Consider the following 57671-nt stretch of genomic DNA (forward strand, 5'->3'; position numbering starts at 1 on the left):
AAGCCATTGTACTGAAGAGTGGGCAGACTATGTCGCTGTTGAGATCAGTGTGAATGACTTTTTAGAATTTTGGGTTGGCGATTTAAATGAAGACGGTGTATTAATCGGTCTTGATTGGGTTGCAAACGAAGAATGTTTAGAAGTAGATCCAATTGAATTAGCTAAAGAGCTAGTTGATATTGAAGCCGAATAATTACATTCTTGGCTAAATTAAGCTGCTGCAGTTCGTTACGAACTAAAGCAGCTTTTTTATAAGAAAAATTCACTTGCCAGTTATAACTTAAAGGCCTGTTTTGAATCATTTACCTCCCCTAATTGATATCCCTTTCGATCTTCGCCATCAATGCTGGTTTTGCGCCGAGCCTAGTAACGATGTGTTCAGTTATTATGCTAAAGCATCAACCCCGCACCCTTCATTAACACTGCCAGCATGCAGTGAGTGTGCAAGGTTAGCTAAAAAGAATTTACTGACTTCTATTTGGGATTGCAGAGACGCAGTAAAAGATGACTTAATGCAGATTTATCATAAAGATCTCGCCATTGGCATTAATTGGACCGAAGAAGAGTTGGCTGAGTCAGGTTTTGATTGTCGAATATTATCTGGCTTTAAAGAAAGTGCATGGATGATGTACAACATTGCCAAAGGCCGCATTAATGCAAAAGGTTGGCCCTTGGTGCTCAATGGCATTGATATTGAACAAGGTTATAGCGCGGTATTTGAGTTTGATGGTTTACAGTTTAATAGCCTAAATAAGGCAATTAATCACTATTGTGACACCTTAGCGCTCAACAAATCGCTGTTATGTGAAATACTCAATATTGTCGGCAAAGACAAGTTTTCTTATGCGGTAAGGTTATGTCGAATGAACATTGGCATTACCAAAGAGCATCAAAAGCTGCTTATCGAACAGGTTCAAGAAGAGTTTACTTAAATTTGAGCGACTAAAACAGTAAGCCACAACAGAGCGAGCGCTAACAACCGCATCGCTCTGAAGATACACTTAGTCAAGGATCATCTTTAAGCGCTGCTGCACCGCATCAACCAATAAGTCTGGCTGGAATTTAGAAATAAACTTGTCACAGCCCACTTTTTCAACCATAGCATTATTAAAGCTGCCACTTAACGAGGTATTAAGGGTGATATACAGTGACGCCATGCGCTCATCGGCGCGCACTTCAGCTGTGAGTTTATAGCCGTCCATTTCAGGCATTTCTGCATCGGTAATCATCATCAATAACTCATCGGCAACGCTTTTACCTTCTGCTGCCCAACCTTTAAGCATATTCAATGCTTGCAAACCATCAGAGGCCTCTATGATTTTAATCCCCAGTTGACTGAGGGTGTCGCGTACTTGTTTTCTAGCCGTGGCGGAGTCATCAACAATTAATACTTTTCGGCCCGGCATGTGCGCCACTAATTGTTGATCAAGTACGCCTTCTGATAAGGTAATGTCGTAATCAATGATCTCAGCTAGCACCTTTTCGACATCAATAATAGAGACCAATCTTTGTACATCATTCTCTTGCAGTTTAGTGATAGCCGTTAAATAGTTATTAGCCCCAGCAGACTTTGGCGGCGGCATAATATCGCCCCAGGTCATATTGACAATATGCTCTACCTTGCCAACTAAAAAGCCCTGCACACTGCGGTTATACTCAGTAATAATCAAATTACAGTCATCTGAGACTGGCATAGGGCTAAAGCCAATAGCACCGCGCAAATTAATCACTGGAATAGACATACCACGAATGTTGGCAACACCACTAATGTTTGGGTTACTGCCAGGTAATGCGCTTAAAGGCGGAAGCTTAACGACCTCTTTGACTTTGAACACGTTAATAGCAAATAATTGGGTGGCACTAATTTTGAACAACAGTAACTCTAAACGGTTCTCACCGACTAATTTAGTACGTTGATCGACTGAATCCAGCATTTTTTTCATTATTATTTCTCGTTAACTCGACCTTGGTTCTACTAGCCATTAAAAAATTTTTAGCGGATACAACAGCGACATTGACTAAATAAGATTGGCTGTAAAACATCATTTAGAACAGATATTAACCTAATAAATTTTAATATAGATCTTATCGGCAGCATCGTACGTAACATGAGTAATTAGTGCAAATTCAACTCAAGATAAAACTATAGGGATCACAACAAATGACATCGACCAAGGTTTATAACAACATAAAAAGCATCGCCTTGTGTGCCTTGCTAGTTAGCGGAACAAGCGCTTGCACTATGCTCGATAAAAAAGTGACTGTGGTTGAAAACTTTAAACTCAACAATTACCTCGGTAGCTGGTATGAAATCGCCAGACTTGACCATTCATTTGAAAGAGGCCTTTCAAAAGTCACAGCCAACTATTCTGTTGATGACGATAAAGTTGTGGTCATCAATCGAGGTTATTCAGACGAAAAAGCACGTTGGAGTGAAGCAGAGGGTAAAGCCTACTTCATTGAAACGGACAATATTGGCCGTTTAAAAGTCTCTTTTTTTGGGCCGTTTTATGGTGCCTATCAAATCCATGATTTGATGGAAGATAACAACGGAAACTATATAAGTTCGTTAGTGATAGGTCCAAACAATGATTATGCGTGGATTTTATCGCGCACACCTAACATCTCTGCCGAGCATAAACTCAGATTCACAGAAAAAATGACCGCATTAGGCATTGATACTCAGCAATTAATTTGGGTAAAACAATAGTGATCATTACCCTCAATATCACCGTATAAACTATTGAAAACATGAATACTACATTCATCATTAAGTTAGTAATAAAGGTGCTGTTATGAAATTGCCTCTGTTCCCATTATCCATTTGCTTGTTACCTCAAGGCTTCACGCAATTGCGCATTTTTGAACCAAGATATAAACGTTTAGTGACTGAATCACTTAAATCAGGTGAAGGTTTTGGCTTATGCATGCTAACCAGTGACAACCAACTCATGCCTTTAGGAACTTGGGTTCATATTATCGATTTTGAAACGCTAGACGATGGACTATTAGGTATTAGTATCGAAGGTAAACAGCGGTTTAAAATCAATCAGTTCGATACTGAAGCTGATGGTTTAAAAAGAGGTGATGTCAGTTTAATCCCCGATTGGCCGCAAACAGATATAAAGCCCAAACAACATTTTTTAAAGAAAACCTTACAAGAGATTTTACAGCAGTACCCACAACAATTATCTCACTATAAAGATGACGACTTTAATAATTTGTCATGGGTCTGTCAGCGCTGGTTAGAGATAATGCCCATTAGCCCAGAGGAAAAGTACCAGTGCATTAATAGTCATAATCACGAAATGACCCAAGCCTTGATCACCAGCATTATTAAGTAATCTTAACGCATTCAAAATCAGGTGGTTAGCGACTTTAACTCAAAGCAAACCACTCAAATTTTTAACTCTTAGTAATAAATGATAAAAAAGTTGCACATTTTTAAGCCTTTTTTGAACCATCTTTCATCCTTTTGCGTATCAACAAGTAACTTTCGGATTTAGTCAGCTTTTAACCTGCTATATAAAACAGGTTAATGCAATATATGTGACTAAAGCTCTCTTAACACTGACGATGCGAGTGAAAATAAATGCAAAATTTTCAATCACAAACGGTTCAAAGTCGTTATGATAAAGGTATGTTATCTAAAAATACAAAAACAATAGATACTGCCATGAAATCAACCGATAACAATGATGACGAAGCCCAGATGCTTGCAGGCTTAATGCTACGTGTTGCAAATCATAGAGATAAAGCTGCTTTTGCTAAGCTGTTTGCTCATTTTTCGCCCAAAATACGTTCTTTTGGGATCCAACGTTTGAGCCAACAAGGCTTAGCCATGGACTTAGTTCAAGAAACCATGACCCGAGTATGGACTAAAGCCCATCTTTATAATGTTGATAAAGCTGCAGTAAGCACTTGGGTGTTCACAGTCATGCGTAATCAGTGCTTTGACATGTTGCGTAAAGTGCAACATAACCGTGAAGATGCGTTTGGTGACGATATTTGGTCTCTATTCGATTCTGATGGCAGCGATGAAACTGAAAATGACTTCAAATTGTCTGCCACCTTGCTTAAACACGTTGAGTCACTACCGCCGCTGCAAAAACAGGTGGTGCAAGGCATTTACATGCAAGAGCTCACTCAGCAAGAACTGGCAGATAAATTGAAAGTGCCCATTGGCACGGTTAAATCAAGACTCAGATTAGGATTAGAGAAGTTAAAAGGCTTCATGGAGAAACATTATGATTAATTATCACCCCGATGAGCAATTACTTTCTCTCCATGCCAAAGGAGAACTGCCTTTGTCTCTATCATTGGCCGTGTCAGCCCATTGTGAACTGTGTCGTCATTGCGCCGATAAAATTGAGCAACTAACTTTGGTTGCTGCTGAAAACAGCTTAAATGCGCAACCCACAGCATCACTAGATTCAAGCATAAATGAAGCTATGGATGCAGAGCTTGAAGCCATGCTTCACACTATGATGCAAATGGATGATGCCGTTGATGTATCGCCAAAGCAATCCAAGGTCGCAGTCAAGGTCAAAGGTCAGCAATACAATTTACCGGCTGCATTTCGCCAGCAAGTAGAAAACCATTGGCAAGGTATAGGTAAAGTCAGTCGGTTAAGACTCGACACCGGCGAGAAACAAGCAAGAGCGAGTTTACTGCATATTGATAAAAACGGCGAAATCCCACAGCACACCCATAAAGGCCAAGAGTTGACCTTGTTGTTAGCAGGCGAATTCAGCGATGAATACAACACCTACAGCGCAGGTGACTTTTTGTTACTTAATAGTGACCATGAGCACAGCCCTAAAACAGTTGAGGGGTGTTTATGTTATACCGTTGTTGATGCGCCTTTATATTTTACTAAAGGGATCAGTAAGCTACTCAACCCAATAGGCGAACTGATTTATTAATCAACGGCTTAACACTGACTCTGATTTTAAAGATAAAAGAGTGCTTTAATGACACAAAGCACTCTTTTTTTTGCGGTTTTTATAACAGTTATGCTTATCGTCTGTAACCCTCCCTTATATCGATCATATTTTAAGAGAGTTTTCTTTATTTAACCGCTCATATAGCTTGGGCGGTAGATCGTTCAGTGATTCATGGGGCCGATCATAATTATATTCTTCAAGCCAACTATCCGTGATTTCCCTTACTTCAGTCAAGCTGTTGAACAAATAACAGTCCAATACTTCATTTCGATAAGTTCGGTTAAATCGTTCAATAAACGCATTTTGAGTTGGCTTACCTGGCTTAATAAAGTCTAACTTAATACTGTGTTGTTCAGCCCATATCTCAAGTGCATGTGAGATAAACTCAGGTCCATTATCTTGCCTTAAACGCTTAGGGTAACCGCGATAGGCTGCGATTCTATCCAGTACACGTATTACCCGTTGAGCAGGTAAGCTTGAGTCCACTTCTATCGCTAAAGCTTCACGATGGTAATCATCAATCACATTAAAAGTTCTGAACGACTTTCCTGAAAACAAGTTGTCGCTCATAAAATCCATTGACCAGCAATCATTTGCCTTTACTGGAACGGCTAGTGGCTCTGGCTCACGTGAGGGTAAACGTTTTTTGCCTTTACGTCGTAAGTTAAGTTTTAAACCACAATAAACGCGATACACACGTTTATGATTCCATTGATGCCCTAGGAGTCGTAGTCGTTTAAATATCTTCCTAAAACCATAAGCCCTATGCTTCTCTGCAATGCCTGATACGGCCTCAATGATGTCATTATCATCGATACGCTTGAGTTGGTAATAAAATGTGCAACGACTAATACTTAGCGCATCACAAGCCAACACAACACCTAGGCCAAATTCATTAATGGCATAGTGGGCTAACACCTTCCGCTCTGCTGGCTTTATAGCTTTTTTTCAACAATGTCTTTGAGTGCCATGTTTTGTAAGCTGACATCAGCAAACATCTTTTTAAGTTTGGCGTTCTCGGCTTCTAATTCACGCATACGGGTTAAATCAGAGGCTTGCATACCACCATATTTAGATTTCCATTTGTAATAGGTACTTTGACCCACATTATGTTTGCGGCATAACTCTGGCACCGTCAATGCGCCAGACTCGCCTTCTTTGAGGATGTTGATGATTTGGCTTTCAGTAAAACGTGTCTTTTTCATGTGATTCTCCATTTGGTTTAGTGTAAATGGAAAACTCTATTTAAAACATTCTGATTTTAAGGGAGGGTTACACGTCGACTTAGCTAGATTATTTACCCTAACTGAGGATAAGTCGCCACAAAGTACAGTGTGTTGCTGCTTTTGTTGGATAAATATTCAGATAAAGGGCGATTAAGTTCACCTTTTATCCATTAATTGTCCTGAATTGTAAAAAATGTATTGCTATATAAAAAATATATGACTAATATCCTCTGTGTATTTAAGTTTTCTTGTAATTATTTGTTTACCCTTCTGTTAGTCACTCACTACATGCAGTAAACCCACACTACAAGTCATTTGCTAAGTTGTTCTCTGTCATTTGTTTGTCATATGCCTATGTTCAACTAACTACAGCAAGTAAATTGGCGATTAAAAATAGAATTGATCAAACCAGCCTACTTGTAAGTGTAATAAGCACAGTGAACTTAAGCACATAAATCTAAACTTACGCAACACAACTGCTTAAGGATAAATATTGTTATTACTTACTCACCAAAAAGGTGAAAATTAAAAAGGAGTGTGGCACATGTCATACAACATAAATGGTCATGAAATTACAGTTAATTTCCCTGTTAATTCAATATCATCAAATAAAAACTCAATAGCTTTTACCGATAGCCAAGGTAAAACTAAAACAACTTTTTCTAAGCGCACTGAAGCGTTAACATTTATGAAATGGTTGCTTACGGCTAACAAGTAAGACTTTTAACGCTTGCGTTATTCATTTGCTCAGTTACTCAATAGACATCGCTTCTCGGTATTTCCTCTCACACCTTACCGGACGTTTATTAGAACTGAGCAACATGAAGTTACCCTCACCCAAGAGCACTTTTCAAATCCTTCTCTAAGCAACTCTCCAACGTCATAATTCAAATCAATTTTCAATATTGTCTCTAATGAATGCTTATCTAGCCTAGATATAAACCCGCTATCATCCTTGCTGTTGATATTTCCTTTTGTAGCGCGCTAACATGCTTGGATTACCCAGCAAGCCCCCTTGATGTAAATACATCACAGGAACAGCAGCACCTTTGTTTAAGTCATCGCCGCTTAGGTTTGCAGTATTTAGATAATGCTCCAGCATGATGAAACCAACTGGGTCATACAACAATTCAAATTCAATACCTTGCTTATTGACGTGTTGCCACATGTCATAACACTGACGGTTCAACTTACCAAAATGATACTTTTTACCATTAGAGATGATCCTTGGATGATAGTCAGTATTATCGGTTAATTGATAAAACTGCTTAGTGAGATATTCATCACCGCCAACACAGCTGCAGGTTAATACCGTTACACTGGGCAGCGAGAGGTCTGAGCTGCTGGCTGTTTTACTGAATTCGACAAAAAAACGTTGTAAGTAAAGTGCCGTGGTACCTGTACCTGAAGGAAGAAATAGCTCTAACTTTTTCATATTATTTTGTTTAAGCCATTCAATAATCTCTCGCCCTAGTTGATCAAGCCCTAGCTGAGCATATTCACAACGCCCGCCTTCGGGAACAAACACCGTACTCTTAACGACAAGCTGTTTGTTCGATTCATACGGCGCTTGAATATCTTGTTGTACATAAGTCTCTAGGTTCAGCTCAATACCCGCTGGCTTTTCAATGATGTTGGCGCCGTTGTCTAAGGCCGCTTTATAGTTTCCTTGGGGGTTTTGCTTAAGATAGCCAGCTATATGGTCAACATAATAATCAAGTTGCCAGCCGCGCATTTTGGCTAAGGCAGCTAAAGAGTGCAGCGAATTTGCTTGCGCTGAGCCATAGCCAACCAGTTTTTTTACTAGAGGGAAATCTTGCTCGAGAAAATATTGAAATTTTCGCGCTTTGTTACCACTGAAATCCGGGTGGAGTAAATCATCGCGTTTTACAAATATCGCCTGCTCTGCAAATCGAATGGTTTGTACTGGTGTGGTGGCAAACATGTTTATCTCAACATCAATGAGTAGAGTTATTATTTTAACTAAAAAATGTTGTTTTTAACTAACCTATTTATGCTGAGAGTTTAAGAGACAATATACCTTATAAAATTATCGTTTAAATTCAGCAAGATAAAAAATATAAATAATGTGGCACAGATTTCGCTTCAATAGTGCATAGTTCGACTAACAAACTGTACAAAGCACGATTAAAAATAGTACGTTATTACAACAAGTAAGGGATTTTAGATGTCAGTATTAAGATTAGTTTTTAATATCGCTTGGTTCATCATGGGCGGCTTTATAATGGGCTTAGCTTGGTGGCTAGCTGGGCTCTTATGTTTTATTAGTATTATCGGTATCCCCTTTGCCCGAGCCTGTTTCGTCATTGGTGAAATGGCATTTTGGCCATTCGGCCAAGAAAATGTAAATCGTAAACACCTATCAGGCACAGAAGACTTTGGTACCGGTCCATTAGGGATGATAGGTAATGTAATCTGGTTTTTATTTTTCGGTATTTGGTTGGCCATCGGTCACCTCACCCATGCTCTAGCTTGTTTTATCACTATCATTGGTATTCCGTTTGCTATACAACATGTGAAGCTGGCTTTATTGAGCCTCACGCCGATTGGACAAACCATAGTGGCAAAAGAAAGCTATTAATCTAAACCAATTTTAATTGCTGTTACTATTGAATGTTAAAAAAGGAGCGCTAATTTATTAGCACTCCTTTTTTATGTTTAAGGCATTTATAAAGCATTTATAAAGCATTTATAAGGCAACGATATAGTTGAACTCTTCTTCTGTCACAGGCTGAACACTCAACCTAGCGCCTTTACTTACCAATACCATGTCAGCAAGTTTTGGATCAGCTTTTAACTGCGCCAAGGTAATAATGCGGGTTAACTTTTGAATAAAACGAATATCTACTGCAACCCATCTCGGTTTTTGTTTATCTGATTTAGGATCAAAATAAGGGCTTTGATTATCAAAGGCGCTTAAATCAGTCACCGCATCTGAGGTCACCTCGGCAATACCCACAACAGCGGGAACTTTACAGCTGGAATGGTAAAACAGCACTAAATCCCCTGTTTTTACCTCATCCCGTAAAAAGTTTCGCGCCTGATAATTACGTATCCCTTGCCAGGGTTCTGACTGTGGTAAACATGCTGCTAAATCGTCAATGCTGAACTCATCAGGTTCCGATTTCATTAACCAATACTTCATTTAAATCCTTAACAGTAAAACGATAATACTTATGCAATCCATAACTAACCAATGGCCGAATGACTAATTTTTTGATCATTAGTTGATTGATTAAAAGTTGCAAATTCTGCTGAAATTAACTCAGTAAATAATCGACCCGCCCGCCCAAGTGGCCTTTCTAGGGTAGATACTAACTGCGGGGTAAATCTAAATCTATGGCCACCAACAAAATCTACTATGGCTAAATTCTTGCCCGTAAGCTCATCATTAATAAGAAACTCCGGCATCCAGCCAAAACCTAGCCCTTTTAGTAAGGCATTTTTCTTCATAATAAAGCCTGATAAGTAAAACACTTTGTCGCCGCCAAACTGTAACTCGTCTCGGTGTAGTTTTTGCGGCGATGAGTCTTCAATGGTTAATTCTACATGTTGCTGCAGATCAGTCAGGGTAACACCGGATAACTCAGCAAGAGGATGCTGCGATGAGCAAACCAATAAACTGGTCACTGGTGGCAGTTGTTGGGCAGAAAAATAAGGCCCTGCAAGGTAATCCTTAACCAGCATTAAATCGGCTTTATCTCGCTCAAAACGATGTTGAACGCCGCCTAAAAATTCCATGTTAAGTTGTATCTTGGTAGGAATATTATGCTCAGACATCCGCTTTAACGCTGTCATGATAGGCTCCATTGGCAGCGCGCCGTCAATCACCAATTCAAGCTTTGGCTCCCAACCTTCGCTAAAACGACTGGCTAAATGTTCAATATTGGCTAAATGTTGCAGTAACCGTTGGCCTTCAGCCAAAATCACTTTGCCTTCTGGGGTTAATTCAGCCCGATATTGAGACCGATTAAATAAAGTCACCCCTAGGTGTTGCTCGAGTTTTTTTACTTGATAACTTACTGCTGATTGCGCTTTGTGTAGCCGCTCAGAGGCTTTAGCAAAACTTCCTTCTTCAACAAGTACTTGTAGCACATTAAATGCTTCTACATCGATTTTCATTTAAGCCTCCATGTCCCTATTCTGCCTTTAAGTGTTCTGCAGTCGTGACACTTATGTAAACTTTTATTAACCATCTAAAAATTAGATTAAGTTAAGTGGTTTATTATTCTTTTTTTTGTCCATCCTAGCAACTAAATTGTTAACTAGATCACAAATAGTTTATTAACGCTGCGCTAGAAAAACATTAACAAAGCAGATTAATGAAGCTCAATAACGACAACCAAACGAATAAGAGTTGAGGAGTTACGATGCCGGTTTATGTTCAACAAGGACAAATACCTTCTAAACGCCATATCGCTTTTAAAAAAGACTCTGGCGAGCTTTACCGTGAAGAACTGTTTTCTACTCACGGCTTTGCCAATATTTACTCCAATAAATATCACCATAATATGCCGACTAAGGCATTAGCGGTGGCTCCCTATGCTCTTGAGCACGGCGACGAGTGGCAAGACTCGTTAATCCAAAACTACAAACTCGATTCGCGCCAAGCTGATTGCAGCGGCAACTTTTTCAGTGCCCGTAACAAGATTTTTTATAACAGTGATGTGGCCATGTACACAGCCAAAGTCACTGAAGATACGGCTGAGTTTTACCGTAATGCCTATGCTGATGAAGTGGTCTTTGTCCACCAAGGTGAAGGAACGCTGTTAAGTGAATATGGTCAACTTCAAGTTAAGCAATGGGATTACTTAATCATTCCGAGAGGCACGACTTACCAGCTCAAGTTTAATGATTACAGTAATGTACGCTTATTCGTTATTGAATCAAACTCAATGGTTGAAGTACCCAAACATTTTAGAAATGACTATGGGCAAATGCTGGAGTCAGCGCCATATTGTGAACGTGATATTCGCACCCCTGAACTTACTGATGCTACCGTTGAAAAAGGTGAGTTTCCTTTAGTCAGCAAGTTTGGCGATAAGTATCAACTCACCACCTTAGAGTGGCATCCATTTGATTTAGTGGGCTGGGATGGCTGCGTCTATCCTTGGGCATTTAATATCACCGAATATGCACCTAAAGTAGGAAAAATTCATTTACCACCTTCTGACCATATCGTGTTTACGGCTAACAATTTTGTGATATGTAACTTTGTACCGCGTCCCTATGACTTCCACCCAGAATCAATTCCAGCGCCTTATTACCACAACAACATCGATAGCGACGAAGTGCTGTATTACGTTGACGGTGACTTTATGAGCCGCACAGGTATTGAAGCTGGTTACATGACCTTGCATCAAAAAGGCGTGCCACATGGGCCACAACCTGGGCGCACCGAAGCCTCTATCGGCAAAACCGAAACTTACGAATATGCCGTAATGGTTGATACCTTTGCGCCACTTAATTTAACCACCCATGTCAAAAACTGCATGAGTGATGATTACAACCGCTCTTGGATTGAAGATTAATCACCAACAGCATCCCTATTACACATCACCACAGAGTGATGAAAAATAAAGATAATTATTAAGGAAAACACCATGGCTAGCGAAACAAACCCACTTGGACTACTAGGTATTGAGTTTACTGAATTTGCCAGTCCTGATACTGATTTTATGCATCAAGTGTTTGTCGACTTTGGTTTTTCAATGCTTAAACAAGCTAAACATAGCGATATCGTTTACTACCAACAAAACGATATCAACTTCTTATTGAACAAATCTAAGCAAGGCTTCTCAGCTGAATTTGCTAAGTCTCATGGCCCCGCTATTTGTTCTATGGGCTGGCGTGTTGAAGATGCACAATTTGCTTACACTGAAGCTGTAGCGCGCGGCGCAAAACCGGCTGATGATACGGCTAAAGATATGCCTTACCCTGCTATTTACGGTATTGGTGATAGCTTAATTTACTTCATCGACGTATTTGGCACTGACAATAATATTTATGCTAATGATTTTGAAGATTTAGCTGAACCTATTATTGTAGAAGAAAAAGGCTTTATGGAAGTCGATCACCTGACCAACAATGTTTATAAAGGCACCATGGAAAAATGGGCCAACTTTTATAAAGATATTTTTGGTTTCACTGAAGTGCGTTATTTTGATATTAGTGGTTCACAAACTGCGCTTGTATCTTACGCCCTGCGTTCACCTGATGGCAGCTTCTGTATTCCGATTAATGAAGGTAAAGGCAATGACAAGAACCAAATTGATGAATATTTAGGTGAATATAATGGCCCAGGGGTTCAGCATTTAGCCTTTAGAAGCCGTGATATTGTTGGCTCTTTAGATGCAATGGAAGGTACCGCAATTAAAACGCTGGATATTATTCCTGAGTATTACGACACTATTTTTGACAAGCTACCACAAGTCACTGAAGATAGAGATCGCATCAAGCATCACCAAATTTTAGTTGATGGTGATGACGATGGTTACCTATTACAAATTTTCACTAAAAACCTGTTTGGGCCAATCTTCATTGAAATTATTCAGCGTAAGAACAACCTAGGCTTTGGTGAAGGTAACTTTAAAGCGCTATTTGAATCAATTGAGCGTGATCAAATGAAACGCGGTGTGCTTTAAAGCCTGTTCAGCAGTTTTAATTTGTAAACAAAGCCAGCTTAACTGCTGGCTTTTTCATATCTGAATTTTACTGGAATGCTAAAACGGTGCTTCACACACCATATCAATCATTTCATGAGTTACTGGGTGCTGAAAACGCAGCCTTTGGGCATGTAATAATAGTCGTGGGCCAAAGACTTCTCCTGCAAGCGCCTCTGAAGTGGCATTTTTATATAAATCACAGCCCAAAATAGGATGCTTAACATAGTGACTGTGCAGCCGTAACTGATGTGTTCTACCGGTAATAGGCACAAATTTCACTTTAGTTATTGGTATCGCTTCTTGTAAATGAACTGACTCTATCTCTAACCGCTCTATCACTTCAAATTGACTCTGTGATGGTTTGCCCTTTTCATGGCAAATCTTCATAAACGGAAAATTATCAACATCTTTAGCAATTGGCGCATCAATATAGCCAATTTCTTTATCATGTTGCTGCAGCCCAAAAACATGGCCGAACAAAATCGCACTGTAGGTTTTACTCACAGTTTTATTTTGAAATTGTTTGGTCAGTAAGCCATTAATGGTTTTATTTAACGCCACCAGCATGATCCCTGAGGTACCAAAATCGAGTCGATGGACTAATGTCGCAGTGGGAAAGTCCTGCACTAAACGGTAATGAACAGAGTCTTTATTAAGCGGGTTCTTACCCGATAAACTCAGTAAACCGCTAGGCTTATTTATCAGTAATAAATGCTCATCTTGATACAAAATAGTGATGTGTTCTGAACACGGCGGTGCAATAAATTCAGACATGCTGGCCTTTTTTTGGGGGGGCAAGGGTTAAGTTTGAAGTTTATGATAGATACAAGCGTTACACTAAATGCTGATGTAAAAATAACAACTTAACGCTAATCGTTTAAATAATATCGACAAAAAAAAACCGCTCAACTGAACGGTATTGAATCTGTAAACAGGCTTACATGTCCACATCGACAATATAGTGGCCTTGCAGCCAATTACGTCCAATAAGCAATTTATAGGTCATTTTACTGCGATCACGTAAATTAACATCAACTTTGAACTCTTGGCCAGGTTCTCCTAGCGTCAAGGTCACCATATAACGGATTTCACTGCCTTGTGCATTACGGATTAAGGAAGTGCTATGAATTCGAGCTGTGACCTGTGCTTTTTCACCCTTCTCGTTCATGGTGGTAAAAGTGACATCTTTACCGACATTGTTCTCCATGTTGATTTTGTCTTCACCAATAATATGCAGGTTAGTAGCGTGTAATGAATTCTCAACGGCGCCGGTATCAATGCGGGTATCAAATATTAACCCTGACTCTACAATGCTAATGTCTGCAGTAGGGCCAATTAGTTTTTGCTCTGAAACATCAACCACATATTTACCTTTTAACCAATTGCGACCTATGAGTAATTTATAATCCATGGTGGCACGATTACGAAGATTAACCTTTACCGTACGGGTGCTGTCTCCGAATGTTATAGGTAACTTAACCGCGTAGCGGGTTTCAGTGCCTTGGGAGTTACTGACGGTCGAAGTACCAACAATTTTGGCACTAACTTGCTGCTGCTGACCCTTTTCGTTTTCTGTGGTAAACGAAACGGTTTTACCCACATTATCCTTCATTTTCTTTGCACTGCCGCCTAACACCTTTATATTAAGTGCATGCAATGAAGAGTTTACCGCTCCGGTATCCATACGAGCCTCAAATACAATGCCGCCTTGGCTCACTGACATCATTTCAGTTTGCCCCAACACTTGTTTTTCAGCCGCCACTGATGAAAAAGACATACAAATGAATAGCATTGCACCAACAAGAGATTTAAACATGCAGGTTCCTAATAATGAATATAAATAATTAAAATAATGACGTTAAAAATAGGTTTATCTGAGAAGTTGCTCGATTTCTTTATCGAATAAGTTCTTAATAAGCCCTGAGAACTCAGTGATAAAAATACTCTGCTCCGCCGTAGCATTATGCTTAGCGACACTGGCGAGAATTTCTTCAAGATCATAAACAATGGCATCAATTTCTCGAATGATGTCATTTCTTTGTTCAAATGAAAGCTTGGGGTTTTGACCACATACCATGATGATTTGGGCTGATAACTGATCTTCAAATAATTCTAAAACCGTTTGATTGTTAATGCTGCTGGCTTCAGACTTTTCAAATAGGCCTAAATGTTCTGTTAAATATTGAATTAGATGAATATAACCGTCTTTATCTGTGACCATTACTTACCTTAATGAGGTGGCTTTTGTATGTGATTCACACAAAAGCCACAATTCGTTTTATTGCGATAACGTTAATACAAACGACACGGGTACCGCTAAGCTTATACTGCCAAGGCCAGCGATTTCGCGCAACTTATTCACCCCGTCAGTTAAACCAAAATCTGCCGCTTGCACAATGACAGGAGACATACTGGTCACTACCATTTTTGTGTCTGATAATTTAGCGATCAACACATCAAATGATTGTTTCTTGGTTTTACCATGTAACTCAATTGTGCCATCAATTTGGGTCACTAACGTTGAGCCAACACTCAAATCAGCCACGAGTTGTGGATTAACCATCGAACTTAACTGTAGTTGCGGATATTTAGCCACTTCAAATAACATGGCCTGCATGCGTTCATCACGTATTTCAATACCGGTATCAACACTGACCAAATCAATCGTTAAGTTAAAGGCCCCTGCTGAGGTCAAATTACCACTGACTTGTTTAAAATCATGTACTTCAGCAACATCGGCTTGTTTAATTGAAATGAAGCTCACTTTTGAATGCGCTTGTTTCACTTGCCAATCTGCGGCCAACACTGAGGTGCTGAGTAATACTAATGGTAATACTGCGATCCATTTTTTCATCATTAATCCTTTTTGTGAATAAAAACAGTTAAATTATAGATTAAATTTTCTTAACTGGCTGGAACGCTATTATTATCACCATGATTCCGGTAAGGGTGAAACCTTGCTCTATACAACGACTCAAGAAATTTTTACAAGCGACTCAACCATTTATCTAATGCTTGCCCAAAAGCGTGTTTATCGGCTTGTGAAAAACTATTGGGCCCTGCAGTATGCACGCCGCTGCTTCTTAGCTCTTCCATAAAATCTCTCATGGTCAAACGTTGTTTTATGTTATCAACGGTATAGATATCACCGCGGGGATTAAACACCACGGCGCCTTTTTCAATGGCATCTGCCGCTAACGGAATATCACCGGTAATAACTAAATCACCACTATTTAATTGCTTAACAATGTAATTATCAGCTTCATCAAAACCTGAGCTGACTCTGACCACAGAAATATTAGCCGATGCTGGCACGCGGATCAGTTGATTGGCCACTAATATCAATGGCACTTTTTTGCGGTCGGCGGCGCGAAATAGCATTTCTTTAACCGGATTAGGACAGGCGTCGGCATCAACCCAAATTGTTTTACTCATTCATTTTCTCGTCAATTTTTATCAGTACACATCAAACTTGCACGCAATTTAAGCCGTTTATCAAGGCGCAAGTCTATCGATAAGCCAATCGCTATCTTGTTTTTGATAAATAAAACGGTCATGCAAGCGGCGCTCGCCACCTTGCCAAAACTCAATACTGTCAGCTTTTACGCGGTAACCGCCCCAAAACTTTGGCAACGGCACTTCACCTTTGGCAAATTTATTCTTCATCTCATTAAATTTACCTTCAAGGGCTTGTCTTGCGCTAATTTTACTGGACTGTTTTGACACCCATGCAGCTATTTGACTGTCTTTAGGGCGGCTCATAAAGTACTTAGTCACTTCAAGCATGGATAACGGCTCTGCCACGCCAGTGACGGCGACTTGGCGCTCTAATGGATGCCATGGGAACAACAAACTGATTTTGGCATTGTGAGCCAATTGAGTGGCTTTACGGCTTTCTAGATTGGTGAAGAAAACAAAGCCATCATCATCAAACTTTTTTAATAGCACAATTCGTTGGAAAGGTTGCCCATCCTCATCAACAGTGGCTACGCACATAGCGGTTGGATCGGTTAATTGCGCGTCTTTGGCTTGCTCAATCCAAGTTTCAAATAACGTCATTGGATTAGCAGGGAGATCATTGCGCCTTAAACCACCTTGAGTATATTCACGGCGGATATCTGTTAAATCATTCATATCTTTGCTAAACCTCGTTAGATGCAACTGTCTTTGTATATGTTGCCATTATACTCACGAACACTGATATATGATCATGACAATATTGACAAATATTATCAGCATTGAAAAACAATTCATTTCCGATAAAAAAAACCAACGATGAACGTTGGTTTTATAAAGGAGCATTTTAAGTGTTTAGTCGTTAATTTAAGACTAATTTGCGACTATTTTTTTACTAAACCTTTGCCTGCAGCCCAAACGTGGAGCATTTCCAGCCCTAAGGTTGCCCCAGCTAAAGCGGTAATATCAGCAGAATCATAGGCTGGTGCTACTTCAACTACGTCCATACCAACTATGTTCATGCCACGTAAGCCGCGGATGATCTTCATCGCTTTATCACTGGTTAAGCCACCACAAACTGGCGTACCAGTACCTGGCGCGTAAGCAGGATCTAAACAATCAATATCAAAGGTCACATAAAGCGGCATATCGCCCACTCTCGCTTTAATTTGTTCGACAATTTGTTCAGCAGTTAAATCATTGGCCTGTGCAGCATCAATCACTTTAAATAGATGATCGGCGGCATTAAATTCAGTACGAATACCAATCTGAATTGAATTTTCAGGCGCAATTAAACCTTCATTAGGCGCATGATAAAACATAGTGCCATGGTCGTATTTACTGCCTTGGCTATATGTATCGGTATGTGCATCAAAATGCAGCAAAGCCATTTTGCCGTACTTTTTATGATGAGCACGCAGCAGTGGTAAAGTCACAAAGTGATCGCCACCAAAACTGAGTAGTGCTTTATCTGCATCAAGAATACGGGTGGCAAACGCTTCTAAACGGCTGGTGAAATCTTCTTGATCGCCACAATCAAACACTAAGTCGCCAGCATCAACAATATTGATGGTTTCGCTTAAGCTGAAATCCCATGGCCAACGAGTTTCTTCCCACGCAAGGTTGACTGATGCACGGCGAATGGCTTCAGGGCCCATGCGGCCACCAGAGCGACCCGTGGTGGCCATATCGAAAGGCAAACCAATAACCACCACATCGGCATCGGTTTCAGTGGGTTTAAAATCTAATGGCTGACGTAAGTAGCCAAATGCATTTGAATACAAAGAGTAATCTGCTTTTTCAGCAAAAGTGCTCATAAAAATCTCCGTAATGGCTTAAGCCAATAACTACAAATATTCTGGGATCAACACTTCATGACAAAGCTGCTGATAATGACTGAAATCAATGGTATAGCCTTGCTCAGTAGCTAATGAGCAACTTCCTAAACATAGATGTTCAGGGAACCCCTGAGTATTTCTCGGGGAGTTAAAGCCAATCACATCCCAGCTACCAGGGTTGAGAATGCCCAATAACTTGCCATAAACATCAACAGGATAATCTGCAAGATTGAGATTCGTTTCAAAGCTCACGTAGGAGCTTTTTTCTTGCGGGGTGATATGAATGGTGAAATAGGACTCATCTTTGATGCCATTGATGGAATAACCAAAAGGCTCAAATAAAAAGTCATCAATAATAAAATCAGGAAATAGCACCGACAATTCAAGCAAGTCACGAATACCCTGTGCAGACTGATCTACGCCACGTAAATAATTCGCTGCAGCGCCATTAATGTGATACATCAATAGTTCATTAGTGACGTCAGTTGTTGGCGCAATAAATGGCTTTTTAGTACTGAACAAATAATGATGATGCGAGTCTAAGTGACCAATGCGATAGGCATTTCCGGTTACTGTTTGACGAATTTTAGTCAAATCTTCTTTAAATGAACTTGATTGTAAATGCGACAAATACTCGTTTTTACGCTGGTAACTGGCAAAAGCAATTGCTTGCTCCCCAACGTGGTCGATAAATGACATAACCGCATCAGCAAGGGTTGTCGTGCCGCACGTTAGCATCACAAAGCGATCATCCCAAACAAATAAGCTCGACTCGCTAAGCAAGTAGGCGTCGCAATAATCATTACTCACTGAAGATAAAATTTCAGCATTGGCACAAGCAACGATACCAGCCCAAAAAGGCTGGCCCAAATGCCGTAATCTAACATTGGAGTCAGCAATGATGACTTCAATTTTCTTTTCTGAACCTTCAAAAAACATAAATTAAACCTAAAACAGCGGCGCGCATTATCCGCGCCGCAAAAACACTTTTACGAGAAATCTTCTAAATAGGTATAACCTTTTAGACCTAACTGTAACTCTTCCAAAATTGATGCTCTTTCATCTTCAGCAATATGCTGATTCACAAGCTCTTCATAGGTACGCATAAATGCAACTGCATCAAGATTGACATAACGCAGCACATCAGCAACGGTATCGCCAGCCAACACAGACTCAATATTAGGTAAGCCATTGTCTTCTACACGCACAACCGCAGAATTGGTATCACCAAATAAGTTATGCATATCACCTAAAATTTCTTGATAAGCACCGACCATGAAAAAGCCAATCAAATATGGACTTTCAGCTGACCATGCAGGCACAGGTAACGTCGTTTCAATGCCTTGGCCATCAACATATTGATCAACAATACCGTCTGAATCACAGGTAATATCAAGCATGACCGCGCGTCTTTCAGGTGGCTTATCTAAACCGCTTAACGGCAATATTGGGAACACCTGATCAATCCCCCAAGCATCTGGAATTGATTGAAATAATGAAAAGTTAACAAAGAACTTATCTGCTAATTTTTCATTCAACTCATCAATAATAGGGCGATGGAAACGGTTATTATTACTTAATAAGCTTTTAAGTGCATGACAAACACGTAAATTGGTTTGCTCAGCCCAAGCGCGCTGCATTAAGGTCAATTGACCCATTGAGAATAATGAATGCGCTTCAGCAATATCACTTTGCGTATCATGATAAATTTCGATAATGGCGCGGCTATCTGGGCGCTCACTCATATCCGTCCATGACATCCACATGTTGTGCAGTAATTGCGGCGCACTCTCTTCAGGCGGATGGATCTCTTCAGGATAGTATGACTCGGTGCCAATCACATCAGTAATTAACACGGCATGATGCGCGGTTAAATGGCGACCTGATTCTGAAATAATTCGTGGCATAGGTTGGTCGTACTCATTACAAATATCGGTTAACACATTAACGATATTGTTAGCGTACTCAGCTAAGCCGTAATTCATCGAGTTATTACTTTGGCTTCGGGTACCATCATAATCTACGGCTAAACCACCACCGACATCGAAAGTATCAATCAAGGCGCCCATTTCACGTAATTCACAATAAAAACGTGCGGCTTCACTCACACCTTGGCGAATATCGCGAATATTGGCAATTTGCGAACCTAAGTGGAAATGGATAAGTTGCAATGATTCCATCTTATCGACGCGCTTTAACTCATTGAGCACTTTTAGTACTTGAGCTGCAGATAAACCAAATTTGGATTTTTCGCCGCCACTGGCTTGCCACTTGCCTTTACCTTGGAAAGCTAAACGGGTACGTAAACCTAAACGTGGTGTCACCCCAAGTTTTGCTGACTCTTCGAGAATTAGCTTAAGCTCTGAATACTTCTCAATGACGATATAAACTTTATGACCTAGCTTTTCACCAATTAAGGCTAAGCGAACATACTCTTTATCTTTATAGCCGTTACAAACAATAACTGAGCTGGCTTTTTGCGCCATCGCCAGTACCGCCATTAATTCAGGTTTACTACCTGCTTCAAGGCCAAGTTGTGGCACTTCTTTAGACTTTTGACTGGCAAGAATTTCTTCAACTACGGTTTGCTGTTGATTCACTTTGATCGGATAAACTAATAAATAGTCATTCTGATACTCGTATTTTTGTATAGCGGCATTAAACGCATCACATAAGTTTTCAACTCGGCGATGCAAAATTTGCGGAAAACGAACTAATACAGGTAACGACACCCCAGCTTTAACCATATCTTTGGCAAGTTCATTTAAGCCAATGGTACAGTTTTGTTTGGATGGATCTGGAGTAACAGTCACTTCGCCATCATCTGCAATACCAAAATACTGCTGGCTCCAATGAGTCACGTTATAGCTTGCACGTGCATTTTCGATAGACCAATCTTTCATATTTTTTATTCCGTCTATATCAAGCAAATTATGCAGTGGTTACTTGCGCACTTTTGACTGCATTTTCTACAAAAGCTGGCAATGCAAAACTTGCCATATGAAGAGCAGGCGTATAATAACGAGTATTAATGTTTGCCGTCTCGAACCGTTGGGTTAATGTTGCTAAATCTTGCTGTCTGGCACACACATTATCGGTAGCCCACGCAAATGCCATGGTGCCACCAATATAAGTCGGTACTGCTGCAGTGTAAAACCAGCAGTCTTTTACATAAGGGCTCATTCTACGAACCGTATCTTGTATTTCTTCAGGCTGTAAAAAAGCCACACCGTTTTGGGCCACAAAAATCCCCTGCTCAGTTAAGCAGCGTTTACAATTTTCATAAAATGGTGAACTAAACAGTACTTCACCAGGCCCCACCGGATCAGTGCAATCAGAGATAATCACATCAAACTTGTCTTGGCACTGGGCAATAAAATGCATGCCATCATCAATGACCAAGTTTACTCTTGGGTCTTCAAACGCACCTTGAGAATGCTGCGGGAAATAGGTTTTACACATCTCAACCACATTAGCATCGATCTCAACCATAGTAACCTGCTCAATCGCGCTATGTTTAAGCACTTGCCTTAGCATACCGCCATCGCCGCCACCAATAATGAGTACTCGTTTGGCTTTACCATGGGCAATAATAGGTACATGAGTCATCATTTCATGATAAACAAATTCATCTTTTTCAGTGGTTTGAATCGCACCATTTAACGCCATAACACGGCCAAATGTTTTATTTTCAAAAATACTTAAATGCCACTGCTGTGTTTTTTGTTCAAACAAAACCTGCTCAACCTCAAAATACTGACCATAGCCAGCGTGCAATGTTTCGTAATAAATATCTGATTTGTTTATCATGTTATAAAAGTCCAACGTGGTTATTTTTGTAATAACACCACGTAGAAATAAGTGAGCAAAAAGAGTCATACAAAGCGACCAAAACGATGTGGTCATGAACGACTCAGTTAATAGCAAACAATCAAGCCTCAATACCTGCTGTGCGCTAGCCATAAACATAGCAAACAGTCTCACGGTTATGACACAACAGAAACTTGAAAAGTGCAAATAAAAAAGCGGCGCAATTAAACCCTGCTAACCGGTTAAATGCAAGCAAGAAAAATCCATTTTAATATAAAAATATCTTAATATTTAGCCACTGCAAATTGATGATGTTTTTTTTGTTAAATAACAAAAACTTACTAACCAATAGCAATAGCATGTTATCTGACAGTATAGATGATCGTCATCACCTAAAATTAACTTCAATGAGTTTGTTTAGAAACCCAAGTTACAAGCAAGCTGATTGCGTATATAATCAAACTGTTTTTTCATAACCTAAGTTAACCAGAGTCGCGAATGATACAGATCGGAAAGAAATACTCCCTAGAGGTCGTTAAACAAGTTAATTTTGGCGTTTACCTAAATGCTGAAGAACTTGGGCAAGTGCTGTTACCCAATAAATTTGCCCCTAAAGGCTGTCAAGTCGGCGATATGGTAGATGTTTTTCTTTATCTCGATTCTGAAGATATTGTTATTGCGACCACCCAAACACCTTATGCACAAGTGGGTGAATTTGCTTATTTAGAGGCCATTGCTACTGGTCCTTTTGGCGCATTTTTAGATTGGGGCTTAGATAAAGATTTATTACTGCCTTTTGGTGAGCAGCATCGACACATTGAAGAAGGTAAGTCATACCTAGTTTATGTTCATGCCAATAGAGCCGATGAACGCATTATGGCATCAGCAAAAGTCGATAAGTTTTTAGACAAGACACCTGCTGAATATCAAGTGGGTGAAGAAGTTGACTTAATCATTGGTGGCACCACTGATTTAGGTTTCAAAGCCATTATTAATAATGCCCATTGGGGCGTGCTTTATCAAAATGAAGTATTCCAACGCCTAAGCTTTGGTCAATCAATCAAAGGCTATATCAAGCTAGTTCGTGAAGATGGCAAAGTGGATTTAATTTTACAAAAAGACAGCCAACAAAGCTTTGATAAAAATGCTGAAACCATTATTAATAAACTGCACCGCGCAGGTGGTTTTTTACCATTAAATGACAAAACTGATTCAGCGATTATTTACGAGCAACTCGCCATGAGCAAAAAAGCCTTCAAACGCAGCATTGGCGGTTTATTCAAAGCGAAACAAATTAGCATTGAAGCTGACGGCATTAGATTACTTAAATAGCAGCCTAAATAGCCAAATTATTTGATAAAAAGCATGGTTCTGTTATAACAAACCATGCTTTTTTATTTGGAGTAATTTATGGAACTTAGCAATCTGGAAGCCCGCATTATTGGCTGTTTATTAGAAAAAGAAATTACTACCCCTGAGCAATACCCGCTTTCAATCAATTCAATCACCCTTGCCTGTAACCAAAAAAGTAGTCGTGAACCCGTCATGGCATTAAGCGAGACTGAAGTACAAACCATTATTGATGATTTAGCCAAGAAGCGACTTATCAGTGAGCAGTCAGGTTTTGGCAGTCGAGTGGTAAAATACAAGCATCGTTTTTGTAATACCGAGTTCAGTGACTTACAGCTTAGTAGTGATCAACTTGCAGTGATAATTGTGATGCTGCTACGTGGGCCACAAACGCCCGGTGAGCTCAAAACCCGCTGTAATCGACTACATACTTTTGAAACGCCTCAGCAAGTCGAATCCACATTACAAGCGCTAGCCAGCCGTGAAGAGCCGTTAATCGTCCAATTGCCCCGCGAAGCTGGCCGTCGTGATAATCGTTACGCACAATTATTTTCTGATAAGCAATACCTTGAACAAGGCACAACATCATTCGATGCCAGTGTTGCAAGCACGCCATCATCAGCAGCAGATAAACAAGCCTTAGCCGCTAGAGTGGAGCTACTTGAAACCCAAGTCAGTGAGTTAACTCAGCGCCTTCAAGAACTCGAGCAATTATTAAACTAACACTGTTAATAAATAAGCATCTACACTCAAGCCACTTTTTATACTGCGTGCTCAGCAAACAACACTGTTGAGCACAGCTTGCCGGTAATTTAACAAAAATTAATCTGATAAATAGTAGCGATAAAGTATGATGACTAAAATATTATTGTATTTGCAAGGATTGATACTAAATGGATTCAACTCAAAGACCTTCAGCAATACGCCAATTATGGCTCATTGCCTCCTATGAGGTCAGTAAACGTTTTACCAATACCAAAGGCATTGCAGCATTAATCGCCTTTTCCTTGATCTGGGCGATTATCCTTTTATACCCAGTTAATAGTGCCTCTAGCTACCTACTCGAACCCGCAACCAAAGACTTGGTCCAAGGTCTATACGGCCCTGGCACCTTAGATCAATTATTTAATTGGTCTGTGGCTGAATTTGCAGTGTTTTGGTGTATTGCTTTATATCTGTTTCCTTTTTTCAGTATTTTCATTACTGCAGATCAATTTAGTTCTGATAAACAAAGAGGATCATTCCGATTTTTAAGCCTCAGAGTCAGTAGAGACAGTATTTTCTTTGGCCGTTTTTTAGGGCAAATGCTTATTCAATCAAGCCTATTACTACTGACCATTATCGCCACTCTTGTGATGGTAATAAGTCGTGATGCCAGTTTACTTGGCGATGCAGTAATTAGCGGCTTTGCGGTATTCTTGAGTATCACTATCGTCCTTTTACCCTATACCGCAGTGATGGCAGTGTTATCTTGGTACGCCAACTCTGCCAGAATGGCCAGCATTTATGCGGTAATCCTTTGGGCACTCAGCGGTATCGTCATAGCCATTATTAATAGTCAGCTACCTGCAGTTTCGTTCATTAGCTGGGTATTGCCGGGTTCACAGTTATCTTTAATGATTAATACTCAGGGTCTTGGCTCGCTTATTTACGCCCCGATCCCAATCATTCAAGCCATAGTTATCCTTGCACTTGGCCGAATTTACATGCAAAGGAGTGCACTATGAAGTTAATTACTTGTACTAATATTTCTAAGCAATATGGCAATAAAGTGGCGCTATCTAATATCAATCTGTCACTTGATGCTGGTGCGCCTATCGCGCTTGTTGGCCCTAATGGCGCCGGCAAAACTACCCTTTTTAGCTTACTTTGTGGTTTTATTCATCCCAGTAATGGTGAAATAAGCATTTTTGGGGAAAAGCCAGGCAGTGCTAAATTACAAAATATTGTCTCAGCTTTACCACAAGACGCCGCGTTAGACCCCAACTTTAGTATAGTGTCGCAACTTACTTTTTTTGGTAAATTACAAGGTATGTCAGGTAAGAAAGCTAAGCAAGAAGCACTTAGAGTGCTTGAATTAGTTGACTTAACTAGCTCAGCGCAAATGTTACCTAAAAGCCTCAGTCATGGAATGAGTAAACGAGTTTCGATCGCTCAAGCGCTGATAGGTTCGCCTAAACTGGTATTACTTGATGAACCCACTGCAGGGCTTGATCCTGTTAACGCAAAAAAAATCCGTCAAATAGTAAAAGACTTATCAGTAGAAACGACTTTTGTTATTAGCTCCCATAATTTAGAAGAGCTTGAAAAACTGTGCGATCAAGTTGTCTATTTAGAGAACGGTCAGCTACAACAATCGGTGTCAATGAAAGCTGATGCTGAAACCGCCTTTTTAACCTTGACGATGCAGCAAGCAGACATTAGTGCACTAAGTGATAAGGTGCGTTTACTGCCTAATATCCTCAATGTGAAAATTAACAACGATGAGCAAATAATTATTGAGCACCGTATAGATGTAAGCTTTAGCTTAGAGTTGTCATTACTAACATTATTTACCGAGCAAGGATGGCAATATAAAGCAATGATGAAAGGACGAAGCTTAGAAGAAACACTGTTTTCAAATTAAGCAGCATTAAGTTGATTAAATCTAACAAACCCAGCAATTATTGCTGGGTTTTAATTTTTAAAAGCAATTAACAAAAACGTGACCCCCGTCACACCTAGCACCCTCAATAATTTCAAATCGCTCTTAATCTGCACTTGCTCCCAAAATAAAAATGTCGATTTTTTAACTGTAAAAACAACATTGAACGATGACTTTATCTGCTTAGTAAACCTGATAGAAGCGTATACATTTTGCAATTAGCTAAATCAAATCAACATAAGAAAACATACAGCTGAAACTGGCTGACTAGGACAAATCAGCAAATTGTAGATTTCCATAGGTGGCTATAACGCCCAAAATCCAAGGTTCAAATAACGAAAATAGAGTGAGAAACAGACTGGGAAAACACTAAGAAATCGGCAGTAACGAAATAGCAATCACAGTAAATAAATAGTAAAAGTATTTCAGATGCAGATAAAAGCGAGGCAAAAAATGGAGTGGATTGATGCTTCTAAGCTGATGGAATGCAACTAAAGAGAGAGTCACCAAATCAACATCTAAACTAGCAGAGCATACTGCAACAACAAGGGTTAAAACAACTTATCAACCTAAGTTATTGAAATAAAGGTATTTAAACAAAGGATAGTTAAAAAAAGCAAAAAAAAACTGTAGTCAAAGACTACAGCTTTATTAATTATACTAGCCGAAGCTAGAAATAATTAAACTACAGTAACGTTCTCAGCTTGAGGACCTTTTTGTCCTTGAGTAACAGTGAACTGTACTTTTTGACCTTCGTCAAGAGTTTTGAAACCGTCTGAGTTGATAGCACGGAAGTGAACGAATACGTCTGGACCAGACTCTTGCTCGATAAATCCGAAACCTTTATCAGAGTTGAACCACTTAACAACACCAGTAACTTGAGACATGATATAAATCCTGTATATATAAATTAAAGCCTTAACGGCAGTAGAGCTGAAAATGCCGGTTTTACTTATGTTCACAGGACGAAACTGGTCGTATTGAAACACATAAACTAAGCCCAACCTTCAAGCCCGATAGATTATGAACCTTTTTGCGGGTATGTCAACTAAATCGCTATATAATTTGATATAGATGCTACAACAACAATATTCAGTGCTCGGACTAACAAAATTCACAACTAAATATCAGATTCAAATAGTAAAATACCAGTTCTATATGACAAATCAATTACGGATGTGAATTTCGATACTAAAGTCTAACTCGCAGCTAAGCCCTTGATTTGAAATTTCAGCCTTTTGCTCAGCTGTTAATTTCCATGCATAGGGAGTCATATTCAAAAAGTTTTCAATATCAACGACTTTAGATAACTCAAGCCGATACTGTAATCGCTCCTGATGTAAGCAGCTAAAGCCCTCAATCTGCGCTTTGGCTTCATCATGGGGTTTGGGCTCACTGTAAATAATTTTTTTCATTGCAAAATGGTGCATTGGCCCAGGTGCTACGGTAATTAAAATAGCCCCTTTTTTAAGTACCCGTTGCAACTCTTCTACTTTTGACGGTGCATAAATACGAATAGCTAAATCAAACGCTGACGCTGAAAACGGCATCTCATAAGCGCTAGCAACACAAAAGTCCATTTGTGGATAACGTTTAGAGGCGTAACGTATCGCAGACTTTGAGATATCTAACCCTTGTAAGTGACATGTTTGTTCAACATTGGCTTTTGGGGCGGTATCAAGCGAATTATTGCTTGCATTTAAGGCGCTATTTTCATTTAAAGCGCTATGAAGCCTGTTACTGTAATACCCCTCACCACAACCGATATCAAGCACGCATTGTGCATTAGCAGCATACTTAACCGCGAGCTGATTCACTTTCTCACTGAGCTTTTCATAATAGCCTTGGTTCAGAAATTCTCGGCGCGCTAGCATCATGTCTTTATTATCACCGGGGTCTTTGGAGTTTTTCTTCTGCACTGGAAGAAGGTTCACATAGCCCTCTTTAGCGCAATCAAATTGATGACGATTTTGACAATGCCATGATTTTTGGTGCAGTGATAACTCTGTTTGGCAGATTGGACAAATATATTGCATGACATAACTCTATAGAAATGAAAAAGGTGATTAAGTTGAATTCTAGCTTGTGATTTAAGTTATATTTAGAGATTAGTTAAGACTACAACTAATATAAATAGCACCGAAAACTCAAAAATAGTCTCGGTTAGTTATAATGCAGTTACTTACAATGCAGTTACTTACAAATAGTGTCGATTGATCCGCTGTAGCAAATAACTACTCATGTTCTTCAGTTAATTTATCAACCATTTGGCTAACATCCGCCGGAGCAAGCAAGCTAAAGCATTCAAGTTTACGCTGAAGATCTTCAACATTTTTTGATAACTCATTGGCTGCAGTAGCAAAATTAGTGCGCTGCTGCGATTGACTATAAGTTCTGAGTAACCAGCGGTGTTTATGACTGAGTAGATTATCTAACTTTATCAGCTGAGCGGCAATCACTGCGTTAACCTTATTATGCTCTGATGACAAATAAGCGGTTATTTCAGCTCGCACTTGTTCGATCTCACTCATATTTATCGCAATGGTTGCCGGCGCGTCTTCATAGTTAAAGCTGCGGGCTAATATCGCCCTTGCATGCATTAATGCTTTAGGTTCTTGATTAAGTCTAAAATCATCTTCAAGTTTAATGGCATCACCAAGCTGCCCTTTTACCTTAATTTGTAGACCTTCAGCAAATGAAAAGACTAATGTGGTTCCCTGCCTTAACATGGTCGCGGATTTTTTCGGTGCGACACCTGAGCGAGTATACAAACGAAAGCCTTGGCCTACGCCACGTTTTAGCTGGCTAATGAGATTGTGATCATTATCTACAATCGTATTGACTTGCTCTTGAACAGACACCTTAAAAAGTGGCTGACAAGTTAAAATGATAGTCGCACCTTGCAGCACATTCGCATTATTAAACTTCAGCTCTTTTACTATGACCTCAGCAATAGGCTGGCTCAATGCCGGTAATATCGCAAAATCACTTACTTCATCAGGTAGGCTAAGATGTAAAGTCTGATGCTGATCCACTTCATATTTAACGGGCTGACTTAATAAATGGTTATACATGTACTTACCTCTGATTTTTTTAAATTGTAACCAGCAAAATGATTTGCGTCACCAATTAATACTTAAGCCTATAAAATTAAGTGCTTTTTACATAATTCAGCTTTAATGACAAAGCGGTTTTCATACCATCAACAAGGTTGAATAATTTGCTCAAACGTCCCTTAAACCAGCAAAAATGCTCGATGCTAGAGTTAAAATCCAGCCAAACAAGTTACCACAGGTAAACATTCGTAATTAACAGTGCTAAGATGGCAAAACATGAGTTATAGGACAATAGTTAATTATGGCAAGCGCTTTACAACCTACTCTTTTCTGGCACGATTACGAAACCTTCGGGGTAAGCCCAGCAAAAGATCGCCCTTCTCAGTTTGCAGGCATCCGTACTGATTATGATTTAAACATCATTGGTGAGCCTGAAAACTTTTATTGTAAGCAAGCAACTGATTATCTTCCTAAACCTGAAGCAATACTTGTTACAGGGATCACGCCGCAATTAGCCAATTTAAAAGGCATGGTTGAATCAGAGTTTATGGGGCGCATTAATACCATTTTCAGCCAGCCCAATACCTGTGTCGTTGGCTACAACTCACTAAGATTTGATGATGAAGTTAGCCGTTATGGTTTTTACCGTAATTTCATTGACCCTTATGCCCGTGAATGGCAAAACGGCAACACTCGCTGGGATATCATTGATTTAGTCAGAGCCTGTTATGCCTTTAGACCAGAAGGCATCAACTGGCCATTAAAAGAAGATGGCTCGCCAAGCTTTAAATTAGAACAGTTAACCCAAGCTAATGGCTTAAGTCATGAACAAGCTCATGATGCTATGAGTGATGTTTACGCCACCATTGCCATTGCAAAACTCATCAAAGAGAAACAACCTAAGTTATATGATTATTACTTTAACCTTCGTAATAAAAATAAAGTTGCCGAATTAATCCAAGGCGACTTTATGCAGCCTTTGGTACATGTGAGTTCTAAAATCAGTGCAGCTAAAGGATGTGTCACTTTAATCGCGCCTGTTGCGCCGCATCCATCCAATAAAAACGCCATGATTTGTATTAATTTGGCAATGAATATTAGCCCACTGATCGACTTATCGGTAGAAGATATCGTCGAGCGCATGTATACCTCACGTGCCGATTTAGCCCCAGATGAATTACCGATCCCGTTAAAGCAAATCCACGTCAATAAATGTCCATTTATTGGTACGCCTAAGTTACTCACTGAAGAAGTGGCAGCAAGGCACCAATTTGATATGGACTTTGCCCGTCAGCAATACAAACTGTTCAAACAGCACCCTGAGCTACGAGAAAAAATGCAGGCGGTATTCGAGGCGAATAATCACCCTGCAGCGACAGATCCTGATTTAATGCTTTATAGCGGCGGTTTTTTTAGCCGCGCCGATAAAGCCAAAATGGAAATGATCCGCAATACCAAAGCCGAAAACTTAGCCGCGCTTAATCTAGAATTTGACGATCCCCGCATTGAGCAGATGCTATTTCGCTATCGTGGCCGTAATTACCCAGAAACATTAAGCCACGATGAGTCATTAAGATGGCGAGAGTTTTGCCAACAACGTTTATCAGATGCCGATTATGTGATTAATCTCGAAAACTTGTTGGAAGAAACCAGCGACAATGAACATAAGCAGAAATTACTAAAAGCACTGTGCATGTATTTACAAGCCTTATAACGCAAGCTTTTAGTCATTAATCATTTTATAAAGGAATTGGTCATGCAAAATCGCTTTATTGATAGCATCACCCAACTACCCAAGCCACTGGCAAGCGCATTAATACCATTACTTAATGACGATTTTTGTGGCCATATTGATGCAAGCCAATTAGCTCAGCTCGTCACAGCATCGCAAATAGATGAAGAGCAATTACTACTGAGCTTGTTGCCAATTGCTGCCGCCCTCGCCAAGCCAAGTATTAGTGAATTTTATGTCGGCGCAATCGCCAAGGGTGAAAGTGGTGATATCTATATGGGAGCCAATTTTGAATTAGCTTCTGAAGCTCTATTTCATACCGTCCATGCCGAGCAAAGCGCGATAAGCCATGCATGGCTCAATGGCGAGCAAAAAATTATTGATATTGTTGTCAACTTTACCCCTTGTGGTCATTGTCGTCAGTTTATCAATGAATTGGTCGACGGCATTGGTATTAAAATTCACTTGCCAGGTCAGCAATCACAGTTACTTAGTCATTATTTACCCTATGCCTTTGGCCCTGCTGATTTGCAGGTGACAAAACCTTTATTATCAAAAAGTAACATTGAGTTTAGTTTAAACTCTGATGATCCCATGATAATTGAAGCCATAGATCAAGCAGGCCTAAGCTATGCGCCTTATACCAATAATTATGCTGCAGTGGTACTAGAAACCAAAGACGGCAAAACCTATTGTGGACGTTATGCTGAAAATGCGGCATTCAACCCATCTATGATGCCAATGCAAATGGCGCTATCTAATTTAATTCGCCATAACCGTGAATACAGTGATATCAACCGCGTTGTGCTCATTGAGTCATCAAAGGGCAAGATAAGCTTAGTCAATGCGTCTATGGATACCTTGCAAGCGGTGTGCGCCATAGAACTTGAACATATCGTGGTTGACCCAAGTTAACTTATTAAATCTAAGTGACTAAATCTAAGTGACTAAATCTAAGTGACTAAATTTAAACCACTATATTTAAGCCACTCAATTTTAAAAATAGCATTGAATACAATCCATCGGCACCTTTGCTATGGGTTGTATTCAAATAGCAATAAATTAAAACACAGCCACATTTACACTCACATCTTAAAGCCTTACACTCTGCTCTTCCTTACTCGCTTGTTTCTTTAATGACATTAGAACCTTCATGCCAGATTTAACCGTATTAGCTGTATTTATTCCCACTTTCTTTTTTGTATCGATCACTCCCGGTATGTGTATGACACTGGCAATGACCTTAGGTATGAGCATTGGCGTTAAACGCACCCTTTGGATGATGCTAGGTGAGCTTATTGGCGTGGCATTGGTGGCTATTGCGGCGGTGATGGGCGTGGCTAGCGTGATGCTAAACTACCCTGATATATTTGCAGTCTTAAAATGGTTGGGCGGCGCTTATCTTGCTTATATTGGCATTAATATGTGGCGTTCAAAAGGAAAAATGGCCATTATCGAAGGCCAGCAAACAGATACTAGCATCAGTAATTCCGCATTAATGTCACAAGGTTTTATAACCGCTATTGCCAACCCTAAGGGCTGGGCTTTTATGATTTCACTGCTGCCCCCTTTTATTAATGTAGACCAAGCTGTTGGAACGCAACTTTTCTGGTTATTGTCGATTATCATGCTCACAGAATCAGCTTCGATGTTAGCTTACGCCAGTGGCGGAAAGAGCTTGAGACTTTTTCTATCTCGTGGGGATAATATTAAATTAATGAATCGCATAGCGGGCAGTTTAATGGTCGGTGTTGGCTTATGGTTGGCCTTGGGATAATCTTATAAAACAGATAAGTACAAGACCTACGAACATGAGTAATGACATGAGCAATGCTATAAGTAATAGCATGAATAAAGTCACCTTAACAGGCTATATACTAGTCCCTGAGGCTGAATTAAAAGCGGTGATTGAAGCACTTAAGGTGCATAGCCAACTCACAAAACAAGAACCTGGCTGCTTATCATTTTCAGTCACACAAGATGCAAGCAACCCTGTTAAGTTTTACGTCTCTGAAACCTTTAAAAACCAACAAGCTTTTGATCACCACCAGCAAAGAACAAGTCATTCTAACTGGGCCCTTGTGAGTAAAAATGTCAGCCGTCACTATCAATTCAATAGCCTCATCAAGGATTAAATAGCGGCTTGCAAAGCAGTCATTCAATATCCGTTGATAAAAAGCACACCATTTGGCTTAGTTTGTCAAAGCTAGCCAAAAGCTATTTATAAGGCGAACTTTCAGCTAACTGCTGCATGTATTGCTTTATGTGCCGTTGCTCCTGCAGACAATAATCTTCGATAGCATTGCTAAAGCCTTGATGAGTAAGGTTATGATTAGAATAAGTTTCAATGGGGACAAAACCTCTGGCCACTTTGTGCTCACCTTGCGCCCCAGCATCAAACACCATAAGCCCGTTCGCTATGGCGTACTCAATACCTTGGTAATAACAGGTTTCAAAGTGTAAGCCGTCAATAAATTGTAAGCAGCCCCAGTAGCGGCCATATAAATGCGTATCAGTGGCAAAGTATAATGCAGAAGCGATTAATTGTGCCGGCTGGTGCGTTGTTGCATCTGACGCTTTTGTCACTATCAGCAACTTAATACTTGCGCCCATAGTCTTAGCGATTTGATAAAAAAACTCAGCAGATAAATAACCGCCATGACCTGAGCGTTTTAAATAGGTTTGTTGATAACAAGCAATAAAGCCTTGCCATTGCGCAGCGCTGGCTTTATCGCCATCAATAAACTCAAAATCCAAATTGTGCCTAGCTAAAGCCTTGCGCTCTTTAATGATATTTTTGCGTTTACGTGACACTAATTGCAGCAAAAAATCATCAAAGTGCTGATAGTTATGATTATGCCAATGAAACTGAGTGCCTAGCCTTGAAATATTATCTTGAGCTAAATTCAAATAATCAGCCTTGGGTAAAAACAAACAATGCCAAGAAGAGTAATACCCTTGCCCAAGTGTCTGATTTAGAAATTCACTCACTGCAGCGATGATCTCGGCTTTGTTTAAACTTGATTGACAGCAATCAAACCCAATACGCTCACCACTTACTGGTGTAAATGGCACCGCTAGCACTAACTTTGGGTAATAGCTTAAGTCATTACGCTCATAAGCCTCAGCCCACGCCCAATCAAACACGTACTCTCCCCAAGAGTGAGATTTTTCGTAACAAGGCGCAATAGCAACAATAACACCTGCTTGCTTTACCACAATATGTTTGGGCAACCAGCCCGATTGCTCTGAAACACATTGGCTTTGCTCTAATGCATTAAGGTAATCAAATGAAGTAAAGGGGTTTTGATCTGAAAAAATACGTTGCCACTCAGCTTTAGTAATAACAGACACCGAATCATAAAAGCCAATATTCAAGTCAATAGTGTGTGTGATAGACATATTCCCTTAAAAAGCACAGTTACATATTGTGTATTAGATCATAGTTATGGCACATTGCAACACATGATTAAAATTATAAAGGATTGAAAATGGGTTTCTTTTCAAAACTAAAACCGATCGTCATATCAACAAGTATTGCGCTGACGTTGAGCATATCATCTTTTACTTCCCTACAACTGCATGCTGCAAATGAACAATCGATTTATAGCCGTTCTGATACTTCACAACCAATTTGGGCCAAACATGGCATGGTTGCCAGCCAAGAATCACTTGCAACCCGCATTGGTGTCGATATTCTCAAACAAGGTGGTAATGCTGTTGATGCTGCTGTCGCGGTAGGGTTTGCATTAGCGGTCACCTTACCTAGAGCCGGTAATATTGGCGGTGGCGGCTTTATGTTAGTTCATCTTGAAAAAGAAGATAAAACCATTGCTATCGACTACCGCGAAACCGCGCCAGCAAAAGCCCACAAAGATATATTTTTAAATGAACAAGGTGATGTAGTAAAAAAACTTAGCCGTGAACATGGTTTAGCGGTTGGCGTGCCAGGCACTGTGATGGGGTTTGAACTTGCGCTAAACAAGTATGGCACCATGAGTATGAGCGAAGTCGTTAAACCTGCTATTGAACTTGCGCAAAAAGGCATTTTAATTAATTCAGACTTAGCAGATTCACTTGATGGATTAAAACGCCGTATTTCACAATGGCCAAGTTCTGCCAAAATATTTTATAAAAGTAATGGCGACAGTTTTGCCGTTAACGACACCTTAGTGCAAAAAGATTTAGCTCATTCATTATCATTAATTGCTAAGCATGGCAGTAAAGGCTTTTATCAAGGCGAAACCGCTGAGAAAATTGTGGCTGCGATTCAAGCTGCTGGCGGAATAATGAGCATGAATGATTTGAAAAACTATCAAGTCATTGAAAGAACACCTGTAACAGGCGAATACCGCGGCTATAAAGTGGTATCCATGCCACCCCCTTCTTCTGGTGGTATTCATATCATTGAAATGCTTAATGTACTCGAGCACTATCCTATTGAAGAGTTGGGTCACAATACTGCACAAACACTGCATTTAATGACGGAAACCATGAAGCATGCCTATGCTGACAGAAGTGAGTATTTGGGCGATCCTGATTTTCATAACGTGCCGACAGATAAACTCACTAGTCAAAAGTATGCTGATTCAATCGCTAAACAAATTGCCTATAACAAAGCCACGCCTAGTGCCGAAATTAAGCCTGGTGATTTATCCGTTTACGAAAGTAATCAAACCACTCATTACTCTGTGGTCGATAAATGGGGCAATGCTGTATCAAATACCTATACCCTAAACTTCAGTTATGGTTCTGGGCTGGTTGCTGCAGGTACCGGCATTTTACTTAACAATGAAATGGATGACTTTTCCGCAAAACCCGGTATTCCCAATGCCTATGGCTTAATCGGCGGTGAAGCCAATGCAATTGATGCTCATAAAAGGCCACTAAGCTCAATGAGTCCAACGATTGTGATGAAAGACGGTAAACCATTTTTGGTGACAGGCAGCCCTGGTGGTTCACGAATTATCACCACCACATTGCAAGTAATCATGAATGTCATTGACCATAAACTCAATATTGCAGAAGCCACTGCCGCAGCGCGAATTCACCATCAATGGCTGCCTGATTACATTGGTGTTGAAACCAGTTTAAATAACGATACGGTGACTTTACTGGAAGCCAAAGGCCATCAAGTTAAAACCAGTAGCGCAATGGGCAGCACTCAATCCATAGTGATAACCGACAAGGGGTTGTTTGGCGCATCTGATCCACGACGAGCAGGTTCAGAAACCCTAGGGCACTAAAAATAAACCTCAAACATCTGCATTAACTATTTATGGACAATCAGCTACAACATAAATAGTTAATGCGCCTTTGTAGCGCTAACATTCATTGTGCTTATTATTTAAACACCGCTATAAACAATAAAATCACTCAAGCTTTGTAGATTAAGCCTGCCGCTATTTTTCATATATCCCAGCAATCCTCCTAACTTTCTACTAATGATGATGTTCAAACTTATGCAATTACAGCTCTATTTATACGCAAGATTGTATTATCAACTTAAAACCCAAACGCAATGTTAATAATAAGTTAACCCAGCAACGAAAACTAATTAAATTCCACTTCTTCGCAGCAGATTTTATATCAATATTTTAACAACTCAAAAAAACATTAAATAAAACTTAAGTATTTAAACATTACTGCCGATATTGTAACAACAAGAACAGACTTAAACATCGTAGCAACTATAATAACCACAAGGTAACAATTTTTATTTATAGTTCAATATCCGTTATAGGTAATTTTAAGCAAATGATGGATACCACACCTCTAAGGTGGCAATAAGTCAATATGAAAGGCATTAATTTTAAATACTAAAAACGTTTTACAACTTGAGAAAATGAAGTTATCGCACACAAGCAATAGCGATTTGCAATCAAAGATAACAAAAAGTAAAAGTTTCATTTTTAATATCAGCTATTTTACAACAGCCAATCATTATATAACCGAAACTTTAATGACTCACCTTTAGCTAGATAAGTAGGATTATTCGAAATGAAATTAAATAGCTTAAAAATAAAGCATCGGATCGCGTTATTAACCATTGTCGCAATATTTTCATTTATTATCTCGATATTAATTAACAATCAAAGCGTGCAACAAAATGCGCAACGGTTAAATGATCTTCAGTCTCAACTATATCCTGCGTTAAATTTAGCCACTATTAACGAAGGCCTGTTACTTCAATTGGAACAAAATATACAAACAGCGGTAACCACTGGCGAAGAAGAAAGCTTAGAGACTGCCGCCAATATGGTCAAACAAGTTATCAGCAACTTAGACGCAATTAAAAGCTTACTGCCTGCTGAGTCATTTGACGCTAATAATATGCAAAATGATTTATCACTGTATTTTGATAATGCACAACTTTTGGTCGCTGAGTTTTTAAAAAGTGATGTTGATTTTAATAAAATCACCATACAAGCGGCAGCCAATGCCAAACGCTATGAGCAACTTGTTGAAAAATTTAGTCAGAAACACTTAACTTTTTCTCAGCAGTTTGAATCAAGCATTGATACTACGCTGGCCAGTTCAGATACAGCAGCCAGTTCAATGCTTGCTATCGGTATCATTGCATCGATGTTTCTGATTGTGGTTGGTTTATTAGTTAACCGCTCAATCATTGTTACCCTTGAAAGTGTTACTCAGTCACTGCGTAATATTTCTGAAGGTGAAGGTGATTTACGCTCAAGAGTTGATTACCAAGGTAAAGATGAAATTGCAGATTTAGTCCATTGGTTTAACCAATTTGTTTCAAAATTACAGCTCAGCATTGCTGATACCAAGCAAACTACTGACAGTTTAGGGCTCGCTTCACAAACATTACTCAATAGCTGTAAAAATAGTGAACAAACAGTCAATGAGCAAAATCAATCTGTCGAACAAATATCCCATGCGATGAGAGAAATGTTCGTTAGCGTGGCCCACATTGCCGAATATGCCGCCAATGCTGCATCGGAAGCTGATAATGCCAATGAAGAAGCTTTACAAGGTCAGCAAGTGGTCAGTAAAGCCATTACTACCATTAACCAGCTCTCTGAAGAAGTCAGAACAACCTCCGTTGTGGTCAATCAACTTGAAGCCTTTACCAGTAATGTGAATGACATCTTGGATACTATCCGCGGGATTGCAGATCAAACTAATTTACTGGCACTAAATGCGGCGATTGAAGCAGCAAGAGCCGGCGAACAAGGCCGAGGCTTTGCCGTTGTCGCAGATGAAGTTAGAACGCTTGCTTCACGCACTCAAGCCTCAACACAAGAAATTCAACAAGTATTGCAAGAGCTTCGCTCTACTTCAACACAAGCGGTTGATGCAATGCAGCGTGGAATAGAAACCGCAGAAGAAGGCGTAAAAACCACTTCACTAGCAGGAGATGCATTAATCAATATCACTAATAAAGTCAGTGCTATATCCATAGTTAATGACCAAATTGCCGCGGCCACAGAAGAGCAACACAACACTTCAGAACTCATTCAACAATATGTCGCAGATATTGAAACCAATGCCGCTAAAGTAAAAATTACCACGGATGAAATGGGCGGGATTAGTCATGATATTGAAGGGGTTAGCCAACAGCTTCAATCCATTACAGGTCAATTTAAAGTCTAATAATTAGAAATATAAAGGTAGAAAATCACACTATTTCTGCCTTAAGAATAATAACCAGGAGTAACACTATGAGTTTTAATTTGAAAGCGCTACCTTTAGCAATTTCAGTCGCAATGCTACCAGCACTTGCAGTGGCCAATGACGCTACCGATGAAAAATTAGCCAAACTTGAACAACAAGTTAAATCATTACAAGCAAATCAAACTGCCAATTTGACCGAACGCTTCAAATTCAACGGATTTATGACGGGCGCTTTCATCACTTCCGATAACAACGCAGGTTATGCCGGAGCAACCACTTCAGCTAACTTCAATGAAGGCAGCAAATTTGGTTTACAAGGTACGTTTGCAATTACAGATCAGACTCAAGCTGTTATGCAGTTGATGATGAGAGGCGAAAATGATTGGGATGTAGAAGCTGAATGGGCTTATATCTCTCATCGCTTTGAAAATAATATCCAAGCTCGTGCAGGTAAATTACGTATACCACTGTATATGTACTCAGATTATCTTGATGTTGGTTATGCCCAGCCATTTGTACGTCCACCATCAGATGTATACGACCCAGTGCCATTTACCTCCTATACAGGTGGAGATGTTAGCTACGATGTTGAATTTGATGATTCAACAATGACCATTCAAGCTTTTGGTGGACAATCTGAAGCTGCTGGCGTTGACATGAAAAATATTTTAGGTGTCAATGTTACTTGGACTGATGAAACTTGGACTCTACGAGGCTTATACGGTGAAGCAATTTTAGACGGTGATGTTAAGCGTCAAATTACACAAGAACTAATGCCAAATACCGAGATCGATGTCACTGTTACGCTACTAGAAATAGATCGAGAAAAAGGCACTTTCGCGGGCGTTGGCGCTAGTTACGATAATGGATCTTTCTTAGCCATTACAGAGTTAACACGCATCGAAGTGGATGGCGCTTATCCTGATTCTGATTCAGGTTACTTAACCTTGGGTTACCGTATCAATGACTTCACACCTTATGTAACAGCTTCTTTCTTCGAAACTAAAGATAACGATAGCAGAACTATTATTGATGAGGCTTCAGCAATTCAAGCCGCTATTTTTAATGGCCAAAGAAAGTCATACAGTGCAGGCCTACGTTGGGATGCACTTGATAATTTAGCCATAAAATTCGACGTCACATACTCTAATGATTTTGGCGAAACATCTGGTGGATTAGAGACTAACATAGCAAAAGAATTTGATGATACTACCGTGTATACCGTTCAATTTGACGCAGTATTTTAATTAGGAGTGATGAAATGAAAAAATTATTATCTATTTTAGCGCTCAGTGTGAGCTGTGTGTTTTCTGTTAATGCTGCCGTAGTAGTGATCGGTAATCCAGCCGCTGCTGATATCAGCAAATCCGATGCTAAAAAAGCCTTTTTAGGCAAAGGTTCTTCATTTGTCGTTTATGAACTTGAAGAAGGCAACCCTATCCGCTCTGAATTTCATAGCGCAGTAACGGGTAAGTCTGATGCTCAGCTTAAAGCTTTTTGGTCAAAGCAGGTATTTACTGGTAAAGGCACACCACCAGCAACCATTGGTGACGCATCAGGCATGAAAGCTGCAATAGCAGCAGATGCTAATGCTATCGGTTATATTGACGAAGCCGATGTTGATGGCAGCGTGAAAGTAATTCTAAAACCATAACATTGCTCGAAATAGTGTGACTTAAACATAGATTATAAGCCTTGTTTACATATCACTAGTTAGTAATAAATAAAGGACTTAACTCTCGTTAGGTCCTTTTTTTATGTTTTGTTACAAAAGTAACCTAAAGGTATACGAAAGTATGATAAAAATTTGTTAATCTAGCAGCAAATCATAAACAAATAACAATGATGATTTGTGACTCTTTAACGGTTTATACATCGGCATAGGGTTATTTAGACAACCATTTCAAAGCAAACAGGGAAATAATTATGAAGGGACTAACCCTCACACCACTTTTTTCTGCCATGGCGTTAACTTTAGCGCTAAGTGCATGTTCAGATAATAACGTTGAAACCGTCCAAACGTCTCAAGCACCCAATGCGGTTGCAACGACTAGCATCACCCAAGATGCTAACAACCCTTTTTTCAAACCCTATGATACCTTTATGGAAATCCCAGATTTCGATAACATCAAAAATGAGCATTTTTTACCGGCTTTTGAAGCAGGCATTGCTGAACGTAAAGCTGAAATTAATAGCATTACCAATAACCCTGATGCTGCGACATTTGCAAACACCATTGAAGCGATGGAGTTTTCAGGCACCTTATTAACGAAAGTATCGAGCGTTTTCTATAATTTGACCGGTGCTCACACTAACCCAGATATACAAACGATTTCAAAACAAGTGTCACCTATGCTGTCATCAGCTAGTGATGATATTTATTTAAATGATAAATTATTTCAGCGCGTTAAAACTGTTTACGACCAAGCTGAAACCTATCAACTTAATACTGCACAAACTAAGCTTCTAGAAGATACTTACAAACGATTTACCCGTGGCGGCGCCAATTTATCGGCTGAAGATAAAAACACCCTACGGGCGTTAAATGAACAGATTGGTAAATTAAACTTAGAGTTTGGTGACAACCTACTGGCTGAAACCAATGCTTTTGAGCTTGTCGTAGATAAACAAACAGATTTAGCAGGCTTGCCTCAAGATATTATCGATACCGCTGCAGCAACAGCAACTAAGCGCGGCCATGAAGGCAAGTGGGTGTTTACCACGCAGCGCCCTTCTATCACACCATTTTTAACCTATGCAGAAAATCGTGATTTAAGAGAAGCGCTTTTTAAAGGTTATATTGAGCGTGCCAATAACAATAATGGCAATGACAATAAAACCGGCTTAGCTAAAATTGCATCACTTCGTGCTGAAAAAGCCAAATTAATGGGTTATAAAACCCATGCCCATTTTGTATTAGAAGAACGTACAGCTAAAACCCCTGAAAATGTTTACGGCTTACTTGATAAAGTTTGGCCAGCAGCACTAGCACAAGCTAATGCTGAAGTTGCTGATATGCAGGCACTTATCGACTCGCAAGGTGGTGACTTTACTTTACAAGCTTGGGATTGGTGGTATTACTCAGATCAAATCCGCGTTGCAAAATACGACTTTAATGAACAACAAACTCGGCCTTACTTTTCGCTAGAATCAACATTAGAAGGGGTATTTTATACCGCTAATCGCTTATTCGGCATCACAATGAAAGAGCGCACCGACTTACCTAAGTACCACCCAGATGTCAGAACCTGGGAAGTCTATGACAAAGATGGTTCATTAATGGCTATTTTCATGGGTGACTATTACGTACGTGATACTAAGCGAGGCGGCGCATGGATGAATGCCTACCGCTCGCAATACAATATGAATGGCGTTGAATCAAAGCCTATTATTGTCAATGTACTTAACTACCCTCGCCCAACTGGCAATGAGCCTTCACTGCTAACATTTGATGAAGCTAGCACCCTATTCCACGAGTTTGGACATGCGCTACATGGAATGCTATCAAAGGTTGAATATGCTTCTCAATCAGGTACTTCAGTACCGCGAGATTATGTCGAGTTCCCTTCACAAGTGATGGAAAACTGGATGACGCAACCTGAAGTGTTAGCGCAGTTTGCAAAACATTATAAAACCGGTGAAGTGATCCCCACTGAACTTGTTAAGAAAATTCAAGCTGCCAGTAAATTCAACCAAGGTTTTGCTACCGTTGAATATATGGCAGCCACTAAGCTTGATTTAGACTGGCATACACTGACAGACACCAAACTAAGAGATGCCGCCGAATTTGAAGCTGAATCACTTGCCAATATGGGCTTAATTAAAGAAATAGCCCCACGATATCGCAGCAGTTACTTCTCGCATATTTTTGCGGGTGGTTATTCTGCTGGTTATTACAGCTATCTTTGGTCTGATATTTTAGGCGCGGATGCTTTCGAAGCATTTAAAGAAAATGGTATTTTTGACCCAACAACAGCCCAAGCTTTTAGAGACAATATCTTGTCTCAAGGTGGCAGCGCCGACCCAATGCAGCTTTACCGTCAGTTCCGTGGTAAAGATGCCGGTATCGAACCACTGTTAAAAAGCCGTGGTCTTTTAGAAGATAACGCAGCGGATTAGCCCTGTAGGTCATCGGCAGTGAGTAGTCATTCAACTAGCCTTATTGTTAAAGTAAGGCTGTCTGATAAGAGCTAACTACTCTCAAGTAAAGCACCGCTGCAAAGTGGTGCTTTTTTTATGCTGATAAAGGAATGCTTTACTGTCATTAAAGCGCTGCGCTATCAATTTACTGCCAGCTAAATCAAACACTAAACCCATAGCAACCAGAAAAATTCAGCAAACAGCCTTTAAAAACCATTTTAGTTAACTAACAGACCATCAAATCATAACTTTGCAATGTAGTTTCTGTATAATCCACCGCAATTAACTCACAAATCAAACCTGATGAGTTAACAAAATAATAGAGCATAAAAATCAAGCTCAGGGTCATAATAAGAGAGAAAACAATGGTAAACCAAAAGCTATTAGTCACTATTATTGCTGGCGTACTAGGCGTTAGCGCATGTGATTTATTACATGATCAGACTACAGAAGTTAAGTCTGGTGATGTGCACCCCCTCACTGTCAATTTACGAATTCTAGAAACATCGGATCTCCATGCCAACATCATGGATTTTGATTATTACAAAACAAAATATGATCCGACTATAGGCTTAGCTCGCACTGCCAGTTTAATTAAACAGCAAGGTCAAAGTGCTGATAATTTTGTCTTAGTAGATAATGGGGATTTGCTCCAAGGCAGCCCTATGGGTGACTATGTTGCCAACAGTTTCAAACAGAAAACAACCCTCCTTGATACTCACCCAGCTTATAAAGCCATGAACACCTTAGGTTACTCTGTTGGTAACATTGGAAATCACGAATTTAACTACGGTTTAGATTTCTTATATCAGTCTCTCGCGGGTGCCAACTTCCCTTATATTAGCGCCAACGTATTATGTGAAGCCGACTGTTGGGATAACAAAGTCAAAGGCGATAACCTATTTACCCCTTATATCATCGAAGAAAAAAACGTCGTCGACACCAATGGCGATAAACACATCATTAAAATCGGCTATATCGGTTTTGTACCTCCACAAATCCTATTATGGGACAAACAAAACCTTACGGGTAAAGTCACCGTAATGGGGATTATTGAAGCAGCTGAAAAATTTGTGCCTATGATGAAAGCTCAAGGCGCTGACATTATCGTCGCAATACCCCACTCTGGGGTAGGAAGCCCTGAAAACCCTATCGATATAACTGATGAAAACGCCACTTGGGCATTATCAAAGGTAGCGGGTATTGATGCCATTACCTTTGGCCACAGTCACTCAATATTCCCTTCAAGCACCTTTGCTGCACTTAAAGATGCCGACATAAATAAAGGCACCATAAATGGCGTTGCGGCGGTTATGCCTGGACGTTGGGGCGATAACCTCGGCGTTATCGATTTTAAGTTAGCATTACAAGATGGCAGCTGGACAATTGTTGACAGCATGGCCAAAGCCTTGCCTATTTTTGATAAAAAAGCGACTAACCCTGAGCTGGTGACTGCAGATAAAACCATAAGTGATGCTGTAGCTAAAGAGCATCAAGCTACATTGGATTATGTCGATCAGCCCATAGGTAAAGCATCGGCTGATATGTTTAGCTTTTTGACCTTAGTACAAGATGATCCCACAGTGCAAATTGTGTCAGATGCACAAATTGCTAAAGTAAAAGCTAACTTAACGGAGGCTTTAAAAGATATTCCGGTATTGTCCGCTGCTGCGCCATTTAAAGCAGGTGGCCGCCATAGCACTGCAGCAGATGCCGAGTCTTATGTGCAAGTCCCAAGTGGTGAGCTAACCTATAAAAATGCGGCAGATTTATATCTTTACCCTAACACCTTGGTTGCTGTTAAGTTAAGTGGCGCTCAAATTAAAGATTGGTTGGAATGCAGTGCAAATCAATTTAATCAAATTGATGTTAACTCTACTGAGCCTCAATACCTGATTAACTGGAATACCCACCGCACCTATAACTTTGATGTCATAGATGGTGTCAGCTACAACATTGATGTAACTCAACCAAATAAATTTGATGGCGATTGTGCATTAGTTAATGCCGATGCTAACCGAATAGTCGGGCTAAGTTACACTCACGGCGACACTGTTATCAGTGGTGCTGAATTTAATGCCAAAGAATTTATAATCGCAACCAATAATTATCGCGCATTTGGTGGTAAATTCGCCGGAACGGGTTCTGAATTCGTGGTAATGGAACTACCAGACACAAACCGTGAAGCCCTAGCTCAGTACATCACTGATGAAACTGAAGCCAATGGTTTAGTTGATCCAAATGCTGATAATAACTGGGATTTCGTGACCATTAATTCGGCAACAAAGTTAGATATTCGCTTTGAAACCCAAAACAGTGAACTTGCTGATAAATTTATCAGCGGCTATCAAGTGCGACCTATGACAAAGCGCACTGATATCACAGATGAATTTGGTTTTGCGATTTATAATATTGACCTGCAATCCGCTGTTAAAGCTAAATAATCAACCTTTAACATCAAAAAAGGCGCCGCGGCGCCTTTTTAGTTAATCTTAAAAAAAGTCTAATCATCAAGTTCAAACATTAATCCCATTTTAGCAATTTGTGCCAATGGCACCTTATGTTGATTACGTTTAGCGCATAATTTTTGATGTTCAACACTTTTAGGCTCACCAGTCACCACTACTCTTACTTGATAACCCAAGGCCTTCGCTGCGGCTTCATAAGCCATATATTCCCAACGGCATACATTGGTATTGTCACAAATAACGTAAGGCTCGTTATGAGCCATCGCATTAATAAATGCGCTTAAATTAGCCTGGTGATACTGGGCGAGTTTTTTTGGATTAAAGCGGTATTCGCCATTACGAACAAAATAACTGTCAGTAGAGAAGTAACCATATTGCCGTATGTGTATAGCGTTATCTACACCTAACTGTTCAATGAATTCATTAACCCAAGTTGATTTACCACTACCCGGTAAACCGCGCATGATTATCGCAACTTTATCCCTACTCAAGCACTCATTTCCTTTGTCGCGACTTCACTGCCAAGGGTTTTACCGGCTAAAATTGACTCTACTAACGCAGGCACAACATCACCAGCTTTACCGGTAAAATGATATTGAAATTGGCTATGGCGATCTGCCGCTAACAGATTAACTTCTACTGTTTGTGCACCATGATGATTAGCGCTGTCGACAAAGCCCGCTGCGGGATAAACCGTCCCAGAAGTCCCAATAGCGATAAATAAATCACAGTTATCCAGCGCATCATGAATTCTATCCATGCCAAATGGCATTTCACCAAACCAGACAATATGCGGCCTTAATCGTTTGGCAGGAATACAGCAGGTACAGCAATTGTCTTCACCAAAAGGTTCTCTAAGGACAAACGTTTGCAATGACTGTGGGCAGCGTCCTTTGGATAATTCTCCATGCATATGTAATAAACGTTTTGAACCTGCCCGCTCGTGTAAATCATCTACATTTTGAGTGATAACCAGTAGCTTGCCAGGAAACTCAGCTTCTAATTTTGCTAATGCTGCATGAGCGGCATTAGGATGAACCTCACCGCTATGGAGGTTCTCCCAACGGCTATTATAAAAACGTTCAACTAAATTGATATCGCGGGCATAACCTTCAGGGGTGGCCACATCTTCAATATGATGTTGCTCCCACAAACCGTCTTCATCGCGAAATGTTTTTATCCCCGATTCAGCGGAAATACCTGCGCCAGTTAAGACCACAATCTGCTGATACATGTGAATTCCTTGTTTTGATTATAATTATCATTACTGGGTACAAAGCTTGATAACCCTATTTAACATTATAGTGATATAAAAGCCGTTAATGCTCAATAATCCCTTAGTATAAGTAAGTTTATTAGGTGAATTTTAACCTATTGGTCAATATTGTATGGCTCATTGGCCAAAATCAGTGCTTATATGACGATTAACTCATTTGAAAGGTTCCAGTTTCTGATTGCAACACATATAATGATCTTAATTATCCACGGAGGAACCGATAAGGTTCTGTAATCAAGAGATTAGCGATGACAGATGGAAATCAAGCACTCAAGAAAGCAGGTTTAAAGATAACACTGCCACGAGTTAAAATTCTAGAATTAATGCAAGCCCCTGAAAACCAACATATCAGTGCAGAAGATCTGTACAAAAAATTACTCGATATTGGTGAGGAAATTGGCTTAGCTACTGTTTATCGCGTATTAAACCAATTTGATGATGCGGGTATCCTTAATCGTCACCATTTTGAAAGTGGCAAAGCGGTTTTTGAAATGTCGACCCAAAAGCATCATGATCATCTTGTTTGCTTAACCTGCGATAAAGTAATTGAATTCTCTGATGAGGTCATTGAACGTCGTCAAGACGAAATAGCAATGCGTCATAATATTAAGCTAACTCACCACAGCTTATATTTATACGGTCACTGCACCAATGACAGCTGTGATCACGCTGACGAATAATTATCGCCAAGCCTGATAAATAGTCATTAAAAAACCAGCATACTTGCTGGTTTTTTTGTTTTTACACTCGCCATAAGTTATGCCTTTATAAAGTCATTTGATACACATGTACTTTCGAGCCGAGATATTCGCTTTCTTCATGTATGCTCATACCGAGCTTTTTCGCTATCGCTTCTGAACCTGTATTGCCATGTAAAATAAGGGCTATGACTAAATCAATATCGAACTGTGGCTTTAGTGTATCAACTACCGCTTGCGCTGCCTCATTGCCTATGCCCTTGCCCCAATATTCTGGTAAATAGCGATAACCTATTTCTACTTTATCGTATTCAGGAAGATATTTAGGCCCACAAAAGCCAATGACTTTATTATCTTCCTTATGATGCACCGCCCAACGACCAAAACCATGCTTTTGATAATCAGCTTGAATAATTGAGGTAAAAATCTCTTTTGCTTCAGCTATGCTAGTAAGTGGCTCTTGGGGGATATAAGTTAATATTTCTGGAATACTGTTCATTAAAAATAATGCTTCTGCATCCTCTTCAACAAAAGGGCGCATGATAAGCCTTGGGGTTTCAGTAATAATACCAATCGGTTTTATGACGTTACTCATGGTTATCCTTAATCATTTAAATACTAATATGGCTAGTTAAACACAGATTAATACTCAGTAAAACATATGATTACAGTTTTAAATTAATAATTTTGAAGAACATATTTAGCGATAGGAAACGAAAAAACAAAAAAGGCGCCAAATGGCGCCTTTTGATTAACTCACTAGAATTTACCAGCCAGTTTTAGTACGCAGTGCTTTACCGATGTCAGCTAAAGAGCGAACTGTGCTTACGCCAGCAGCTTCTAATGCAGCAAACTTATCTTCAGCAGTACCTTTACCACCAGCGATAATTGCGCCAGCATGACCCATACGCTTACCTTCTGGTGCAGTAACACCAGCAATGTAAGATACAACAGGCTTAGTTACATTTGCTTTGATGAATTCAGCAGCTTCTTCTTCAGCAGTACCACCAATTTCACCAATCATTACGATTGCTTCAGTTTGTGGATCGTTTTGGAACATTTCCAATACGTCGATGAAGTTAGTACCTGGAATTGGGTCACCACCAATACCTACACAAGTAGATTGGCCAAAACCTTCGTCAGTAGTTTGTTTAACAGCTTCGTACGTTAATGTACCAGAGCGTGAAACAATACCGACTTTACCAGGCTTGTGGATGTGACCAGGCATGATACCAATCTTACACTCACCAGGAGTGATAACACCTGGACAGTTAGGACCAATCATACGCACGCCAGTTTCTTCAAGTTTAACTTTAACTTGAAGCATGTCTAAAGTTGGAATACCTTCAGTAATGCATACGATTAGCTCAATGCCACCGTCGATTGCTTCAAGGATTGCATCTTTACAAAAAGGTGCTGGTACATAGATAACAGTCGCAGTTGCACCCGTTTCAGCTACAGCATCTTTAACAGTATTAAATACAGGAAGACCTAGGTGAACTTGACCACCTTTTCCTGGAGATACACCGCCAACCATTTTTGTACCGTAAGCAATTGCTTGCTCAGAGTGGAAAGTACCTTGGCCACCAGTGAAACCTTGACAGATAACTTTAGTATCTTTGTTAATTAATACGGACATTATTTGCCCTCCGCAGCAGCAACAACTTTCTCAGCAGCATCAGTTAATGACGCAGCTGCGATAATATCAAGACCAGAACCTGCAAGCACTTCACGGCCTAATTCAGCGTTAGTACCTTCAAGACGGACAACAACAGGAACTTCTACACCGACTTCTTTTACAGCGCCGATAATACCTTCTGCAATCATGTCACAACGTACGATGCCACCAAAGATGTTAACTAAAACAGCTTTAACGTTTGAGTCAGAAAGAATGATTTTAAATGCTTCTGCTACACGTTCTTTAGTGGCTCCGCCGCCAACGTCTAAGAAGTTAGCTGGCTTGCCGCCATGTAGGTTTACGATGTCCATAGTACCCATTGCTAGGCCTGCACCGTTAACCATACAACCCACGTTTCCGTCTAATGCAACGTAGTTAAGTTCAAACTTGGCTGCGTGTGCTTCACGAGCATCATCTTGTGATGGATCGTGCATGTCACGGATTTTAGGTTGACGGAATAAAGCATTTCCATCGATACCAATCTTGCCATCAAGACAATGGATATTACCTTCGTCAGTGATCACAAGCGGGTTGATTTCTAATAAAGCGAAATCATGGTCTTCGAACATTTTTGCAAGACCCATAAACACTTTAGTGAACTGCTTCATTTGAGTTGGGTTTAAACCTAACTTAAAGCCAAGATCACGTGCTTGGTATGGTTGAGGACCTGTTAAAGGATCGATAATTGCTTTGTGAATTAACTCTGGGGTTTCTTCAGCCACAGTTTCAATTTCAACGCCACCTTCAGTTGATGCCATAAACACAACGCGACGAGTCGCACGGTCAACAACAGCACCTAGGTAAAGTTCATTTGCAATATCAGTACAGCTTTCTACTAAAATTTTAGCAACAGGCTGGCCTTTTTCATCAGTTTGGTAAGTCACTAAGTTCTTACCTAACCATTTTTCAGCAAATGCTCTGATTTCTTCTTTATCGCCAGTGACTTTAACGCCACCTGCTTTACCACGGCCGCCAGCGTGTACTTGACACTTAACAACCCACATATCGCCGCCAATGTGACCAGCAGCTTCTACCGCTTCTTGGGCTGTATCGCAAGCGAAGCCTTCTGAAACTGGTAAACCATATTCGGCAAATAAGGATTTTGCCTGATACTCATGCAAATTCATGATGATCTATCCATATACTTCTTTATAAAATCCTACTGGCTCTAACGAGCCAGCTACGAGGGTATTGTCTAGTTGACTCTTAGAGGTCAAGCAATAGACGAGTTGGATCTTCAAGGAAGTCTTTAATAGCGACCAAGAAACCAACCGACTCACGGCCATCAACAATTCGATGATCGTAAGATAATGCTAGGTACATCATAGGTTGAATAACAACCTCACCATTCACAGCCATTGGGCGATCTTTAATAGCATGCATGCCTAAAATCGCGCTTTGTGGAAGGTTTAAAATTGGCGTCGACATTAGCGAGCCAAATACGCCGCCATTAGTCACGGTGAAGTTACCACCGGTCATATCAGCAACAGATAACTTGCCATCACGGCCTTTGATTGCTAATTCACGCACATTTTTTTCAATTTCAGCAAGGCTCATGGTATCGGTATCACGTAATACTGGGGTAACCAGACCACGTGGCGTTGATACCGCAATGCTGACATCAAAGTAGTTGTGATAAACCAGTTCATCACCGTCGATAGACGCGTTAACTTCAGGGAAACGTTTTAATGCTTCAGTCACAGCTTTTACGTAGAAAGACATGAAACCTAAACGAATACCATGACGTTTTTCAAATACTTCTTGGTATTGCTTACGAATATCCATGATTGGCTGCATGTTAACTTCGTTAAACGTTGTTAGCATTGCCGTAGAGTTTTTAGCCTCTAATAAACGATTAGCAATAGTCTTACGTAAACGCGTCATAGGAACACGTTTTTGAGTACGACCTTCAAGTGGTGCAATTGGCGCAGGCGCTGCAGCAGGTTTAGCCGCAGGTGCTGACTTCACAAATGCTTCAACATCTTCTTTAGTCACACGTCCACCAACACCAGTGCCTTTTACTTTGCTTGCATCAAGGTTATGCTCAGCAATGAGACGGCGTACAGATGGGCTTAATGCATCATTTGACTCATCTGTAGATTCAGCTACTGGTGATGCAGCTTCTGCTTCTGCTTTAGTCACTTCTTGGCCTGAAACTGCACCAGCAACGAAGTTTGCAATCACTTGCTCACCAAGAACAGTGTCACCTTCTTGGAATAATAATTCGCTAATAGAACCATCTTCTGGCGCAACAACTTCTAGTACAACTTTATCAGTTTCGATATCAACTAGATTTTGGTCACGAGAAACCTGTTCGCCAGGTTGCACATGCCATGTCGCGATTGTTGCATCTGCAACTGATTCTGGCAGAACGGGTACCTTAATTTCGATACTCATGGAAAGCTTTCCTTTTATAATTTTCTATTACGACAGTTTTAATGCGCTATTAACTAATGCTTCTTGTTGGCGTGCATGCAGAGCAGGATAACCACAAGCTGGTGCAGCAGATGCCTCACGGCCAGCGTAGGTTAGTTCAGCTCCGGCAGGGATAGCTGCCCAGAAATGATGTTGGCTACAATACCAAGCACCTTGGTTCTGAGGTTCTTCCTGACACCAAACAAAATCTTTAACGTGCTGATAGTCAGCAAGTGCGGCTTGCATTTCTTCTTGCGGGAACGGATAAAGCTGCTCCACACGGACAATAGCAACGTTAGTAATTTCTTGTTTACGACGCTTGTCGAGTAATTCGAAATACACCTTACCACTACAGAAGACAACGCGATCAACCTTGCTCGCGTCTAATGCATCAAGCTCACCAATCACACTTTGGAAACTTCCTTCAGCGAGCTCTTCAAGTGTAGAAACCGCTAATGGATGACGTAGTAATGATTTAGGCGACATCACCACCAGTGGACGACGCATAGGACGTACAACTTGACGGCGTAGCATGTGATAAACCTGTGCAGGTGTAGAAGGAACACACACTTGCATATTGTGGTTTGCACAAAGCTGTAAGAAACGCTCAAGACGAGCAGATGAATGCTCTGGGCCTTGGCCTTCATAACCATGGGGAAGTAGCATCGTTAGACCACATAATCGGCCCCACTTTTGCTCACCTGAAGATAAGAACTGATCGATAACCACTTGAGCACAATTAACAAAGTCACCAAACTGCGCTTCCCAGATGGTTAATCCGCCCGGCTCTGCTGTGGCATAACCGTACTCAAATGCCAGTACCGAGGCTTCTGATAATACTGAGTCAGTAATATCAATCTCGCCCTGTTCATCAGCGACATTACGAAGCGGCAAATAAGTCGTACCATCATTTTGATTATGTAAAACTGCATGACGATGGAAGAAAGTACCACGACCAGAATCCTGACCGGTAATACGAACGCGTTTTTTATCTTCCAAAATGGTGGCGTAAGCTAAGGTTTCAGCAAAGCCCCAATCAACCGGTTTTTCACCGTTTGCCATCGATACACGGTCTTTATAAATCTTAGCGACCCGTGATTGCAATTTGTGGCTTTCAGGAATATCTACCATCTTTTGCGCAAGACCAATCAGCTTGTCAAAGTTCATTGCACCTTGATAGCTTTCATCCCACTCACGATTAAGATACGGCGACCAGTCAACAGTGTGTAACGTCATTGGACGCCACTCTTTCACTACACAATCACCTGCATCTAATGCATCACGGTAGTTATTGACAAGGCCAGTAACGTCATCAGCAGAGATACTATCTTCTTGAATTAATCGATCAGCATAAATCTTACGCGGCGTAGGATGCTTCTTAATTTTTGCGTACATTAGCGGCTGCGTTGCACTTGGCTCATCAGCTTCGTTATGACCATGGCGGCGATAACACACTAAATCAATCACCACATCACGCTTAAATTCGTTACGGTAATCCACCGCTAACTGCGAAATAAAGGCAACAGCTTCAGGATCATCTGCATTGACATGGAAAATAGGCGCTTGGACCATTTTGGCAATATCAGTACAGTATTCCGTTGAACGCACATCGGCAGTATTAGAGGTAGTGAAACCCACTTGGTTATTAATAACGATACGAATACTACCGCCAACTTTAAAACCACGGGTCTGAGACATGTTAAATGTCTCTTGCACAATACCTTGTCCAGTAATTGCCGAGTCACCATGAATGGTAATTGGCATAACTTGTAAACCATCGCTACAACCACGTCTGTCTTGACGCGCTCTTACTGAACCAATAACCACAGGGTTAACGATTTCTAAATGTGATGGGTTAAAGGCCAGTGCTAAATGAACGTTTCCGCCTGGCGTTTCGAAATCAGATGAAAAGCCTTGGTGATACTTAACGTCACCAGAACCTTGGATTTCATCATGCTTACCGGCAAATTCATCAAATAATTCAGCAGGACGCTTACCCAGTACGTTAACAAGGACGTTTAAGCGACCACGGTGAGCCATACCGACGACAATTTCTTTGGTACCTGCTTCACCTGCGCGATATAAAATCTCACGCATCATTGGCACTAACGCATCACCACCTTCAAGCGAGAAACGTTTTGCGCCTGGAAATTTTGCGCCAAGGTATTTTTCCATACCTTCAGCAGCATTTAGGCCTTCTAGAATGCGTTTCTTAGTGGTGTTATCGTAATTTGCTTTACCCAAAGACGGTTCAAGACGTTGCTGAATCCAACGCTTTTCATCGGTATCGGTAATATGCATGTATTCAGCACCAATAGAACCACAATAGGTACTTTTTAATGCATGAACTATGTCGGCTAATTTAAGGGTGTCACTACCGTATGCAAATGAACCGGTATTGAACTCACGTTGCATATCTTCGGCATCTAAACCATGAAATGCTGGGTCTAATTCAGATACTGGCTCACGGTGCCATAAACCTAACGGATCAAGGTTAGCATTTTGGTGACCACGAAAACGGTGAGCGTTAATTAACTGGAGGACTTTTACTTGTTTAGCATCTAACTCTGGGTCAGTAACACGGCTAGCGCCTTTGGCACGACCTTCTAATGCTAAACTGCGGAAATAATCACGTACTTTAGAGTGTGCAGTTTCAGGTAGATCTTGAGAAGTACCATTTACCGCAGGGAGATTATCAAAAACGACTTGCCAATCAGCGGTAACTGAACTTGGATCTTCTTGATAGGCTTCATACATCTCTTCTACGTAGGTCGAATTTGAGCCACTTAAATGTGACGATTCGAGCCAAGCTTTCATGATGCCTTGGTGCATTACTTTTCCTTCCAAACTTGATACACGTGCTTCGCCAATTTCATAATTGCGATACCTGGTTGCACCACAATCGAATCGTATTAACTCTTTCGTTTAACGCTGTTTATCAACTACGGATAATAGCGATATAACTATATAATTTAAACAGTTAATTACAAAGGTCTTCTAACACACACAAAAGAGTCATCCCCATAGTTGAAGATGACTCCCCAATAGAGCTATATAACAATAAATCCCAGCTCTATGTTGCGCATTTACACTGCTCGCTTCAGTAACATTGACTTAATGTGGCCAATGGCTTTAGTTGGGTTTAGTCCTTTAGGACACACATCAACACAGTTCATAATACCGTGACAACGGAACACACTGTAAGCATCGTCTAAACCATCTAAACGCTCTTCAGTTGCCGTATCGCGGCTATCAATTAAGAAGCGATATGCATGCAGTAAACCACTTGGTCCGATAAATTTATCAGGGTTCCACCAGAAAGATGGACAAGCAGTAGAACAACAAGCACACATGATACATTCATATAATCCGTCTAAATGAGCACGCTCTTCAGGTGATTGTAAATGTTCACGAGCCGGTGTTTTCTCATCATTGATAAGAAACGGTTTAATTTTTTCGTACTGTGTGTAGAACTGAGTCAGGTCGACAATTAAATCGCGCACAACTGGCATGCCAGGAAGTGGGCGAATTTCAATTTTCTTACCTTTAAAAGTAGAAACCGGCGTAATACACGCAAGGCCGTTTTTACCATTCATGTTCATACCATCACTACCACATACACCCTCACGACATGAGCGTCTAAATGATAATGCAGGATCTAACTCTTTCAGCTTCATCAGTGCATCTAGTACCATCATATCGGTACCTTCTTCCACATCTAAACTGTAATCCTGCATATATGGTTTAGTGTCTACATCAGGATTGTAGCGATAAACTGCAAATTCCAATTTCATCGGGGCTTCTCCTAGTAGGTACGCTTGATAGGCGGGAATGCCGCACGAAGCTTAGGCTCCATGTTGACTTCACGCTTAGTCATTTCTTCTGTGACGGGGTCAAAGACGCTATGACATAACCAATTATCATCATCACGGTCTAAGAAATCCTCACGAGAATGCGCACCACGACTTTCTGTACGGAAGTTCGCAGCATAAGCTGTCGCAATTGCTGTCGCCATCAAGTTATCAAGCTCTAAACATTCAATACGTTGAGTATTAAATTCTGAAGAGTTATCAGATAACTTAGCATTCGCTAAACGATCGCGAATTGCTTTAAGCTCTTTAAGGCCTTCAGCCATTGCATCACCACTTCTAAATACAGAGAAGTTAAGTTGCATACATAACTGTAAGTCTTTACGAATAACAGCAGGATCTTCACCGTCTTTATTGCTTTCCCAGCGATTAAGACGCTCAAGTGATGCTGAAATTTGCTCTTCAGATGGCGCTTTTGGATCCGCAGTCGCATCGAGTGCTTTACCTAAATGCTGACCAGCAGCACGTCCAAATACCACTAAATCCAGTAATGAGTTACCACCAAGGCGGTTTGCACCGTGTACTGATACACAAGCAATTTCACCTACAGCGAATAAACCCACGATATCTTGTTCAGTGCCATCAGCATTTTGACGAACAACTTGACCACTCACTTTAGCGGGTAGACCACCCATCATGTAATGACATGTTGGCAATACAGGAATTGGGCCATCTGCTGGATCAATATGCGCAAAAGTACGAGAAAGTTCACAAACACCAGGAAGACGAGCTTCTAATGTTTCTTTACCTAAGTGATCAAGCTTAAGTAAACAATGCGGCCCTAATGGACCATCTAATCCACGGCCTTCACGAATTTCTGTCATCATCGAGCGAGCAACAACATCACGTGATGCTAAATCTTTTGCATTTGGTGCATAACGTTCCATGAAACGCTCGCCATCTTTATTTAAAAGATAACCACCTTCACCACGACAACCTTCAGTTACAAGCACACCTGCGCCAGCAATACCCGTTGGGTGGAACTGCCACATTTCCATGTCTTGCATTTGAACGCCAGCGCGCATTGCCATACCAACACCGTCACCAGTATTAATATGTGCATTGGTGGTTGAAGCATAAATACGCCCTGCACCACCGGTTGCTAAAATGGTTGCCTTCGCTTTGAAGTAAACAATCTCGCCAGTTTCAATTTCAATAGCCGTACAACCAACTATTGCACCGTCATCGTTTTTCACTAAATCGAGTGCATACCACTCAGAAAATACTTCAGTTTTGTGTTTAACATTTTGCTGATAAAGACAATGAAGTAATGCATGACCTGTACGGTCAGCTGCAGCTGCAGTACGTGCCGCTTGCTCGCCACCAAAGTTTTTTGATTGGCCACCAAACGGACGCTGGTAAATAGTACCGTTTTCAAAACGTGAGAATGGCAAACCCATTTGCTCAAGTTCAATAACCGCCTCTGGACCTGTCTTACACATGAACTCGATTGCTTCTTGGTCACCGATAAAATCAGAACCTTTCACGGTATCGTACATGTGCTGTTCCCAGTGATCTTCATGAGCATTACCCAACGCAACGGTAATACCACCTTGCGCAGATACTGTATGAGAACGGGTTGGGAAAACTTTAGATAAAAGCGCACAGCTCTTACCTTCTTTAGAAATTTGTAATGCCGCTCGCATGCCAGCGCCACCAGCGCCAATCACTACTGCGTCAAATTCGCGAACTGGAATACTCACTTATACACCCCACACAATTAATATGCCTGCAGCTAGATAACAAAAAGCTGCTACGACAAAAACGAACTGAAGTAATCCACGCACTGATACGTTTTTAACGTAATCAGTTAACACTTGCCAAATACCAATCCATGAATGGATAAGTACAGCAACAAGCGCTAATAAAGTGAATACTTTCATTGGTAAGGTACTGAATAACCCCTGCCAAATTTCGTATGTCAATGGAGCGCTACACGCAATAAAACCCACCATAAAAATGGTATAACAGGCTAAAATTACGGCACTAGCACGAATTAAAATAAAATCATGAACACCACTGCGTCCAAGGCTTGCTGCATTTGTTACCATACCCAAATCCCCACGATGATAGAAAACGCCGCTGATAACACAAAGGCGATTTTTGCTGACGCTAAGCCAGAGGCAAGCTCTTCCCAACGACCGGTATCCATAATCAGATGACGTACGCCAACGATTAAGTGATAACCCAACGCGGTTAGAATTCCCCAAATAACAAACTTAACTAGCAGGTTATCAAAAAGAGATTGTAAGCCAGCGAAACTCTCAGGCGATGCTAAAGATTCATTTAGCATCCAAATAAGAATACCGACAGCAAACAGCATGATAACACCGGAAATACGGTGAAGAATTGACGCAATCGCTGTTGCAGGAAAGCGAATGGTCTGTAGGTCTATATGGACAGGTCTTTGCTTTTTCACGTTCTGCTCACTCAGCTCCATTGAGCATTATTTTTATTATTCATCTTGCTTTGCTTCTATTTGTTACACCAAACTACAAATGTAAACAAAATGTTGAAACTTAACAGACTACTATCAAACACTTAACCATTTGAGAATTCACTAATTTAGACAACGTAAAAATGTTTTCAAAAATGTGATGTTTGTCGCCCTTCAGGACGCAGGCAAGTATACTCAAGGCAATTGTCAAATACAAACATCACACTATGTAAAATTTGTTTTTTGATGTTTTTTTTGCAAAAAAACCATTGCTAACAAGGCGTCTAGCAAGCTTTATACCATGGTCT

Annotated in this window: 55 protein-coding genes (1 of these 55 only partly in view); 25 read left to right on the forward strand and 30 right to left on the reverse strand. The window is 40.4% G+C overall.

Features of this window, described 5'->3' with window-relative positions; genetic code table 11:
- Both Q4591_RS07705 and Q4591_RS07710 read left to right on the forward strand, forming a co-directional pair.
- Window positions 1-193, forward strand: partial view of a DUF2750 domain-containing protein gene (locus tag Q4591_RS07705; RefSeq protein WP_076537554.1) — the 3' portion only. The gene continues 167 nt to the left of window position 1, outside the view; 193 of the gene's 360 nt are visible here — the last part of the coding sequence; its start codon lies off the left edge, out of view; its stop codon occupies window positions 191-193.
- Between the two features lie 100 nt (window positions 194-293).
- On the forward strand, window positions 294-932 hold the full coding sequence (locus Q4591_RS07710) for a hypothetical protein (protein ID WP_102476236.1): 639 nt from the start codon (window positions 294-296) through the stop codon (window positions 930-932).
- A gap of 69 nt (window positions 933-1001) precedes the next feature.
- Here Q4591_RS07710 and Q4591_RS07715 read toward each other — a convergent pair whose 3' ends face one another.
- Entirely contained in the window at window positions 1002-1943 is a 942-nt protein-coding gene (locus tag Q4591_RS07715; RefSeq protein WP_303460346.1) for a chemotaxis protein CheV, read from the reverse strand.
- A 218-nt stretch (window positions 1944-2161) separates the two neighbouring features.
- On the opposite strand from Q4591_RS07715, the gene Q4591_RS07720 reads away from it, so the two are divergent.
- From Q4591_RS07720 to Q4591_RS07735, 4 genes are all read left to right on the forward strand, one after another.
- Entirely contained in the window at window positions 2162-2710 is a 549-nt protein-coding gene (locus tag Q4591_RS07720; protein WP_303460349.1) for a lipocalin family protein, read from the forward strand.
- A gap of 85 nt (window positions 2711-2795) precedes the next feature.
- Window positions 2796-3344, forward strand: a complete 549-nt coding sequence (locus tag Q4591_RS07725) for an LON peptidase substrate-binding domain-containing protein (protein WP_102438229.1) — start codon at window positions 2796-2798, stop codon at window positions 3342-3344.
- 248 nt (window positions 3345-3592) lie between these two features.
- Window positions 3593-4255, forward strand: a complete 663-nt coding sequence (locus tag Q4591_RS07730; RefSeq protein WP_303460352.1) for a sigma-70 family RNA polymerase sigma factor — start codon at window positions 3593-3595, stop codon at window positions 4253-4255.
- Entirely contained in the window at window positions 4248-4925 is a 678-nt protein-coding gene (locus Q4591_RS07735) for a ChrR family anti-sigma-E factor (protein ID WP_303460354.1), read from the forward strand. The genes Q4591_RS07730 and Q4591_RS07735 overlap by 8 nt, the downstream gene beginning before the upstream one ends.
- Before the next feature lie 123 nt (window positions 4926-5048).
- On the opposite strand, the gene Q4591_RS07740 is transcribed toward Q4591_RS07735, so the two are convergent.
- A protein-coding gene (locus Q4591_RS07740) for an IS3 family transposase (protein WP_303460356.1) occupies window positions 5049-6151 on the reverse strand; the annotation gives its coding sequence in 2 pieces (ribosomal slippage) (window positions 5049-5896 and window positions 5896-6151; 1104 coding nt in all).
- Between the two features lie 565 nt (window positions 6152-6716).
- Between Q4591_RS07740 and Q4591_RS07745 the strand changes: the two genes are divergently transcribed.
- A complete protein-coding gene (locus tag Q4591_RS07745) occupies window positions 6717-6890 on the forward strand; it encodes a hypothetical protein (protein ID WP_102438235.1) in 174 nt (57 codons plus the stop codon).
- Window positions 6891-7121: 231 nt separating this feature from the next.
- Here Q4591_RS07745 and Q4591_RS07750 read toward each other — a convergent pair whose 3' ends face one another.
- On the reverse strand, window positions 7122-8117 hold the full coding sequence (locus Q4591_RS07750) for a 1-aminocyclopropane-1-carboxylate deaminase (protein ID WP_102476232.1): 996 nt from the start codon (window positions 8115-8117) through the stop codon (window positions 7122-7124).
- A 243-nt stretch (window positions 8118-8360) separates the two neighbouring features.
- Between Q4591_RS07750 and Q4591_RS07755 the strand changes: the two genes are divergently transcribed.
- Complete coding sequence (locus Q4591_RS07755; protein ID WP_303460359.1) at window positions 8361-8774, forward strand: YccF domain-containing protein; 414 nt, start codon at window positions 8361-8363, stop codon at window positions 8772-8774.
- A 108-nt stretch (window positions 8775-8882) separates the two neighbouring features.
- Here the strand turns inward: Q4591_RS07755 and Q4591_RS07760 are convergent, their stop codons facing one another.
- Together Q4591_RS07760 and Q4591_RS07765 are read right to left on the reverse strand one after the other, a co-directional pair.
- Entirely contained in the window at window positions 8883-9338 is a 456-nt protein-coding gene (locus Q4591_RS07760) for an EVE domain-containing protein (protein WP_303412573.1), read from the reverse strand.
- Between the two features lie 44 nt (window positions 9339-9382).
- Window positions 9383-10315, reverse strand: coding sequence for a LysR family transcriptional regulator (locus Q4591_RS07765; RefSeq protein WP_303460361.1), 933 nt, complete (start codon window positions 10313-10315; stop codon window positions 9383-9385).
- Window positions 10316-10563: 248 nt separating this feature from the next.
- Between Q4591_RS07765 and Q4591_RS07770 the strand changes: the two genes are divergently transcribed.
- Together Q4591_RS07770 and hppD are read left to right on the forward strand one after the other, a co-directional pair.
- The gene (locus Q4591_RS07770) at window positions 10564-11724 is read left to right on the forward strand and encodes a homogentisate 1,2-dioxygenase (RefSeq protein ID WP_102476230.1); all 1161 of its coding nucleotides are present in this window, start codon (window positions 10564-10566) and stop codon (window positions 11722-11724) included.
- Between the two features lie 72 nt (window positions 11725-11796).
- The gene (hppD, locus tag Q4591_RS07775) at window positions 11797-12837 is read left to right on the forward strand and encodes a 4-hydroxyphenylpyruvate dioxygenase (RefSeq protein ID WP_102438245.1); all 1041 of its coding nucleotides are present in this window, start codon (window positions 11797-11799) and stop codon (window positions 12835-12837) included.
- A gap of 78 nt (window positions 12838-12915) precedes the next feature.
- Here hppD and Q4591_RS07780 read toward each other — a convergent pair whose 3' ends face one another.
- From Q4591_RS07780 to speE, 10 genes are all read right to left on the reverse strand, one after another.
- A complete protein-coding gene (locus tag Q4591_RS07780; protein WP_303460363.1) occupies window positions 12916-13632 on the reverse strand; it encodes an RluA family pseudouridine synthase in 717 nt (238 codons plus the stop codon).
- A 163-nt stretch (window positions 13633-13795) separates the two neighbouring features.
- Window positions 13796-14674, reverse strand: coding sequence for a RimK/LysX family protein (locus Q4591_RS07785; RefSeq protein WP_303460366.1), 879 nt, complete (start codon window positions 14672-14674; stop codon window positions 13796-13798).
- A 54-nt stretch (window positions 14675-14728) separates the two neighbouring features.
- Window positions 14729-15079 (reverse strand): DUF3802 family protein, encoded by a 351-nt coding sequence (locus Q4591_RS07790; RefSeq protein ID WP_102438251.1) that lies wholly within the window; start codon window positions 15077-15079, stop codon window positions 14729-14731.
- Window positions 15080-15136: 57 nt separating this feature from the next.
- Entirely contained in the window at window positions 15137-15712 is a 576-nt protein-coding gene (locus Q4591_RS07795; protein ID WP_076537515.1) for a YceI family protein, read from the reverse strand.
- Between the two features lie 131 nt (window positions 15713-15843).
- Window positions 15844-16293, reverse strand: a complete 450-nt coding sequence (locus Q4591_RS07800) for a YaiI/YqxD family protein (protein ID WP_102438255.1) — start codon at window positions 16291-16293, stop codon at window positions 15844-15846.
- 60 nt (window positions 16294-16353) lie between these two features.
- Window positions 16354-16992, reverse strand: a complete 639-nt coding sequence (gene pdxH / locus Q4591_RS07805; RefSeq protein WP_303460368.1) for a pyridoxamine 5'-phosphate oxidase — start codon at window positions 16990-16992, stop codon at window positions 16354-16356.
- A gap of 206 nt (window positions 16993-17198) precedes the next feature.
- Window positions 17199-18131 (reverse strand): agmatinase, encoded by a 933-nt coding sequence (gene speB, locus Q4591_RS07810; protein ID WP_102519666.1) that lies wholly within the window; start codon window positions 18129-18131, stop codon window positions 17199-17201.
- Window positions 18132-18161: 30 nt separating this feature from the next.
- Window positions 18162-19091, reverse strand: coding sequence for an adenosylmethionine decarboxylase (locus Q4591_RS07815; protein WP_102438261.1), 930 nt, complete (start codon window positions 19089-19091; stop codon window positions 18162-18164).
- A gap of 50 nt (window positions 19092-19141) precedes the next feature.
- Window positions 19142-21055, reverse strand: a complete 1914-nt coding sequence (speA, locus tag Q4591_RS07820) for a biosynthetic arginine decarboxylase (RefSeq protein ID WP_102438263.1) — start codon at window positions 21053-21055, stop codon at window positions 19142-19144.
- A 28-nt stretch (window positions 21056-21083) separates the two neighbouring features.
- The gene (speE, locus tag Q4591_RS07825; RefSeq protein WP_198589280.1) at window positions 21084-21962 is read right to left on the reverse strand and encodes a polyamine aminopropyltransferase; all 879 of its coding nucleotides are present in this window, start codon (window positions 21960-21962) and stop codon (window positions 21084-21086) included.
- A gap of 498 nt (window positions 21963-22460) precedes the next feature.
- On the opposite strand from speE, the gene Q4591_RS07830 reads away from it, so the two are divergent.
- The 4 genes from Q4591_RS07830 to Q4591_RS07845 all read left to right on the forward strand — a co-directional run bounded on the left by Q4591_RS07830 (window position 22461) and on the right by Q4591_RS07845 (window position 25938).
- A complete protein-coding gene (locus Q4591_RS07830) occupies window positions 22461-23294 on the forward strand; it encodes a S1 RNA-binding domain-containing protein (RefSeq protein ID WP_102438265.1) in 834 nt (277 codons plus the stop codon).
- Window positions 23295-23372: 78 nt separating this feature from the next.
- Window positions 23373-24035, forward strand: coding sequence for a YceH family protein (locus Q4591_RS07835; RefSeq protein ID WP_102438266.1), 663 nt, complete (start codon window positions 23373-23375; stop codon window positions 24033-24035).
- A gap of 170 nt (window positions 24036-24205) precedes the next feature.
- Window positions 24206-25039, forward strand: coding sequence for an ABC transporter permease subunit (locus Q4591_RS07840; RefSeq protein WP_102476226.1), 834 nt, complete (start codon window positions 24206-24208; stop codon window positions 25037-25039).
- Entirely contained in the window at window positions 25036-25938 is a 903-nt protein-coding gene (locus tag Q4591_RS07845; protein ID WP_102438269.1) for an ABC transporter ATP-binding protein, read from the forward strand. The genes Q4591_RS07840 and Q4591_RS07845 overlap by 4 nt, the downstream gene beginning before the upstream one ends.
- A gap of 698 nt (window positions 25939-26636) precedes the next feature.
- Here the strand turns inward: Q4591_RS07845 and Q4591_RS07850 are convergent.
- From Q4591_RS07850 to Q4591_RS07860, 3 genes are all read right to left on the reverse strand, one after another.
- Window positions 26637-26843: a cold-shock protein gene (locus tag Q4591_RS07850; RefSeq protein WP_012155714.1), complete on the reverse strand. Its 207-nt coding sequence runs from the start codon at window positions 26841-26843 to the stop codon at window positions 26637-26639.
- A 279-nt stretch (window positions 26844-27122) separates the two neighbouring features.
- The gene (rlmA, locus tag Q4591_RS07855) at window positions 27123-27992 is read right to left on the reverse strand and encodes a 23S rRNA (guanine(745)-N(1))-methyltransferase (protein WP_102519661.1); all 870 of its coding nucleotides are present in this window, start codon (window positions 27990-27992) and stop codon (window positions 27123-27125) included.
- Window positions 27993-28190: 198 nt separating this feature from the next.
- Window positions 28191-29030: a hypothetical protein gene (locus Q4591_RS07860; protein ID WP_102476224.1), complete on the reverse strand. Its 840-nt coding sequence runs from the start codon at window positions 29028-29030 to the stop codon at window positions 28191-28193.
- Window positions 29031-29313: 283 nt separating this feature from the next.
- On the opposite strand from Q4591_RS07860, the gene sbcB reads away from it, so the two are divergent.
- The 4 genes from sbcB (at window position 29314) to Q4591_RS07880 (ending at window position 32879) form a co-directional block, all read left to right on the forward strand.
- Window positions 29314-30726 (forward strand): exodeoxyribonuclease I, encoded by a 1413-nt coding sequence (gene sbcB, locus Q4591_RS07865; protein ID WP_303460376.1) that lies wholly within the window; start codon window positions 29314-29316, stop codon window positions 30724-30726.
- A 42-nt stretch (window positions 30727-30768) separates the two neighbouring features.
- A complete protein-coding gene (gene cdd / locus Q4591_RS07870; protein ID WP_102531167.1) occupies window positions 30769-31659 on the forward strand; it encodes a cytidine deaminase in 891 nt (296 codons plus the stop codon).
- 238 nt (window positions 31660-31897) lie between these two features.
- A complete protein-coding gene (locus tag Q4591_RS07875; RefSeq protein WP_102438280.1) occupies window positions 31898-32521 on the forward strand; it encodes a LysE family translocator in 624 nt (207 codons plus the stop codon).
- 46 nt (window positions 32522-32567) lie between these two features.
- Window positions 32568-32879 carry a putative quinol monooxygenase gene (locus Q4591_RS07880; protein ID WP_241904050.1) on the forward strand — a complete coding sequence of 104 codons (312 nt, stop codon included), beginning with the start codon at window positions 32568-32570 and terminating at the stop codon, window positions 32877-32879.
- An 82-nt stretch (window positions 32880-32961) separates the two neighbouring features.
- On the opposite strand, the gene Q4591_RS07885 is transcribed toward Q4591_RS07880, so the two are convergent.
- Window positions 32962-34146 (reverse strand): GNAT family N-acetyltransferase, encoded by a 1185-nt coding sequence (locus Q4591_RS07885; RefSeq protein ID WP_303460381.1) that lies wholly within the window; start codon window positions 34144-34146, stop codon window positions 32962-32964.
- A gap of 89 nt (window positions 34147-34235) precedes the next feature.
- Between Q4591_RS07885 and ggt the strand changes: the two genes are divergently transcribed.
- The 6 genes from ggt (at window position 34236) to Q4591_RS07915 (ending at window position 44966) form a co-directional block, all read left to right on the forward strand.
- Window positions 34236-35990 carry a gamma-glutamyltransferase gene (ggt, locus tag Q4591_RS07890; RefSeq protein ID WP_303460383.1) on the forward strand — a complete coding sequence of 585 codons (1755 nt, stop codon included), beginning with the start codon at window positions 34236-34238 and terminating at the stop codon, window positions 35988-35990.
- Between the two features lie 754 nt (window positions 35991-36744).
- Window positions 36745-38361, forward strand: a complete 1617-nt coding sequence (locus tag Q4591_RS07895) for a methyl-accepting chemotaxis protein (RefSeq protein WP_102476217.1) — start codon at window positions 36745-36747, stop codon at window positions 38359-38361.
- A 68-nt stretch (window positions 38362-38429) separates the two neighbouring features.
- Complete coding sequence (locus Q4591_RS07900) at window positions 38430-39629, forward strand: outer membrane protein (protein WP_102476216.1); 1200 nt, start codon at window positions 38430-38432, stop codon at window positions 39627-39629.
- A 14-nt stretch (window positions 39630-39643) separates the two neighbouring features.
- Window positions 39644-40036 carry a phosphate ABC transporter substrate-binding protein gene (locus Q4591_RS07905; RefSeq protein ID WP_102476215.1) on the forward strand — a complete coding sequence of 131 codons (393 nt, stop codon included), beginning with the start codon at window positions 39644-39646 and terminating at the stop codon, window positions 40034-40036.
- Between the two features lie 272 nt (window positions 40037-40308).
- A complete protein-coding gene (locus tag Q4591_RS07910; RefSeq protein ID WP_303460387.1) occupies window positions 40309-42501 on the forward strand; it encodes a M3 family metallopeptidase in 2193 nt (730 codons plus the stop codon).
- A gap of 386 nt (window positions 42502-42887) precedes the next feature.
- Window positions 42888-44966 carry a bifunctional 2',3'-cyclic-nucleotide 2'-phosphodiesterase/3'-nucleotidase gene (locus Q4591_RS07915; protein ID WP_303460390.1) on the forward strand — a complete coding sequence of 693 codons (2079 nt, stop codon included), beginning with the start codon at window positions 42888-42890 and terminating at the stop codon, window positions 44964-44966.
- 59 nt (window positions 44967-45025) lie between these two features.
- Here Q4591_RS07915 and Q4591_RS07920 read toward each other — a convergent pair whose 3' ends face one another.
- Window positions 45026-45454, reverse strand: a complete 429-nt coding sequence (locus Q4591_RS07920) for an AAA family ATPase (protein ID WP_102519693.1) — start codon at window positions 45452-45454, stop codon at window positions 45026-45028.
- A 23-nt stretch (window positions 45455-45477) separates the two neighbouring features.
- Window positions 45478-46224, reverse strand: a complete 747-nt coding sequence (gene cobB, locus Q4591_RS07925; RefSeq protein WP_102438297.1) for a Sir2 family NAD+-dependent deacetylase — start codon at window positions 46222-46224, stop codon at window positions 45478-45480.
- Window positions 46225-46514: 290 nt separating this feature from the next.
- Between cobB and fur the strand changes: the two genes are divergently transcribed.
- The gene (fur, locus tag Q4591_RS07930) at window positions 46515-46946 is read left to right on the forward strand and encodes a ferric iron uptake transcriptional regulator (RefSeq protein WP_076537462.1); all 432 of its coding nucleotides are present in this window, start codon (window positions 46515-46517) and stop codon (window positions 46944-46946) included.
- 85 nt (window positions 46947-47031) lie between these two features.
- Here fur and Q4591_RS07935 read toward each other — a convergent pair whose 3' ends face one another.
- The 9 genes from Q4591_RS07935 to sdhC form a co-directional block, all read right to left on the reverse strand.
- On the reverse strand, window positions 47032-47532 hold the full coding sequence (locus tag Q4591_RS07935) for a GNAT family N-acetyltransferase (RefSeq protein WP_303460411.1): 501 nt from the start codon (window positions 47530-47532) through the stop codon (window positions 47032-47034).
- Between the two features lie 198 nt (window positions 47533-47730).
- Window positions 47731-48603, reverse strand: coding sequence for a succinate--CoA ligase subunit alpha (sucD, locus tag Q4591_RS07940; protein WP_102438301.1), 873 nt, complete (start codon window positions 48601-48603; stop codon window positions 47731-47733).
- The gene (gene sucC / locus Q4591_RS07945) at window positions 48603-49769 is read right to left on the reverse strand and encodes an ADP-forming succinate--CoA ligase subunit beta (protein WP_076537457.1); all 1167 of its coding nucleotides are present in this window, start codon (window positions 49767-49769) and stop codon (window positions 48603-48605) included. Before sucC ends, sucD begins: the two co-directional genes overlap by 1 nt.
- 79 nt (window positions 49770-49848) lie before the next feature.
- Window positions 49849-51039 carry a 2-oxoglutarate dehydrogenase complex dihydrolipoyllysine-residue succinyltransferase gene (gene odhB, locus Q4591_RS07950; protein WP_102438303.1) on the reverse strand — a complete coding sequence of 397 codons (1191 nt, stop codon included), beginning with the start codon at window positions 51037-51039 and terminating at the stop codon, window positions 49849-49851.
- Window positions 51040-51066: 27 nt separating this feature from the next.
- On the reverse strand, window positions 51067-53889 hold the full coding sequence (sucA, locus tag Q4591_RS07955; protein WP_102476209.1) for a 2-oxoglutarate dehydrogenase E1 component: 2823 nt from the start codon (window positions 53887-53889) through the stop codon (window positions 51067-51069).
- A gap of 254 nt (window positions 53890-54143) precedes the next feature.
- Window positions 54144-54851, reverse strand: coding sequence for a succinate dehydrogenase iron-sulfur subunit (locus Q4591_RS07960; protein WP_076537448.1), 708 nt, complete (start codon window positions 54849-54851; stop codon window positions 54144-54146).
- An 11-nt stretch (window positions 54852-54862) separates the two neighbouring features.
- The gene (gene sdhA, locus Q4591_RS07965) at window positions 54863-56629 is read right to left on the reverse strand and encodes a succinate dehydrogenase flavoprotein subunit (RefSeq protein WP_076537446.1); all 1767 of its coding nucleotides are present in this window, start codon (window positions 56627-56629) and stop codon (window positions 54863-54865) included.
- Window positions 56630-56977 carry a succinate dehydrogenase, hydrophobic membrane anchor protein gene (gene sdhD, locus Q4591_RS07970; protein WP_076537444.1) on the reverse strand — a complete coding sequence of 116 codons (348 nt, stop codon included), beginning with the start codon at window positions 56975-56977 and terminating at the stop codon, window positions 56630-56632.
- Complete coding sequence (gene sdhC, locus Q4591_RS07975) at window positions 56971-57366, reverse strand: succinate dehydrogenase, cytochrome b556 subunit (RefSeq protein ID WP_102438307.1); 396 nt, start codon at window positions 57364-57366, stop codon at window positions 56971-56973. Before sdhC ends, sdhD begins: the two co-directional genes overlap by 7 nt.
- Window positions 57367-57671 lie beyond the last annotated feature (305 nt).

It is taken from the genome of Shewanella sp. 3_MG-2023 (assembly GCF_030548765.1).
Taxonomy (GTDB): domain Bacteria; phylum Pseudomonadota; class Gammaproteobacteria; order Enterobacterales; family Shewanellaceae; genus Shewanella.

Excerpts from the sequence above, each read along its gene's own strand:
- Q4591_RS07715 (WP_303460346.1), bottom strand. The coding sequence starts at position 1,943 with ATGAAAAAAATGCTGGATTCAGTCGATCAACGTACTAAATTAGTCGGT.
- Q4591_RS07720 (WP_303460349.1), top strand. The coding sequence starts at position 2,162 with ATGACATCGACCAAGGTTTATAACAACATAAAAAGCATCGCCTTGTGT.
- Q4591_RS07725 (WP_102438229.1), top strand. The coding sequence starts at position 2,796 with ATGAAATTGCCTCTGTTCCCATTATCCATTTGCTTGTTACCTCAAGGC.
- Q4591_RS07730 (WP_303460352.1), top strand. The coding sequence starts at position 3,593 with ATGCAAAATTTTCAATCACAAACGGTTCAAAGTCGTTATGATAAAGGT.
- Q4591_RS07735 (WP_303460354.1), top strand. The coding sequence starts at position 4,248 with ATGATTAATTATCACCCCGATGAGCAATTACTTTCTCTCCATGCCAAA.
- Q4591_RS07745 (WP_102438235.1), top strand. The coding sequence starts at position 6,717 with ATGTCATACAACATAAATGGTCATGAAATTACAGTTAATTTCCCTGTT.
- Q4591_RS07750 (WP_102476232.1), bottom strand. The coding sequence starts at position 8,117 with ATGTTTGCCACCACACCAGTACAAACCATTCGATTTGCAGAGCAGGCG.
- Q4591_RS07755 (WP_303460359.1), top strand. The coding sequence starts at position 8,361 with ATGTCAGTATTAAGATTAGTTTTTAATATCGCTTGGTTCATCATGGGC.
- Q4591_RS07760 (WP_303412573.1), bottom strand. The coding sequence starts at position 9,338 with ATGAAGTATTGGTTAATGAAATCGGAACCTGATGAGTTCAGCATTGAC.
- Q4591_RS07765 (WP_303460361.1), bottom strand. The coding sequence starts at position 10,315 with ATGAAAATCGATGTAGAAGCATTTAATGTGCTACAAGTACTTGTTGAA.
- Q4591_RS07770 (WP_102476230.1), top strand. The coding sequence starts at position 10,564 with ATGCCGGTTTATGTTCAACAAGGACAAATACCTTCTAAACGCCATATC.
- hppD (WP_102438245.1), top strand. The coding sequence starts at position 11,797 with ATGGCTAGCGAAACAAACCCACTTGGACTACTAGGTATTGAGTTTACT.
- Q4591_RS07780 (WP_303460363.1), bottom strand. The coding sequence starts at position 13,632 with ATGTCTGAATTTATTGCACCGCCGTGTTCAGAACACATCACTATTTTG.
- Q4591_RS07785 (WP_303460366.1), bottom strand. The coding sequence starts at position 14,674 with ATGTTTAAATCTCTTGTTGGTGCAATGCTATTCATTTGTATGTCTTTT.
- Q4591_RS07790 (WP_102438251.1), bottom strand. The coding sequence starts at position 15,079 with ATGGTCACAGATAAAGACGGTTATATTCATCTAATTCAATATTTAACA.
- Q4591_RS07795 (WP_076537515.1), bottom strand. The coding sequence starts at position 15,712 with ATGAAAAAATGGATCGCAGTATTACCATTAGTATTACTCAGCACCTCA.
- Q4591_RS07800 (WP_102438255.1), bottom strand. The coding sequence starts at position 16,293 with ATGAGTAAAACAATTTGGGTTGATGCCGACGCCTGTCCTAATCCGGTT.
- pdxH (WP_303460368.1), bottom strand. The coding sequence starts at position 16,992 with ATGAATGATTTAACAGATATCCGCCGTGAATATACTCAAGGTGGTTTA.
- speB (WP_102519666.1), bottom strand. The coding sequence starts at position 18,131 with ATGAGCACTTTTGCTGAAAAAGCAGATTACTCTTTGTATTCAAATGCA.
- Q4591_RS07815 (WP_102438261.1), bottom strand. The coding sequence starts at position 19,091 with ATGTTTTTTGAAGGTTCAGAAAAGAAAATTGAAGTCATCATTGCTGAC.
- speA (WP_102438263.1), bottom strand. The coding sequence starts at position 21,055 with ATGAAAGATTGGTCTATCGAAAATGCACGTGCAAGCTATAACGTGACT.
- speE (WP_198589280.1), bottom strand. The coding sequence starts at position 21,962 with ATGATAAACAAATCAGATATTTATTACGAAACATTGCACGCTGGCTAT.
- Q4591_RS07830 (WP_102438265.1), top strand. The coding sequence starts at position 22,461 with ATGATACAGATCGGAAAGAAATACTCCCTAGAGGTCGTTAAACAAGTT.
- Q4591_RS07835 (WP_102438266.1), top strand. The coding sequence starts at position 23,373 with ATGGAACTTAGCAATCTGGAAGCCCGCATTATTGGCTGTTTATTAGAA.
- Q4591_RS07840 (WP_102476226.1), top strand. The coding sequence starts at position 24,206 with ATGGATTCAACTCAAAGACCTTCAGCAATACGCCAATTATGGCTCATT.
- Q4591_RS07845 (WP_102438269.1), top strand. The coding sequence starts at position 25,036 with ATGAAGTTAATTACTTGTACTAATATTTCTAAGCAATATGGCAATAAA.
- Q4591_RS07850 (WP_012155714.1), bottom strand. The coding sequence starts at position 26,843 with ATGTCTCAAGTTACTGGTGTTGTTAAGTGGTTCAACTCTGATAAAGGT.
- rlmA (WP_102519661.1), bottom strand. The coding sequence starts at position 27,992 with ATGCAATATATTTGTCCAATCTGCCAAACAGAGTTATCACTGCACCAA.
- Q4591_RS07860 (WP_102476224.1), bottom strand. The coding sequence starts at position 29,030 with ATGTATAACCATTTATTAAGTCAGCCCGTTAAATATGAAGTGGATCAG.
- sbcB (WP_303460376.1), top strand. The coding sequence starts at position 29,314 with ATGGCAAGCGCTTTACAACCTACTCTTTTCTGGCACGATTACGAAACC.
- cdd (WP_102531167.1), top strand. The coding sequence starts at position 30,769 with ATGCAAAATCGCTTTATTGATAGCATCACCCAACTACCCAAGCCACTG.
- Q4591_RS07875 (WP_102438280.1), top strand. The coding sequence starts at position 31,898 with ATGCCAGATTTAACCGTATTAGCTGTATTTATTCCCACTTTCTTTTTT.
- Q4591_RS07880 (WP_241904050.1), top strand. The coding sequence starts at position 32,568 with ATGAGCAATGCTATAAGTAATAGCATGAATAAAGTCACCTTAACAGGC.
- Q4591_RS07885 (WP_303460381.1), bottom strand. The coding sequence starts at position 34,146 with ATGTCTATCACACACACTATTGACTTGAATATTGGCTTTTATGATTCG.
- ggt (WP_303460383.1), top strand. The coding sequence starts at position 34,236 with ATGGGTTTCTTTTCAAAACTAAAACCGATCGTCATATCAACAAGTATT.
- Q4591_RS07895 (WP_102476217.1), top strand. The coding sequence starts at position 36,745 with ATGAAATTAAATAGCTTAAAAATAAAGCATCGGATCGCGTTATTAACC.
- Q4591_RS07900 (WP_102476216.1), top strand. The coding sequence starts at position 38,430 with ATGAGTTTTAATTTGAAAGCGCTACCTTTAGCAATTTCAGTCGCAATG.
- Q4591_RS07905 (WP_102476215.1), top strand. The coding sequence starts at position 39,644 with ATGAAAAAATTATTATCTATTTTAGCGCTCAGTGTGAGCTGTGTGTTT.
- Q4591_RS07910 (WP_303460387.1), top strand. The coding sequence starts at position 40,309 with ATGAAGGGACTAACCCTCACACCACTTTTTTCTGCCATGGCGTTAACT.
- Q4591_RS07915 (WP_303460390.1), top strand. The coding sequence starts at position 42,888 with ATGGTAAACCAAAAGCTATTAGTCACTATTATTGCTGGCGTACTAGGC.
- Q4591_RS07920 (WP_102519693.1), bottom strand. The coding sequence starts at position 45,454 with ATGCGCGGTTTACCGGGTAGTGGTAAATCAACTTGGGTTAATGAATTC.
- cobB (WP_102438297.1), bottom strand. The coding sequence starts at position 46,224 with ATGTATCAGCAGATTGTGGTCTTAACTGGCGCAGGTATTTCCGCTGAA.
- fur (WP_076537462.1), top strand. The coding sequence starts at position 46,515 with ATGACAGATGGAAATCAAGCACTCAAGAAAGCAGGTTTAAAGATAACA.
- sucD (WP_102438301.1), bottom strand. The coding sequence starts at position 48,603 with ATGTCCGTATTAATTAACAAAGATACTAAAGTTATCTGTCAAGGTTTC.
- sucC (WP_076537457.1), bottom strand. The coding sequence starts at position 49,769 with ATGAATTTGCATGAGTATCAGGCAAAATCCTTATTTGCCGAATATGGT.
- odhB (WP_102438303.1), bottom strand. The coding sequence starts at position 51,039 with ATGAGTATCGAAATTAAGGTACCCGTTCTGCCAGAATCAGTTGCAGAT.
- sucA (WP_102476209.1), bottom strand. The coding sequence starts at position 53,889 with ATGCACCAAGGCATCATGAAAGCTTGGCTCGAATCGTCACATTTAAGT.
- Q4591_RS07960 (WP_076537448.1), bottom strand. The coding sequence starts at position 54,851 with ATGAAATTGGAATTTGCAGTTTATCGCTACAATCCTGATGTAGACACT.
- sdhD (WP_076537444.1), bottom strand. The coding sequence starts at position 56,977 with ATGGTAACAAATGCAGCAAGCCTTGGACGCAGTGGTGTTCATGATTTT.
- sdhC (WP_102438307.1), bottom strand. The coding sequence starts at position 57,366 with ATGGAGCTGAGTGAGCAGAACGTGAAAAAGCAAAGACCTGTCCATATA.